The sequence below is a fragment of the Staphylococcus sp. HMSC059F04 genome (assembly GCF_001812565.1).
GTDB classification, from domain to species: Bacteria; Bacillota; Bacilli; order Staphylococcales; family Staphylococcaceae; genus Staphylococcus; species Staphylococcus lugdunensis.
This window is the reverse complement of the sequence record NZ_KV809462.1, coordinates 215,812-273,482: the sequence shown is the minus strand read 5'-3', so window position 1 is coordinate 273,482 and position 57,671 is coordinate 215,812. Positions and strand designations below refer to the sequence as shown.

Here is a 57,671-nt window from a genome sequence, read left to right as displayed (position 1 = left end):
GCTGCGAACCAGATGTGTTAATTCTTTCTGTTGTAGTTCTCTCTCTGTAAATGTTTGTAACAACTCAACTTTGTCATGGTTTTCCACTTTGGGATCAATGAGTACTTTAATTAAGTTGTTAGCATCTGCTTGAGAAAATGGGTGATGGTTAGTTAGTGATTTTGTTGATTTCATATTGTTGTCAGCCTTTCTGTGTGATGTTTAAGAAATTAGTAATAATTTGTTCTCCATAATCGGTTGCGAATGATTCTGGATGATATTGTATGCCATAATGCGGACGTTTATTGTGCTCATATGATTGAATAGAATCTTCCGTTTTTCCTGTAATGATTAAATTTTTAGGAAAATGATTGGCATCTGAAATAAGTGAATGGTAACGCATGATATTAAATGACGAAGGACACTCTTTATACAATAATGATGAATGAGTTTGGTGCATAATATCGACTTTACCATGCATGACAGTGTCAGATTGGATTACTCGACCACCGTAATAACAAGTCAACGCTTGTGCGCCTAAACAAACGCCTAATATTGGTAAATTTTTGTATGTTTCTATTATTTGTAACAGATAATTGTTATCTAAAGGATGGCCTGGACCAGGGGAAATAATAACACCAGATACCGTTTCTTGATATGTTAATGCATCTGGATCGTCAGGATATTTTACGATGACATTTTGATGTTTTGACACTATGTCAACTAAGTTATAGGTAAATGAATCATAGTTATCGATAATTAATATCATGGTGTGACCTCCAATAAACTTTTTGCTTTTAATTGCGTTTCTCGTAATTCTTTTTCAGGAATCGAATCATAAACAACACCGCAACCTGCTTCAACATGAACTTCTTTGTCATCTATTAGCATTGTACGTATAGCAAGTGCAAAATCTAAATCTTGATTACAATTTATGTAGCCAATGCCCCCACTATAGATGCCACGTTTATATGGGTGGCTTTCATAAATCCGTTGAATAGCACGTAATTTTGGTGCGCCTGATACAGTGCCAGTTGGCAATAAACTTGCAATTATAGTCATCGGTGATAATGATTTATCGACATTGCCTCGTACTTCACTAACGATATGCATCACATGCTCGTATTTTTCAATTTCCATAAGTTTTAATATGCTGGTTGAACCTGGTAGCGCTATTCTATTGATATCATTTCTACCTAAGTCAACAAGCATACTGTGCTCGCTGCGCTCTTTAGAATCATTGAGTAGTTGTTGTGTATGAGCTAAATCTTCATCTGGTGTTGTACCACGTTGAATTGTTCCAGCTATAGGATTAGTGTAAACTTTATCTTTATGAACTTTGACAAAGCTTTCAGGAGAACTACCTATGATAATAGGCTCATCCATATTAATATAGTACATGTAAGGACTTGGATTTTGTCTTTTCAAATTTTGATACAATTGAAATGTTAATTGATGTAACTGATTGCCAAAGTGATGTTGGTAACTGTAGATGCGTGATGGGACAACTTGAAACATATCTCCAGATTGAATTTTTTGTTTATATTGGCTAATCATGTTTAAAAACGATGTTTTATCAATATTACTTGTTATAACTTTATGATGTTGAAAATCAATAGTTTGATGAAGCGGTTGAATATTGTAGAGTCTTTTTATATTATTCTCAACACGTGCTTCTAATTGTTCTTGTGATGCTAATGAAAATTGATTGGTCGCAATGACATACAAATCATCTTTATAATGATCAAATACATATACATCTTCAATCATGAAAAATCTTGCATCATGTTCATTGTTTAACTTGAGTGGTGTTTTTTTCAAAATTGGAAATTCATGGCGTGCTAAATCAAAACTACATGAACCAATAAACCCTGAAATAAAGGGTAAGTCCTGCAAGTCAGAATGTGATATGGACTCATTAAATTGATTTATATAATTTTTAAAATAATCATAAAAATGAGTTGTTATCGTTTCTGATTGTTGCTGCGTCTTAATTTCTAAAAAATCATCATATAGTGTTATTGTGCCGTAATAATCTAAAGCAACAATTGAGTAGCGACCTTTGACCTGAGTTTGATTAGCACTTTCTAAAATAATCTTTTTCGTACTTAATTGTGCAAGTGCTTCTGGCGTCATCGTTGCCTTCAAAACTTTGTAATAAATTTTCATTTTAAGCTCCTTCCATAAAAAAACAGCATCCTCTATACAAAAGGACGCTGTTGCGCGGTACCACCTTGATTAACAATATAGGTTAGATATTGTTCACTTTAAAATATAATATTGATAAAATTTACTGAACCCAATTTCATCATTCAAGGTGTTAGTTTTCATCAACCACTAACTTTCTAAAACTACCGTATAAACAACTACTAATTTCAGTAATTAAAGCGTAAAAAAACACGTTAACGCTAAACACATAAGGACGCGTTACCGTGGTGCCACCTTAATTAACAATATACATTGCTCACTCATTAATATAGTCATATTTTAAACTTTGAAGACCCAATTCATTTAACACGCCGTGCTAATTTACATCACCCATTAGCTTTCTTATTGTTACGTAACGTAAAACTACTTATTCTTCAAATTATCTGATAATTCTTATATTTCAGTATATTACATCACCTTTTTAATAATGTCAACCCTTGTTCATAATATGGTTAAAATTAAAAAAGATTGATTTATTAGAGTTGTTTATAATTAATTATGTGCGTCTCCCATTGTCTATAAATAAGAGTCATTAACATCATTCATTTTGAATTCGTATTACCGTATCTGCAAGGTTAACTAGACTTGAAAAAAGCTTGGTATAAGCGTATTTTCAAGCCAGTCAACACTGCCACTTTATACAGTTCATAGTCTAAACATAATGATGTCCCAAACGGTTCTTTATTTGTAATGCTTCGTATTTTATGGTTTCGCTTTCCTAGGGTGTTGTCTCAGTCTCGGCTCTAACTAGCATTACTTCCTCAAGCGTCATGCCATATACAATATATATGTGTGTGATTTTACAACTTTTGTTTTTTACTTTTAAATTATGTTACTTAACTAAAGTTAGTCGCAAGATATTTACCTGAGACAAATAGTTCATGTTCATTACAAATTGACAATATATTTTGTAACGTATTGGCGTATGTCATTTTATCAAATAATGACTCTGTATCTAGTGGTACGTTGGTATATATTTCAGCAAGTTGTTTAGAAAGTTTTAAGTCATCAATATGACTATTAATCTTTGTTTGTTGGCCTTGGGTTAGCTTACTAATATTACTAAGGACACCTTCGACACTTTGATGTTCTTTTATTAACTTAAGTGCCGTTTTTTCACCTATACCTTTAACTCCGGGATAGCCGTCTGCTGTATCTCCCATGAAAGCTTTAACATCAATGAATTGCTTTGGTGTAATTCCATAATCTTCAAGAAAACGTTCAAGTGTGTAACGATTATATATATTAAAGCCTTTTTTGGTTAACCAAACTTCTACATTAGGATTGATACATTGCAATATATCTTTGTCCCCAGTAATAATAAATACCTCATTTTGATCTGAATAAGTTTGGGCTAAGCTACCTATAACATCATCAGCTTCATAATTGACAACACCAATATTTACAAAACCAAACTGAGTTGCGATTTCTTTGACATAATCAAATTGTGGAATGAGTTCATTTGGTGGTGCAGGACGATTTTGCTTATATGAAGCATACATTTGATTTCTAAATGTTTCTTGCCCCATATCCCAGCAAACTGCAACATGACTTGGTGCTATATCATGAATAGCTGAAAAAATGTGTCTTACAAAACCTTGAACGCCATTTGTAGGTATACCTTTCGAATTATACATAAATTGATTGTGTAAGCTTGTTGCGTAAAAATGTCTAAATAATAATGCCATACCATCTACTAGTAATACTCTATTCGTCATAAGTGCGGCCTTCTTTCCCTTGTAAAATATGATCTAATTGACGCGCTGCATGTTCTATAGATGTGATAAGTTGATTGTCCAGTTTAAATGATAAAAGTGTTTGAATTTGTGTCTGTACTTCGTTTTCTAAGTCTAAAAATACATGTTCGTATTGATCTTCCATGTCCTTTATGACTTTTTGGAGCTTGTGACGTAAGTCGTTTAAACCATTTTGTATTAAATGTAAGGTTTGCTGTGCAATATTTTGTTGTATTTTTCTTTGAATATTATGATTTAAAATATTACGTTTTGTTAGATTTTTAGGTAATACCTTTAACATATCTTCTAATTCAATAGTAAGTATCGGTGTATTGCTAATTTCAATATTAATATTTAGTTCAGGTTGAATGAAAATATGAACTTGTTCTAATTTTTTTAATACTGGAGATAGTTGACGTTCTATATCTTGTTGGAAATGTTTTTTAATTCGTTCAGTAATAAGTGTTTGTTCTAAGTAAAAACGTTGGTGAATTTGAGTTAAATAGTCTTTTGTGGCGTCTGACTTTTGTTTTGAGAAGTCAGGATGCTGAGTCAATTGACTATTAAAAACACTTTTAACGTCGTCTAATAATTGCAATTTTAATCTATCATTTAAATAATAAATTTGGTCATCAATTTCATTAATAGATAATTGACTTGATGTTGTTATGAGTTGTGTAGCAACATGTGTTTCTTGCTGATATTGTTGTAATTTATTATTTCGAGTTCTTAGTTGTGCTTCGTTGTTATAATAATCATCAATTAATTCTGCATAGGCCTGTTTAATTTGTGCTAATTGATGTATCATTTGTGTTTCTAAAATAGACTTTGCTTCTACTTTTGCAAAATAATCAATACTATCTCTTAAGTTAATGATGCCTTCATCTTTTCTTTTAAGGCCGATGCGACTTGATACTGTATAAATTTCAGACTTTAAACCCACCTGATTTAAAGCATTAAAAACATATTCTTTTACACTATCAATGTCATTTTTTGATTCTGCTAAGTCAATTGCATTTACTATCATTTTAAACGATTGATGATCATTTAATTGATTCATTGCCTTCATGTGTTCTATAAAGGCCTTATCATTATCTGTAAAAGAGTGATTAAAGTAGCTAACATAGAGAATTAAATCTGCCGAAGTTAAAATTTGTTCAGTTTCATTATTATGACGTTGGTTATTTGAATGTAAACCTAATGAATCAACAATAATTATATCCTGTAACCATTCGATTGGCAGTTTTAAGTGTACAGTTTTTACGAAAGCGGCATACGCATCTTCAGAACTCCATTTTTTAATTTCTGCTTGTTCAATATTATGTTTTGTACCTTGAGTGAGCATAGTTTGATACAATGAAGCATGTTTTTCAATAGCATTAATAAATGCAAGTTGATTTTTAGGTAATTTTTGTTTGATTTGATTTAAATCACTTTTTAACAGTGCTTCAAGGCTATCAAATGATAAGTGATGATACTTCAGTATATCGTTTAATTCGGCTACTAATTGGTCATTTGTTTTTAACGTGATATAACTTTGTTCACCATATGACAATTCGGTAGTGGCTGCAGTTGTAGGATTAGGAGAACTAACTAAATATGTATCTCCAAGTAAAGCATTAATTAAACTGCTTTTTCCTGCACTAAATGTGCCAAATACTGCTATTTTTACTATGTTTTGGTTCATGCGTTTTAAAGTGTCTTGAATATCCATTTTTGTTTGTTCAAAAAGTGGTATATCTTTTATGATGTTTAAGCCTTCAGCTATATCGGCATGTTGTGTTTTTTCTTTATGCTTAACTGTTTCAATATGATTGTGTTCATGTGAATCTGTAGTTTCTGATAACATATAATTTGTTTCAGTGCGTCCGATGAGTTTATCTAAAGAATCATCCAAATGTATATAATAATGACGATAATTCTTTGTTGTGAGAGACTCTTTTAACTGTTTTAATTCAATAAACCGTTCATAAATCGTTAAATCATTGTCTGCATCATCAGATAAATCGTTAGCTTGAGCATACTTAGATGCCTGCTCAAATAATGGTTCAGATTCTTGTTCTACAAATTTACGAATGGCCTTTAATGTATCATCAGAAAATGTAAGTACATAGGTATTACTAATTGCTGTTTGAGGTTGGTATAAAGATGATACCAAGGCTTCATCGATGTGATAATGTTGATTTAATATGTTTGAAGTTACTGTACTATTATTGATGAAGCGCGTTAAAAAGGACATATCTTCTCGCATAGGTTGACGAATTTGCTGATTGACTTTGTCTTGTAACATATCGATTACAAGTTTAAGGCGACGTTGTTGTTCCGCTTCCTTCTTTTTCTTCTTATTTAGAAAACCGTGCACTTTAAAATCTTTTGACATACTTTCTAGATAAAATCGTATTTGTTCACGCATATCGTGTGTCATGATATATGCATTTTCAAGTATGTCTTTCCGTTTCATTTTAAGAAAACGCAATAATTCTTGTGGATTATTTAACATCTTTGCTTCTTCGCTTACAGCTTGATTTTGTTGAAAACGTAAATATGCTTCTTGAAAATCTTGTTCCTCAATATCCAAAGTTTCTAAAATATTTTGAAGCTCACTTTTAATATATGACAGTTGTGAATGCGCGATAAAATCTAATGTTCGCTCGACGTATTGATTAATGGATTCTCTATGTTCATCCATAGTTACTAAGTCACGTGACAGGTCTTTTAATTGATTATGTGGATGTTCAAATTTAGAGACATAGTAAATTTGCTCTACATTGATATCCCATTCTTTAATGGATTGTGCTACCTTTTTCTTAAATGTATCGAAGCTTAGTTCTTCTTCCTGGTGTTTATCAATTTGATTAATAACAAATACTACGGGCAATCCTGCTTCGTTCATCCGTTTTAAAAATTTGAAATTCAAAGCTGATTGCACATGATTGTAGTCGACTGTATAAACGATAAGATTGCTTGTATACATATATTGTTCGGTTGAAGATAAATGTGTTGATATATTTGAATCTACACCAGGTGTATCTTGCAATGTAAATCCTGGTTTGAATTTTGTTGAGTTAATTGCAATTTCTATTGATTCGACATCTACATTTAACCTATTCATCTGTTTGACTTCATCATACGTCTTAAGTCTGGTATATTGCTGACCGGTAATATTAGCAATAATCCCCTCTTCTTCTGCAACAGATACAATGGCTGTATTACTTGTTGTTGGAACAGGAGAACTTGGTAGTATATCTTGTTCTAATAGTAAATTGATAAGTGTAGATTTACCGGCTGAAAAATGACCGACAAATGAAATGGTAAATTGATTTAAATATACTTTTTTAATAACTTGGTTAATTGTGTTAATTAATTGTTTGTTGTTAGATTTTTCTATTTCTTTTTTTAGTTTATATAAATGGTCTAATTGACTTTGATTTATCATAAGCGCTTCCCCTTTGTCACAGTACATAGCTTTATTTTACAAATAAATACGTGCATTAATAAAGTGAAAATGGCTGGAAAATGAATATAAACAAAAAGAATTACAGTCAAAAATGATTTCAATGTTTTTCACAACAACGATTAAGAACGCAAAGCGCTTAATAAAACACTTTACGTTCTTGAAAATTTTTTTGAGTTTTTTAAAAGTTGATGTGGCTGTACAGTTTTAATTTAATTATTTTTCGACATAGTGACTTGGATTACTACATCCATGCTGGTTTGTCTCCATCAGTATTTGGCTTGTTTACGCCAATATTTTCTTTGGAGTGCAGCGATGGATTTTTTGCTATTTTAACTGCTAAATTAGCAACACTTTTTCTTGATACTTCTGTACCTTTAAATTGCTCTCCTTTTTGGGTCACTTCATAATCGGTTTCATTTTTAAATGTAAACCAGGCTGGACGAATAATTGTATAGTCTAAATTTGAAGCTTCGATAATATCAGCTGCTTTACGGTATTTTAGCAATTTATTACCAAATTGTTCTTTATTAAATTGATTGAATTTATCAGGTAATTCATCATAAATTCCTGGAGCAGCGATAAAGATAAGGCGAGAAACATTTTTTTGTGCCATTGCATTTACAATAGCTGTTGCTTCAGCGTCCATAGAGCCTGATAGACTAGCAAAGACAACATCTACTTTATCCAGCGCTTTAACGATATCTTGTTCATTTTTAGCGTCACCTTCATATACCGTGATGCGATTTGATCTATAGTCGGGTATACGATGCGCATTTCTTAAAAATAAATCTACATTATAAGTTGTATTTTCCAAAAATATTTTAGTAGCTTCAATGGAAACTTTACCATTGGCACCGATAATTAAAACAGTCTTCATATTTATCTCTCCTAACTATGATGTAATTCTTCTGTATATGTTAACTAAAAACTCAGTTATCCTTACTTTACAATAGTAATGATAAGAGTGCGAATGAATTATTTGTGACTAAATTTTTTATTGCAGATTAATATTGCGGTTTTTTACCCCAATATTGATAATAATTACATTCGATATAACCGTTAAATAATTTACGACGTTTTGTCGCTTTACGATTAGCTAAAAACTCAAATTCTTTATTGCTCGTTAAAATGTAAGTTGATAAGAAGGGATGCTGTGCCATCAATTTACCAATGTAACGATACATTGTTTCGACCTCTTCTCTATCGCCGATACGTTCACCATATGGTGGATTGCCTATTAATGCCATTGGTTCTTCACGATGAATAGTTAGTGTATTCACATCTTTAACTTCAAATTGAATGATATCACTTAATCCTACCTCTGCAGCGTTACGTTTAGCAATTTCAATCATATCTGGATCGATATCATAGGCATAGACTTCGACTTCTTTATCATAATCTGCTTGTTGGTCGGCTTCGTTACGCAGTTTTTCATAAAGATCTTCTGGAATAATATGCCATGCTTCAGATACAAATTCCCTATTAAACCCTGGCGCAATATTTTGTGCTATAAGACATGCTTCAATAGCTATTGTTCCTGAACCACAAAAAGGATCGATTAATGGTGTTTGTCCTGTCCAATTTGCTAATTTTATCAAACTTGCAGCTAAAGTTTCTTTTATAGGTGCTTCACCTTGAGCTAAACGATAACCCCGTTTATTTAGCCCAGAACCAGAGGTATCTATCGTTAATAACACATTATCTTTTAAAATCGATACTTCCACAGGGAATTTTGCACCTGTTTCATTTAGCCATCCAGATTCTTGATAAGCATATTTTAAGCGTTCAACAATCGCTTTTTTAGTTATAGCTTGGCAATCAGGTACGCTGTAGAGTGTTGATTTAACGCTTTTTCCTTGGACTGGAAAGCTGCCATCTTTATCAATAATAGTTTCCCATGGTAATGATTTTGTTTGTTCAAATAATTGTTCGAAAGTTGTCGCATTAAAACGACCAACTACAATTTTTACTCGATCAGCGGTACGTAACCAAAGATTGCATTTTACTATGGCAGATTCATCGCCTTCAAAGAATATACGCCCGTTTTCTACCTGAGTTTCATAGCCTAGGTCTTGAATTTCTTTTGCGACCACTGCTTCTAATCCCATTGGACAAACAGCTAATAATTGAAACATGTTTAATCTCCTTTAATTAAGTGATTTCAAAGTCTATTTTAACGAATAATCATAGTTCTGAATAGTTTAGTAATGAAATTACATGAAAAAAGCTCTCCGCACAAAGGGAGAGCTAAACTAGTAAATGATATTTCTGTAAGCCATGTTCTGTTCCGTTGTACTCATAATGTGTACTAGCTGCACTGGTACGCGGGTGGTAATCATCTGTCTACCTATCATCTTATTTCAGATGAAATGTGTCTCGTTTATACGTTGAATTCCGCTAAACAAGTGCTCCTACCTAATTTGGATTGCTCACTCGAGGGGTTTACCGCGTTCCACCTTTTATATTTCTATAAAAGCTACGTCACTGTGGCACTTTCAAATTAATTTAACCTTATCTGATGACTTAGGTTATTTCATTGCCGTCAAATTAATGCCTTGATTTATTATTTCATCAAGCACGAACACTACAATCATCTCAGATTGTGTGAGCATGGACTTTCCTCTATATTGCTATAGCGATTACCCAAAATATCACTTTTGCGATTATACCATATTATATTTCTTAGTAACAAACGTAAATGTCTTTATTTACCAAATACAGCTTTTTCAAGATTTGAAATTCTTTTTAAAATATCGACGTTATTGTTGTTAGAGTTGGCACTGCCAGAAGCGAAAGATTTGTTGTCTTGGGGTCTAGATGTTGCTACACGTAATCTTAATTCTTCCAGTTCTTTTTTTAATTTGTTATTTTCTTCTGATAATTTTACAACTTCACTGTTCATATCTGCCATCTTTTGATAGTCAGTAATAATGTCATCCAGAAAAGCGTCTACTTCTTCTCTTCTGTAGCCACGTGCCATAGTTTTTTCGAAATCTTTCTCATAAATATCTTTAGCTGATAGCTTTAAAGATACATCTGCCATTTTATCCACCTCATTTTTCAAAACTTTAATCTTCAGCCCACTGTAAATCATTAATGAAATCTTGTAATTCATCAAACGTCACAATATCACAAGTATAGTTTGTTTTAGACATAAAATCAACTAACATCGCTTTAAAAAACTTGGGACTCCCCTCTTGCTCTTCATCATAAATAAGTAGCGTCAAATCAGAATGTTCCAGCATAAAGCGGTCAGCCTGTTTAAACTGAAAAGCCCCCTTATATTGACTATGATAAATACTATCCACATAATCTGCTTTGGCTACCAGTTGGTTATAGACTAATTGATTTTGCTCATTCCAGCGTTGCGTATGACCTTCAAATGGTGTGATAATCGCTAATTTTAGTTCGGGATATTGTGCTTTCAACTCAATAACAACTTGAGCTGTCCACAGTTCTATACCCATTTGACCTTGAATTAACACCCATTCTAGTCCTTCATCAAGATAATTTATTAATTTATGACGTATAAATTGTTTTAAATAATAAACTTCCGGAGCGTCATCTTTAAAAATATTCAACTCAAATGATTTATAACCAGTTATATAAATTGTTTTTACCATATTATTCCCCAATTTCAAGTTGTGATGCCATGTAATTTAAAACATAAGTCACATTTTTAAATTTCTCATTAAAAAGTTTGCGACTTGTTCTATAATAATGACATTCAACTGATAATTCTTTCACCATTTGTAAAAATATCTGCCATTTATATTCATTTAAATAAGGTAATGTTACGATGTCATCTTTATAATAGGAAAACTGTGTAAGAAGAGAATCTATTTGCGTGGCATAAGGCTTTACATAACGGTCAAAATCATAATTGCACTGTGATTTTTTAACTTTATTATAGGTAGATTTTATATATTTTAATTCATCATTTAATTGATTAATATATTGTTGCATTTAGGCCTCCTATAAATAAATTTAACATAATTACACAGTGACGTCATTTTAGTATCTTTTTCAGTGTTATTTATGACACATCATTAACTAAATTAACTGAAATATTGTGTTAATTGGCAATAAACGTTAAAATGAAGTGGTTAATGTATAGATTGATATTTTATACATTATTCTCATATAAAAGTTTGGAACATTAAAATGCCTCATGTATAATAAGAAGGGTTTATAACCAAACTGGTGGTGAAAGTAATGAATTATCCAAACGGGAAACCATTTAATTCAAATAAGACTAAGGTCGGACGCAATGATGCCACTATTTCAGGTAATATAGAATATGGTGGGCGCGGAATGTCTTTGGAAAAAGATATAGAATTATCTAATTCTTATTATTTAGACAAAGATATAGCTGTTATTCACAAGAAACCTACACCAGTGCAAATTGTGAATGTTCATTATCCGAAACGAAGTAAAGCAGTTATAAATGAAGCTTACTTTCGTACGCCTTCAACAACTGACTATAATGGTGTTTATCGAAGTCATTATATCGATTTTGAGGCAAAGGAAACGAAAAATAAAACGTCTTTCCCATTAAACAACATTCATGATCATCAAGTTGCGCATATGCAAAAAGCACATGTCCAGCGCGGTATTGTGTTCTTAATTATGCGATTTAAAGTACTTGATGAAGTGTATCTTCTTCCCTATTCTAAGTTTGAATATTTCTGGAAAAGGTACAAAGCGGATGTTAAAAAGTCGATAACAGTTGAAGAAATACGAAAAAATGGTTACCATATTCCTTATCAGTATCAACCTAGATTAGATTACCTCAAAGCTGTTGATAAGTTGATATTAGATGAAAGTGAGGACCGCGTATGACGGAAAAGCAAGGATCTTCTCAACCTAAGAAAGGTAATAATGGAAAATCCAAACAAAAACAGAATAAAAGTGTGAAGAGAACGATTATTAAGATTATAGGTTTTATGTTTATTGCCTTTATCATTCTCGCACTATTAGGTATTTTACTTTTTGCTTATTATGCATGGAAAGCACCCGCATTTACAGAATCGAAATTACAAGATCCTGCGCCTGCTAAAATCTATGATAAAAATGGCAAATTAGTTAAAACACTCGACAATGGTGCTAGACGAGAGCATGTTGATTTGAAGAATGTACCGAAAAACATGAGAAATGCAGTTTTAGCAACTGAAGATAATCGTTTTTATGAACACGGTGCACTTGATTATAAACGTTTATTTGGGGCCGTAGGTAAAAACTTGACTGGTGGCTTTGGTTCACAAGGTGCTTCAACATTGACCCAACAAGTTGTCAAACGATCATTTTTATCAGAAGAGAAATCTATTGGTCGTAAAGCACAGGAAGCATACCTTTCATATCGGTTAGAGCAAGAGTATAGTAAAGATGACATTTTCCAAATGTATCTAAATAAGATTTACTATTCTGATGGTGTATATGGTATTAAAGCTGCAGCTAAATATTATTTCAATAAAGACTTAAAAGATTTAAATTTAGCTGAAGAAGCATATTTAGCTGGTTTACCACAAGTTCCAAATGTTTATAACATTTATGATCATCCAAAAGAAGCAGAAAATCGTAAGGATACAGTTCTTTATTTAATGCATTATCACAATCGCATTAGTAAAAAAGAATGGGAACAAGCGAAGAAAACATCTTTAAAAGATAATCTCGTTCAACGTAGTACAAAAGAACGTCAAACTGGTACGAAAAATCAAGATACGGATTACGATTCTTATGTTAACTTTGTAAAATCTGAACTTATGAATAATGATAAGTTTAAAAATCAAAATCTTGGTGATGTTTTACAAAGCGGAATCAAAATCTATACAAACATGGATAAAGATGTCCAAAAAACATTACAAAATCGTATAGACAACGGTAACTTCTACAAAAATGATGATCAGCAAGTTGGTTCTTCAATTGTAGACAGCAAAACTGGCGGATTAGTTGCTATTTCAGGTGGACGTAATTTCAGAGATGTCGTCGATCGAAACCAAGCTACTGACCCTCACCCTACTGGTTCATCATTAAAACCATTCTTAGCATATGGTCCAGCAATTGAAAATATGCAATGGGCTACAAATCATGCTATTCAAGATGAATCTAGTTATCAAGTTGAAGGTTCTACATTTAGAAATTACGATCAAAAAGGTCATGGAACAGTATCAATGTATGATGCTATTCGACAAAGTTTCAATATACCAGCTTTAAAAACATGGCAAGCAACACGTTCTCAAGCTGGTAACAATGCACCGAAGAAATTTGCATCAAAAGTTGGACTTGATTACAAGAATGAAATTGGTCCGTCTGAAGTACTAGGTGGTTCTTCATCAGAATTCTCACCTACTCAATTAGCTTCAGCATTTGCGTCAATTGCAAATGGAGGAACATACAATAATGCACATTCTATTCAAAAAGTTGTGACTGCAGACGGCGAAACAATTGAATATGATCATTCTAGTCATAAAGCAATGAAAGACTATACGGCTTACATGTTGGCTGAAATGCTTAAAGGTACGTTTTCAGCATATGGTTCAGCATATGGACATGGTGTTTCTGGCGTTAATATTGCAGCGAAAACTGGTACTGGAACATATGGTGAAGAAGTTTATCAAAAATATAATTTACCGGATAGTGCAGCTAAAGATGTATGGATTAATGGTTTCACTCCAAAATACAGTATGTCAGTGTGGATGGGCTTTAAAGAAGTTAAACAATATGGTACAAATTCATTTGTTGGTCATTCTGAACAAGAATATCCACAATATTTACTAGAAGAAGTGATGTCTGATATTTCACCAAGAGACGGTTCAGACTTTAGTAAACCTGACTCTGTAAGTGGTAGTAATAAAGAATCATTATCAGTAGCTAATCACCCTGATAATAATACAACAGGACGAAAAGTTTATGGAAGTAGCGGTTCTAGCGACAGTACTTCAAGTTCAAATCGTTCAAGTAATTCAAACACATCAAGTGGAGCAAGAAACAACTCAAGCAGCACAGGTGGTTTAAGCTCAGTTTTCGGACGATAATAAATTCGTCATAAATGAAATTCCCTCTAAAGCTTTCTTAATTATTTAAGAGATGCTTTAGAGGGAATTTTTTATTATTTAATGCACATTTATGATTTACGGAATTTCAATCTTGTTTGATAGCTTGCAGCCATTTTTATTAATTCGCTTTTTAATGTTTTCATTTGTCTGTAACCCATAAAATGGTATTTTCTAGTTAATAGATATTGATAGCGTTCGTAGAAATTCATTGGAACGATAGGATAAAGTGAGAGTGATTCAAAATCAATTGCAGAAATTTGATTGATTTGTTTGAAGTAATCTATTAACAGTTGAAAATATGCATCAACTACTGGTTTGGCTTCAGCTGAATTTAAATTTCTGGTAGCTGCAAATTGTTCAAGTTGTTGTTCTAATACTTCAAAATCTTGCTTTTCTATCATCTGAAATCACGCTTTCTTTAATTTAAGTTTATATCGTTTTTGTCCTTCTCTACAATCATCAAACAATGGGCATATGTCACATTTTGGTTTTCTTGCAATACAATGATAACGGCCGAAAAATATTAATTGATGATGGCTTTTATTCCAGCGGTCCCTTGGGATTATTGAGCATAACCTATCTTCTACTTGTCGCACATTATCTTTCCATCTATTGATACCTAAGCGTTTTGAGACACGTTCGACATGGGTGTCGACGGCTAAAGCTGGTTCTCCGAATGCTACACTCATCACCACATTTGCCGTTTTACGTCCAACTCCTGCTAAACTTTCTAGTTCTGCATGAGTTTGGGGAATTTGACCATTAAATTTTTCAAGTAGTGAGGTACATAATTTTTTGATATTTTTTGCTTTATTACGATATAAACCAATAGAACGGATATCTTGTTCTAATTCTTCTAATGGTACAGCTAGATAATCTTCAGGTGTTTTATATTTAGTGAATAATGTAGCGGTTACTTTATTTACTAAGTTATCCGTACATTGGGCTGACAAAAGAACTGCAATTGTCAGTTCGAATGCATTATTATGCCTTAGTTCGCATTCTGCATTTGGAAACATATCAGCGATAATATCGATCATTTTTAGCGCTTTCTTTTTACTTATCATCTAAGTTCTCTCCATTTAACCAGTCAAATTTAGGGACTTCTTTAACTGTATGTTTCATTTTAGGCTTATGAAACTGTTCACGAATTTTATTTGTATCATCGATTGTTTTTACATTATTTTTCTTCCAATTAAGCAGTATTCGATCCATATATTTAAAACTAAGCTTATTTTGCCCCACTGCTTCATCCAAAGCTGCTTGGATGATACTAATGTCGTGATGATCCACATCAATCCACTGATTTAACGTTTCAATTTCATAGGGTGATAACGGTCTAGCAAATATTTGTTCTATCAAAGTGAATAACTGTTGGAATTGATTGTCTTCTTGCTTATTTTGACTCTTAAGTTCTTGTTGCTTGAGCAAGGATAATAATTTAGTATAAAACGGATCCAAGTTCATATATTCGGTAAATTTACCTTCTTCATCTTTATTCACATTTAATTCCAATAAATCTAATTGGATAAGATGTTGTATAATTGTGGTGATTTCTCTAGAATCTAGTGTCGATCCTTTTCTTAAGGCTTCTATTGAGGGCTGTTTATTAGAAGTTTCTGCAGCATAAATTAATTTAATAAGAATAACCAAATCTTGTTCATCCATACCTAATTCACTATAATGATCAAATAATTCTCTTCTTAATACGACTGGTCTTGTCTTGAGTTGAAAGATATCCATATATTATCACCTCAATATATTTAGTTTCTATAAAATGGGAGTGAGACAGTTTGTTATCCCACTCCCCTAACCAAAATTCTAAAGTTGTAGATTGCGAGCATTAATAGGCAATCAGTTTAGCGTTAAAATTGTTTATGCCTAATCAATAAGCTTATCATTTCTTACTTAATAAACATGTAAATGTTATGGATAAAGTCTATTTAGTAAGCGTGGGAATGGTGATGTTTCTCGAACATGTTCAACACCTGATATCCACGCAACTGTTCTTTCTAAACCTAAACCAAAACCACTATGTGGAACGCTACCATAGCGACGCAAATCTAAGTAGTAACTATAGCTTTCCTCATCTAAGTGATATTGCTTGATGCGTTCTTCAAGCAATTCTAAATTGTTAATACGTTCTGAACCACCTATAATTTCACCATAACCTTCTGGCGCGATTAAATCGGCACAAAGCACAGTATTGTTATTGTCTGGATTTGGTTGCATATAAAATGGTTTAATTGATGTTGGATAATTTATGATAAACACTGGCAAGTCATAATGATTAGCAATAGCTGTCTCATGCGGTGCACCGAAATCATCGCCCCATTCGATATCATCAAATCCTTGTTCTTTGAGATAATCAATCGCATCATCATAGGTAATACGAGGAAATGGTGTAGCTACCTTTTCTAATTTTGAAGTATCTCTATCTAATAATTTCAATTCTAAAGTACAATTTTCTAATACGGATTGGACCACATGCGCAACATATTGCTCTTGAACCTCTAAACTTTCAGCATGCGTTGTAAAAGCCATTTCTGCTTCAATCATCCAAAATTCAATTAAATGACGACGTGTTTTAGACTTTTCAGCACGGAACGTTGGACCAAATGAAAAAACATTTCTATGAGCCATAGCCGCAGCTTCAAGATATAATTGACCACTTTGAGATAAAAACGCATCTTGATCAAAGTATTTTGTATGGAATAACTCACTTGTGCCTTCAGGTGCACTTGCCGTTAAAATAGGTGGATCAATTTTAGTATAGCCGTGCGTATCAAAAAATTCATAGGTAGCTCTAATAATTTCATTTCTAATTTTCATAACAGCATGTTGTTTTTTTGAACGCAGCCATAAATGACGGTGGTCCATTAGAAATTCTGTTCCATGATTTTTGGGAGTAATTGGGTAATCATGTGCTTCGTGAATTACTTGAATTGATGTGACTTGCATTTCATAGCCGATATCAGAACGATTATCTTCAGATATTGTACCTGTAACATAAAGTGAAGATTCTTGTGTAATATCTTTAGCAAGTTGGAAAGTCTCTTCATCTACGGCAGACTTAACCACGACACCTTGCATAAAACCAGTACCATCTCGAAGTTGTAAAAATGCAATTTTACCACTTGAACGTTTGTTTGTTAACCAAGCTCCAATTGTTACTTCTTGGTTAAGATGTTGTTTTGCTTGCTTAATTGTTGTCTTCATAACTCGTCTCCTATTGTGTATTTCTGTTTATTAATACTCTTTCATTTTAACAAAAGCACTATGTAAGTTCTAGTTGTCCATATTTTATTTTTACTAGTGTTTCAAGCTTATTTAATCTTATTGAGTAATTTATTGAATTGCTGGATATCACCTTTATTCTGACGATAATCTACAAGTACTTGAGAAAAGAAATTTTTATAGTTACTATGAATTAATCTGTCATCAAATGAAATGATTAAACCTTGATCTTCTTCGTTACGAATTAAACGTCCTAATCCTTGTCTAAATCGTGTAACTGCATCAGGTAATACATATTCTTTAAATGTAGATTTGAACTCTGAATCCATCAGCCAATATTTTGTATTATATTTATTCATAAATGGTAATTTAGCAATCATGACACATTTAATGCCATTTGATTGAAAATCAAAACCTTCAAAAAATGTTGATGTGCCTAAAAGTATTGCTTTATCAAAACTATTGAATTGCTGCACAATTTTATAATTTTGATTTTGTTGTTGTGTCAAGACGATATAATCTTCAAATGATGGTAAGTCATTGATAAGTTCTTGTACCATGTGCATCATTTTATAGCTGGTAAATAGAATGAGACATTTTGATTGCGTTTTTTGTGTATAAACTTCTAAATATTGCACGATTGAAGAAACATAATCTTCAATGCTTAAATAGTTATAAGGTTCTACATCAGTAGGTATAAACACATTTGTATTTTTAAGTTGTGGCATTGGATTTTGAACTTCAAATGTATTAAATGAGACAGTTTCGGTAAACCAATTTTTAAAGGCATCAAACGAATGGTTAAATGTTAAAGTACCAGATATAAAAGTTAAAGATTTAAATTTATCTAAAATTTGTGAGGTTAAAACGTCTTTGACATTATAATCTTTAATAAATAAACGAATGGTCGATTTTTGCTGTAAATTTTTTATGGCAATAAACGTCGTGTGATGTTCTAATAAACTGTTTTCAATTGCCTTGTAGCGTTCATTAAGATATAGGAGTTGTTTTCTAAATGATTTAACAGTTTTATGACTCATACCATTAAAGAATTCCAATGTTTTATTAACTTTTGTAATGACTTGATGTAAATCATTCAAAATGGATTGTGTATCAAAATCATAGACATAATGGTATCGATGAGTGTCATCATCGTGTGTTTCACTGCTGTGTATAATATCAAACATTGTAGTAAATAAGCGTTCATTTAATTCATGAATATCAGTTATATGAGATTTCAAGCCAAAAACATCAATGGGTGGGATGTCTAATTTTTCTAGAATACGTTGTTGTTCTAAGTGATCAATAGCTTTCAATAATTTTTCATTTTCATTTTTACCGATTAAGCCAAGTTGATATTTTATATCTGCATAGTTCAATTCGTTAGTGACTTGATTTAAAGCATAGTCAGGAAGACGGTGCGCTTCATCTATAATACAATCGTCAAATAATTCATAAATAGAATTTTCGTGGTCAGAATGAATGAGGTGTGCATGATTTGTTACACCAATTTGAATGTTTTGTGCATTGCGTTTAATATAATTATAAAAATGAACATTGTTTTTTTCTGGAACATATGTTTCATTTTTTTGGTCAAAGTACATCTTTTGACCGCCTTTTAAATTAAGCTCTTGTATGTCGCCAGTTTCAGTCTCAGTTAGCCAGATGAGCAGTTTCATCTTCAAGATACTTACTTCATAATTGATATTTTCATCTTTCAATATTTGACTGATTAATCCTAATGAAATATATTCACTTTTGCTTTTAATCAATAAGGCATTAATTTTAAATTCTAATGCTTGATTGAGTTCAGGGATATCTTTATAAAGTAGTTGATGCTGTAAAAGCTTTGTATTCGTTGAAATCATGACATGTTTATCCGTTTCAATGTTATACATTAAGGCTGCGAGCAAATAAGCTAAGGACTTGCCACTTCCTAGTGGTGCTTCTATCATGGCTTTATCACTATGCATTAATTGATCAAGAATAATTTCAGATAAGTATAATTGTTGTGGCCTATAAGTTAACTTTAATTGCGCCACTACTTTTGAATATAAGTCTTTTAAAGAACCATTAAAGTCTGTTTTTGGTGCTTTTAAATCGATTTGTTTTTTATACATAATTTGTTCAAAACGGTCAAATTTGTTATCTGGCAAAGCGTTTTTATATTGGCGTACCATTTCAAACAAAATATGATACAAGTCATATTTTAAGTTTTTGCTTAAATAATATAGTTGTTTTAACGTGTCTAGCGGTAATGTTTCAAACTTTTGAAATGCTTTAATCATTAATTTTGCAGTTGTTGTTGCATCTTCATCGGCACGGTGCGCATTATCTAATGGAATATGGTGTGCCTCTGCCAATTCACTCAGCTGATAACTTTTATCTGTAGGGAAAGCAATTTTAAATAATTCAACAGTATCAATCACCTTTTTGGGTTGAAAATGGATATGATTACGTTTAAATGCCTTTTTAATAAAAGTTAAATCGAAAGAAACATTGTGCGCAACAAACACAGAATCTTTAAGCTGTTTATAGACGTCTTCTGCAACTTCATGAAAATATGGTGCTTGCTTTAACATATCTTCTTCTATTGAAGTGAGCGCTTGTATAAATGGAGGGATTTCTACATCAGTGTTAATCATTGAATGGTAGGTACCTACAATTTTTTGGCCACGAACGAATGTGATACCTATTTGAATAATTTCATCGTAATCAAGCTGGTTACCGGTCGTTTCTAAGTCAACAACGGCGTAACTTGTTTGCCCCATGATTATCTCTCCTTAACTCATGATTATATTTCAATATCTGCACTCATTAAACGGCGCATATTCCCTTGGTTATCTCTGACAATTAAAAAGCCGTTATAATCTATATCTTCCGCTTTACCCATAAATTGCGTGCCATTTTCAGTGAATTTTATTTGACGCTGCCAAATGTTAGATGCTTTGATATATTCATCACGGATGGTATTAAATGGCTGTGTAAGAAACTGTTGATAGCGATAAACAATTTGTGAGATAAGCTGATCAAAAAATGCATAGCGATTAATTTTATGTGTGGCATGGAGGCGTATGCTCGTTGCTCTGGACTTAATTTCTTCTATAAAATCATCTTCAGTATGATTCATATTAATGCCAATACCACAAATGATTGCTTCAACAGCATCGTAATTCGCAACCATTTCAGTTAAGAAGCCGCAAACTTTTTTATCACCGATATAAATATCATTTGGCCATTTTATTTTAACCTCATCATTCGCAAATGCTTGAATAGCATCGCGAATACCTAAAGCAATAAATAGGTTGAACTTAGGCATCATATCAAATGGTACATTAGGCCTTAAAACAACTGACATCCACAAGCCTTTCCCTTTAGAGGAACTCCAATTTCGGTTAAAGCGACCACGTCCTTTTGTTTGTTCATCACTCAATATTAGATAAGATTTAGAATTATTGACTAACATTTGTTTAGCAATTATTTGTGTCGAATCGGCTGTGCGATAAACTTCTATTTGATCAAATATCTGATGTTTGTTGACAATAGGTTTAATAATGCCTAAATACCATTGATCAGGTAACGATTTCAACTGATGTCCTTTGTGATTAATCGATACGATGTTGCAACCTTCGACTTTTAATTGGTCAATAATTTTCTTTACAGCTGCACGTGAGATGTTTAATTGATTGGCAATATGCTGTCCTGAAATGTATGTGTTGTGATGTTGATATAGCATATTAATCACATTTTGACTATATTTCGACATGTTTTTTCACCCACTTCAATATCTGTTCTTTATTATTTTGCACATTGTTGTTGACAATTGCTACTTCAATCATTCTTAATACCGTTTTAATCCAAGGACCACGTTTTTTATTGAAGAAGTTAATTAAATCATAACCACTTATTGCGATATCTTGACGCTGATTTATAATAAGTGATTGTGATATATCGTGAATCACTTCAGGATTAATGATAACAGGATTACCTACTTTTATATGCTGATCTTGAAACATTTGACGATGGTTTAAGATTTCTAATAAAGAATGACTGCCATAGTCATATACTAATAGACGTAAATCTTGTTTTGATTTTATCTTATTCAAAAGTTGAAGCAAAGATAGCAATTGTTTAATCTTTTGTTTCTCGTTGTTACTTATTTTGAGAGAAGTAAGAGAAAATTGACTATTTGTTGCAAACAACAATGATGCAATCCATAGTTCGAAAGACATAGGCTCTGTTACTATAAATTTGTTCATATCTATAGATTCAAAGAATGGGATATGGTTAAACAACCCTAGCTGAATCATATGCTTGTAACTGGATGACACATAATGCCCTTGTATTAATTTTTTTAATTCAACGATAATACGTTCTATAGATAAGTAAGCTGTATCTGCCACACGTTGTTGCATGGCAAGAAATGTTGTTGTATCAATTGTAAAGCCTAATTGAGCCTCGAAACGGAGACCACGTAATATTCGCAGAGCATCTTCTTCAAATCGCTCATGAGGCTCTCCTACCGTTCGGATAATGTGTTGCTTAATATCAGCTTGTCCACCAAAGTAATCGTAGATTTGATAAGATTTGTCCATTGCAATGGCATTCATGGTAAAATCACGACGTTCAACATCTTGATACAAATTTCTGACAAACGTTACCTCACTAGGGCGACGATGGTCTGTATATTCTTCTTCTGCTCGAAATGTAGTTACTTCATAATTATGCTGTCCATAAACAACATTGATTGTGCCATGTGCTTTGCCAATAGGAATTGTATGCTGAAATATTGTTTCAATTTCATCAGGTGTAGCGCTTGTTGTGATATCAATATCATGTATATCTCGTCCCATAATATAGTCACGCACTGATCCACCTACAAAATAAGCCTCGTAACCGTGTTGCTGAATTTTTGTTAGTAAAGGTTTTGCTTGTTCAAATAATCTATATGACATCTGATACCTCTTTTACTGTAACATTTTATTGTAATAATATTCATATTGGTCAGTAATAAGTTCTGAGCCAAAACGTTCTTTAATATCCTTTAGCATATTGTGTTGTATCGTCTGATATAATTGTGGATTATTTAATAGTTCTAGCACATATTCACTAGCCTGTGCACTATCACCAACGTCAACGATATAACCTGTTTCTCCATGCTTGATAACTTCTTTAATGCCTCCTACGTTTGAGCCAATCGGTACGACGCCTGTCTTCATCGCTTCCAACAAGCTTAACCCAAAACTTTCCTTTTCACTTAAAAGTAAGACAATATCTGCAAGTTGATAAAATTCACTCACACAATCTTGCTTTCCTAAAAATAACACATGATCTTCTACATTAAGGTCACGTGCTTTTTGACGCATATCACAGAGTTCAGGGCCATCACCCAACAATAATAACTTACTTGGTATGGATTGATGTACTTTTGCAAAAGTCTCAATTATAGTATCTATGCGTTTAACACGTCTAAAATTAGATACATGAATAAGTACGCTCTCCTCAGGAAGAATACCATACATGTTCTTTAGAGACTCATCATGTTTTGTCGGAAATTCATCCTCACGCACAAAGTTATAAATAGGAATGATATCTTTGTCAGTCTCAATAATATCTTTAGTTTGTTTAGCTAATGACTGACTGACGCTTGTCACTATGTCACTTTCTTCGATTCCGAATTTTATAGCATCTTTTAATGTGTGGTCATAACCAAGTACTGTGATATCTGTGCCATGAAGTGTTGTCATGATTTTTATATCTTTACCAGACATTTGGCGAGCAAGTATGCCGCAAACAGCATGTGGAACTGCGTAATGCATGTGTAATATATCTAAATCATACTCTTTAATAACTTCCGCAATTTTTGTACTTAAAGTGATATCATAAGGCGGATATTGAAATACGGCGTATTGATTAACTTCAACTTGATGAAAAGTGACGTTTGGCAAAGGCTTTCTAATTCTAAATGGTAGATTTGAAGTAATAAAATGAACTTCATGACCACGTTCTGCCATCTTAATGCCGAGTTCTGTAGCAATAATTCCCGAGCCACCCATTGATGGGTAGCATGTAATCCCAATTTTCATTTAGCCATAACTCCCCTCCCTTCCTATTACATCAAGACTTGCGCTCAAAACGGTTTTTATCACGTGTATTAAACTTTTTCATCGTTTCATTAAAGCTGTCAGTCATATCGATGTTTAAAGAGTTAGCGATGCAAAGAAGTACAAATAAATTGTCCCCTAGTTCGGCTTTTACGGTGTTATCTTCTTCTGAATCTTTCTTTTGTTTCTCACCATAATAATGATTAATTTCTCTAGCTAATTCGCCAACTTCTTCTGTTAAGCGTGCTAAGTTGGCTAAAGGAGAAAAGTATCCCGCTTTAAATTGACTGATGTATGCATCGACTTCTTTTTGCATCTCTTTCATAGATTTAGTCATTGTCATTCTCCTTTAATAATTATGTCTTATATAGTATATATCAAAATTTCTGAACATGCATTCGTCGTGCAATGACAAATAAAAAACAAGGTACAACTTGTGCACCTTGTTAAAGAATATGGCTATACGAATATCTCAAAATTGTAGCATTAAATGCTATATTTACTTGTTAATCACTAGAACGCGCAATAAGGATAAGTCTTACAAGTTCAGCAACAGCTGTTGCAGTAGCTGCCACATATGTCATCGCAGCGGCTGATAAAACTTTTTTAGCATGTTTATATTCTTTTTCATTTACAATATTTAAGCTTTGTATTTGTTTCATAGCACGTGAGCTGGCATCAAACTCTACTGGTAAAGTAACGATTGAAAACAATACGGCTAGTGACATTAATCCTGCACCAACCCATAACGCTGTTGAGCCAAAAGCACTACCAAGTGTTGTTAATACAATACCTAATAAGACAAGCATATAACTTAGTGAACTACCAATATTTGCAAAAGGTACTAACGCTGTTCTAAAGCGTAAGAATGCATAACCTTGTGCATGTTGAATTGCATGCCCAACTTCGTGCGCAGCAATTGCTGTGCCAGCTACAGATGGACGATCAAAGTTAGCTGGAGATAAACAAACGACTTTCTTTTTTGGATCGTAGTGATCTGTTAAAAAGCCTTCTCCTCGTACTACTTCGACATCATAAATACCGTTAGCATGCAGGATTTCTTCAGCGACTTCACGTCCTGTTTTACCACTTGTAGATCTGACTTGTGAATATTTTTCATAATTTGACTTTACGTTGTGTTGTGCCCACATAGGAATCGCCATAATGATGACAATATAAATTATATAAGACATTAAAGACATTAAACTCACTCTCCCTTTGATAATATTTTACTGAGAACACGCACATTAAGCAAATAATTTAAACTTTAATATGGAACCAAATATATAATATAACAGAATACTCATGAAACTTAAACATACTGTAAATACAGCAATTGGAACAAGGTGCATAGCGATAAAGTCATATATAGGATACTGCTCAAATAGATAGTCTATCGCATCGTTAATGAATAGCCATAATGAACCAACTGCTATTGCAAAAGACGAACGTTGTAGTCGTGGATAAATATAACATGCTTCCATAGCCATTATGGCGTGAGATAATAGCAGGAGTAGACCATTTATTGTTATATCATGATTTTCAATAAACATTAAAATGTTCATGCTGACAGCCCAAATACCATATTTAAACAATGTTAAAAAAGCTAGAGTACCAACAATACTACAACGTTTATTGTTCAAGAAGCAATATAATGTTAAACATAAAAATAACGAAGTGGTTGGACTATCAGGTACAAATGGTAAAAAATACCATGTTGTTGAAGATAATTGTTCAGCATACCAGTAATAGCCATATAACGTACCTAAAACATTGCAAAACAAAAGCAATAAAAGAAACGATTTATAATATAAGGATAGTTCCCAAATTTCACGAATGCGCATAATTTAATCCTCTAGATTGTTATTAGTCATGTGTTGAGCTTTAATCGTATTTAGAACATGTGTTAATTGCGTAAAACGTTCTGTGTCATGCATCAATAAACTTAAATCAATATTTTCATACAGCTGACTTAAAAATTGATGTTGTAACGTACTATTTGAAGATAAGGTATGAATATAAGGTAAATAGGATTGGTATCGCTCAGATTGTACTATTTGTGCTAAAATAAGCTGTTCTAATTTCGCATCCGGTCCGACGTGAAGTGGAAAATGTATTAAGATATCAAATGGTGTAGATTGTGAGAAATAATGACATTAAAAATCTCATTAGAATTAATAAGGTGGTTATGATGATATTTATACTGAATTGCTTCATCATCAGCACCAACAAGTGAAAGCTCAAGTGTTGGGTGAGATGGAATCTTTTCTACAACAAAATGAATTTGGCTAAGCATTTTATCAGATGCTTTAATATAGTTAAGTAACCAAACACTTATACGTGATTTAAAATGATAATGAAACAAAGCATATTCTATATAGCTTTGTTTCATTTGTGTAAGTGAATCCATCTGCACTATATTACCCCCTCTTATCAATTTTCAAGTCTAGCGGTTTCTTCGTGCCAAATTTCATTGCTAGGATCTAATTCTAACAGTTGATTTAAAATTTGTTGCGCATGATTTTTGTCACCAATTTCTAATAAATAGTAATAATAATCACTTAAAAATGCACTCTGCGTCTTAAGGGTTGGATAGGCTAATTCAAAGAAATGCTGAGCCTCTTTATCGCGTTCTTCTTGGCCAAAAGCAAAAGCAAGGTGCCATGTAAATACGGGATCTAAATCTTCTTCGTCTACGTATTGCAAGAGGTTAATCAACGCTTCATAATCTTCTTCAGAACGGAATAAATCAGCTAATAATAGTAATGGCTCGTGATAAGCATTATCCACTTCTAGAGCTTGTTTGAGTAATGCGACACCTTCATTAGCGTCTCCATGTTCTATTTCAATACTACCAGTTGAAACCATTAACTCTTTATAAAATTGACTTAATCGTAGACCTTCTTTACCAATTTCTATTGCATCAGCATAATTCTTTTCATGTTCATATAACTGTTGAAGGTAATAATAACCTTGTAAAAAGTCTGGATCTTTGGTTAACAAAGTAGTCATGATTTTAATGGCTTCTAATGACAAATCATTTTTCTCATACGCAATTGCTTTTTTAAAATAATCATCGGACGTCATTTCTTCATCGCTGATTTCATCAAATAAACGGATGGCATCGGAATAATTACCACTTTGTAAACTACAATCAGCCATACGCGCAAATAAATTAATACCATTAATTTCATATTCACCAGTGTCTAACACTGTTTGGTACTCATGTGTCGCGCGCAGATACTGACCGTCATAATACAATATTTCTGCCAAAGCAAAGTGTATAATTGGATCGTTGGGTTCGAGATCTCGAGCTTCTATTAATTTATCAATAGCGACCTCTAACATATTTATTTGTTGATAAAGGTCGGCTTCAAGCATTAATTTCTCTGTTGAGGTTTCAACGTGGCTTAAATATTCGAGCGCTTCATCTGTTTGGTTTTCAGCGATTAGTCCCTCAATAAAATAAATCAGCAATTCACTTTCATCGGGATATTTATGATAAAGTGTTCTAAAAACTTCTAATCCTTGAGGCATGAGGCCAAAATTATACAATGTTTCGCCTAAGATAAACAAAGCATCATCATTTGGAGATGTTAATGCATCGTTTACACGAGAATCTATATTGTCTATTTTTTGTAGATTGATATCGTCTATCAATTTGTAGATATCTTCCATTTGTTATTCTCCCTCATTTTCTAACTGCTTTAATTTTGATAAGAAACCTGGAAAAGAAACATTTACAGCATCGAACTGTTTAATTTCAAGTGGTTCTGATGAAAGTAATGATCCAATGGCTAACATCATACCAATACGATGATCGGATAAGCTATCAACTACTGCAGCTCTTGTCAATGATGATGGATGGATGATTAGGCCGTCCGCAGTGGGTTGAATATCAAATCCTAATAAGCCTAGCATATCTGCAGTTGTATCAATACGGTTTGTTTCTTTCACTTTTAATTCTGTAGCATCTTTAATAATGCTTGTACCTGTTGCTTGTGTACATAGTAACGCGATAATTGGTAATTCATCAATCGATTTAGGCACAAGCTCACCATCAATATGAATTGGTTTTAAATTTGGTGTATATTGAACATGAATTGATGCAGTAGGTTCAGCCTCTTGTGTTTGATTTAAAAGTTCAATGTGCGCACCCATTTTTAGTGCGATATCTATAATACCTGATCGTGTTGGATTAATGCCAACGTTATGAATTGTAATATCACTGCCAGGTGTAATTAAAGCTGCCACAATAAAGAAAGCAGCTGATGAAATATCGCCAGGTACAGTGAAATCACGTGCTTTAATATGTTGAATAGCATTCTTTGGTACTGTAATAGATTTACCATCAATCGTAATTGGAATATTAAAATGTTTAAACATTGTTTCAGTATGATTTCTACTTAATTCTTTCTCTATAACTGTCGTGCTATCATTGGCAAATAAACTTGCAAGCAGTATCGCACTTTTAACTTGTGCACTTGCAACCTCCATCTCGTATCGAATACCATGAATATTTCCTGGTTGAATAATGAGTGGCGTGTAATTATTATCAACACTTGAAATATTAGCTTGCATTAATTGCAGGGGTTTAAGTATACGATCCATAGGTCTTTTTCCAATTGAAATATCACCTGATAAAACGCTTTGAATCCCAACGCCACTTAGTAATCCTGCTAATAATCTTGTTGTTGTACCTGAATTACCAGTATATAGTACTTGATGAGGTGTCTTAAAGTTCCTATAACCAGGAGAATCGATATAAACATTATCATCTTTAATGGTAATATCTACACCAAGTAACTTGAAGATATTTAATGTTCTCAAACAATCTTCACCTAAAAGCGGTTGATAAATAGCTGTTTTTCCAGATGCTAATGAAGCTAACATAATAGCGCGATGTGTCATAGATTTATCACCAGGAACCATTATTTCACCTTTGAGTGGACCTGTAATATGAATAGTTTGTGTCATGCTATATCACCTACTTATAATATGATAATAAATCTTTAAATGCCTTATGAAGTATGTCTTTATCTACGTGCTGAACAACCGGTTGTCCAATAGATTTAAGTAATACCATTTGAATACCCTTACCATTATTTTTCTTATCACCTAACATGAGATGATATAGTTGATCAAACTGCATTGTTGAAATAAATTGCGTTGGGTATTGTAATTTCTCTGCATAGTCTACAAAGTGTTTAATATTAAAGTTTGATCTTAATATTTCATTAGCAACTATAAATTGATAAATGATACCGAACATAATCGCGTGACCATGAGGGATTTTATATTGATATTCTATTGCGTGACCAAAAGTATGACCCAAGTTTAAAAATTTTCGTTTGCCTTGCTCTTTTTCATCCTCAGTGATAATTTCAAGTTTAGTTTGAATGCCTTTAAAAATAAAATGCTCAATATCTTTTAAAGATTGTAATTTTGATTGGTTTGGAAAGGCGTTTTCTATAGATTGAAAGTCATACGTATTGGATAATAATGCATGTTTATATACTTCGGTATAACCACTTAATACTTCTTCATATGGCAATGTTTGAAGAAAATCCAAGTCATAGACGACAGCATTAGGGCGATGGAATGCTCCAATTAAATTCTTACCATGTTGAGAATTAATGCCTACTTTACCACCAACGCTTGAATCATGAGCCAAGATGGTTGTTGGCACTTGAATAAAATGGACTCCTCTTAATAAGGTTGCTGCCAAAAATCCTGTGAAATCTCCTGTAGCACCACCACCAATCGCAACTAAACATGTTTCACGCGTTGGTTGATAACTAAGTATTTGTTCAATGACTTGATGATAATGGTCAAATGATTTGGTACGTTCTCCTGCTGGAATGGTAATTTTGATTGCATGTTGCGCAGTTACATAATCATTAATTTTGGCTTTGAAGTTAAAATCTACATATTCATCAACTATAACGAAAATTTTATCATAGTCATCTGTGACGCTTGATAGATATTGAAATGCACCGTGTTCTACAATAATGGGATAATTATTTGTGTCATAAGTTGTTGTTAATTCCATTGAATACACCTTCTATTTATTGATTAAACTTGTCTAAAATTCAATATTTAATTGACGACGTTCTTCGATTTGTGACACAAGTTGCTCCATGTGGTTAGATTGAAATTCTTCAAGTATTGCTTTCGCTATTTCAAAGGCAACGACATGTTCACAAACTACACTTGCGGCAGGTACAGCACAACTGTCTGAACGTTCAATGGTTGCTTTAAAGTCCTCTTTCGTATTAATATCTACTGAATTTAAAGGTTTATATAATGTTGGAATAGGTTTCATCACACCATTAATAATTAGTGGCATACCGTTTGTCATTCCACCTTCAAAGCCACCTAGATGATTTGTAGCTCTATAATATCCTTTATTTTTATCGTAATGAATTTCATCTTGAATCGCACTTCCAGGTTTTTCAGCAGCTTTAAATCCTTCACCGAAACTCACACCTTTAAAGGCATTAATACTAACAACACCTTGAGCAATACGACCATCTAATTTTCTATCGTATTGTACATAACTGCCAACACCAACTGGCATATGTTCAACCATCACTTGAACAACACCGCCAATTGAGTCCCCTTCTCGTTTAGCTTCATCTATTTTATCGCGCATTGCTTGAGCAATCTTGTCATCAACCACACGTACATCATTTTTATCAATATTTGATTTGAAAGTGTTTGGATCGTATAAAGCTTTGTCTTTAATACCACCAATCTCTACAACACGACTGTACATATTTATACCAAGCTGTGCCAATAATAGTTTACATACTGCACCTACAGCTACGCGTGCAGCTGTTTCTCTTGCAGAAGAACGCTCTAAGACATTTCTCAAATCTCTATGATTATATTTCATACCACCAATTAAATCGGCATGACCTGGTCTCGGTTTAGTAATGGTTCGCTTCATTTCTTGTTGTTCTTTTGCTGTGATTGGTTCTACACCCATGATATTGCGCCAATGAGTGAAATCATCATTTGTTACGACAATAGTAATTGGACTTCCCAATGTATAGCCATTTCTAACGCCAGAAACAATTTGTACGGCATCTTTTTCTATTTGCATTCTACGTCCTCTTCCATAACCGCCTTGACGTTTAAACATTTCCTTATTAATATCTTCTGCGTTGATCGCTAAATTTGCAGGAACACCTTCAATAATAACAGTAAGTTGTGGACCATGTGATTCACCGGATGTTAAATATCTCATGATGATTAGCTCCTTCCCATATGTTAATAATTCTCATATGTTCTTATGTTACCATATATGGAAAAGTAAAATAATAAAAATTAAGGGAGTAACTATTTTAAATCAAGCTATTAGGAATAGATATGACTATAGAACAATCTTCTTTAATTAACTGTCTGGGACATAAAATTTTTAGACAAGTAAAAAAGGAAAATTTCTATTGAAATTGCCTTTTCTAAGTATGTTGATATAAAATTACATATCAATGAGACGTATTGAATAAAAAAGAAGCATTCAGATGAATTGAATTGAATTCATCTGAATGCTATTTTTCTAGGAATTATGCCCTAGATTGCTAGAGATATAGATGTCATACCTCTTAAGATTGGATAAAATGAACTTATGAAATTATTCGTATAACCACTTATCCCTAGGTGCTGAATAGTTACTGATTTCATTTTCATCAAACCATAAATGAATTTCTCTTTCAGCCGAAGCTAATGAATCAGAACCATGAATAACATTTCTCCCAACAGTTAAACCTAAATCACCTCTAATTGAACCTGGTGCTGCTTCTGCTGGATTAGTTTGACCAATAATATGACGAGACACATTAACGGCATTCTCTCCTTCAACTACCATTGCAAATACAGGAGCTGAAGTGATAAATGAAATCAATCCATCGTAAAAAGGTTTACCTTTATGTTCGGCATAATGTGCTTCGGCTAATGAAGTTGATACAGTCATCAGCTTTGCGCCTACAAGCTTTAAACCTTTATTTTCAATTCTAGAAATAATATTTCCTATTAAATTACGCTGTACAGCATCTGGTTTTAGCATTAAAAATGTTCGTTCCACTGTGTATCCCCCTGTTTTCATGTTCCAAAAATGATTATCCTTTACACTATTTTTATGTATATGTGTGTGTAGCATGTAAGAAACCTGCTACTAACTTAATAGTAACAGGTGTTTAAAGCGCTTTCAAGATATTAATTTGTGCTTATATTTCTCGGGAACCCATTTTTTTAATTAATTTTCGGAATAAATTTTGAGCATGTGGCTCGTTTAAACTATCTATAAGTTTTAATGCTTTATTTAAATAATGATCGCTTACTTCTTTAGCTTCATGAATACTCTCAGAATTTCGTATATCTTGGATACATATTTCGAAATGCTCTTTAGGGCTTTCGGATGTTAAATCTGTTATTTTTTTCTTGAATTGACTGTTACGTCGCATTTCAAGTAATACAGGTAATGTAATATGTCCGTTCATTAGATCACTGCCAACGGGTTTTCCTAATTTATTTTCAGAACTTGTGAAATCAAGAATATCATCTATAATTTGGAAACTCATACCTATGTAATGACCAATCATTTTTAATTTATAAACGGTTTGTTGAGAGGCATTAGATGTTAAAGCGCCTACCTCTGTAGCCAATTGAATCAATAGCGCAGTTTTACGATTAATACGTCTTAAATAATTAGATATTGTTTGGTTACTGTTGAATTGATCTTGGAATTGAAATAGTTCTCCACGACAAACATCCACTATAGATGTAGAAATAATGGTATGAATTCGCGGATGATTAACTTCTGATAATTGTTCTAAGCCTAGCGCTAATAAAAAATTGCCAGTTAAAATAGCGGTAGTTTGGTCCCACTTTTTAGAAATTGTTAATCGACCTCTGCGTTTATCACTTTTGTCAATTACATCGTCATGCACAAGTGTTGCCATATGGATGAGTTCTAATGCTACAGCTACTTTATATGTATCTTCTGACTGTTTTGATTTACCAAATTGACTACTCAGTATGACAAATGCTGGTCTCACTCTTTTGCCTCCAGATGACAATAAATGAAGAGATGCTTCTTCAAGCACAGTATCATTACTTTTGATTATTTGTTCAAGAAGGTTATTTACTTTTTTAATTTCATTATTTATGTTTAACTTTGCCACGTTAATCACCTTTGGTAGAACTTTTTTCTTTATAGCCAAGGTGCATTGCAGCAACGCCACCTGTAAAGCTACGTACTTTAATGTTACTAAAACCAGCTTGACTAAATAGTCGTTTTAACTTTTCTTTATCTGGAAAATTAAATGTTGATTGTTGTAGCCATTCGTATTCTTCTTTAGATTTTGCAAAGAGTTTGCCAAAAATAGGCATAACGAATCTAAAATATAATTTGTAAACTTGTTTGAAAACAGGCATTGTAGGTTGACTAGTTTCTAGGCACACAACCATACCGCCTGGTTTTAGTACGCGATGCATTTCTTTCAGAGCGCCTAAATAATCTGGTACATTACGTAAACCAAAACCTATTGTTACATAGTCAAAAGAGTCATCTTCAAAAGGCAAATGCATAGCATCACCATGAACAAGATGAACATTATCCATAGCGGAAGTTTTTTCTTTTCCAACTTTTAACATATTTTCACTAAAATCAAGTCCAGTAACCTCACCGTTAGGGCCGACTGCTTTGCTTAATGCAATTGTCCAATCTGCCGTTCCACAGCATACGTCCAATGCAACGCTGTCTTTTTTAACACGCATTTCTTTCATTACATGTTTACGCCAAACTTTATGTTGTTCAAAGCTAATAATATTGTTTAAGCGATCATATATTTGCGAAATATTTTGAAAAACGGTATGTACTTGTTCTTTTTTTGCATTATTGTCAGCCATTATGATTTACCTCTACTTTTTTTCTATAAAACTTTGATTAATTTTTTGAATATCAATTTTTGCTTTTTCTTTGCTATACATTTTTAAATATGATGGATAATATGTTTCAATATCTTCAAAAAGATACTTATAGATATTTGCTATGTCAATTTCTTCACTAAAATAAGATATCGTGATTTGGGGAAATATCGCTTCTATCTTTATGATAGCATCTGTGACTTCTTCTTCGGAAAGTGTTTGCTGATGCAAAGAAGACTTGATTTCATTTACTGTTATAATTGTCTTACTCATTGATAATTGAAAAGCTGGTTCATTTAAATCAGCTAACAATGTATAAAAATGGGCACTTAGTAAGTCACCAATAAGTATAGAATGTTTTGATAAGTTATTATCTGTTATACCATCTAGATGTCTCATTGATGTATCAATTGTGAGGCATGCAAGTTTCGCTTGTTCAGGGATATCGTATTTATCTAATAAACTACCAAGCTTTTGGTTAATATGGATTGGCTCATAGTCTGATATACCCTTTAACCTAACTTCAATTTGTTTATTTAGTTTACTTATAGTCGTTTCCATTTTCACACCTCACGATATTATCAATATACATCTTAACATTATCTGCTTGAAAATTAAATAAAGATAGAACTTCTATCTGATGTCAAAGTTAAAACGCATGAGCATGTTGTTAATAAATATTAAAATTTTCTTATTTTGATCAACCTGTGATATTTGAATACAGTAGAGCCGGAGTACAATTAGATTTTAAAGTTTAATTGTAACGAAACTTATGTTATTTATGCATTTTTAACTATAAATAAAAAAGCCCTTTTAAAAGGGCTTTAATTAAGTAAACTATTTAACAGCATCTTTTAATGCTTTACCAGCTTTAAATGCTGGTACTTTACTTGCAGGTATTTCGATTTCTTTGCCAGTTTGAGGGTTACGTCCTTTACGTGCAGCACGTTCACGTACCTCAAAGTTTCCGAAACCAATTAATTGAACTTTTTCACCTTTAGATAAAGAAGTTTGGATTGATTCGAAAACAGCATCTACAGCTGAACCAGCTTGTTTTTTAGTTAAGTCAGCTTGTTCTGCAACTGCATTAATTAAATCTGTTTTGTTCATATCAGATTCACCTCCTGATAAATGATAATGATAACTTAATACCATTATGGTATGACTTTAACACAATGAGACTAATAACCGCAATGATTTATGTGCGATAAACCTTGAAATAGAGCGATTTATTGATAAGTTTTTAAGTTAATATGCATTTATAGTGTAAAAATACACATTATTCCGATTTTTTATCTCTTCCCATTAATTTTTTTACGCCATCTTTAACAGGTTCGTTTTCAAATAATACTTCATATAAAGCATTGGTAATAGGCATATCAACGTGGAGCGATTTAGCTAAATGGTAAACAGATTTTGTAGTGTATATACCTTCTACAACCATATTCATTTCATTTAATGCTTCGTCCATCGTTTTACCTTGACCTAATTTGTATCCTAGAGTAAAGTTACGAGAATGTGTTGATGTACATGTTACGATTAAATCACCTATTCCACCCAACCCTAAAAACGTCATAGGATCAGCGCCTAACTTTTCCCCTAAACGACTAATTTCTGCTAAACCGCGAGTCATTAATGCTGCTTTAGCATTATCGCCAAAGTTAAGTCCTGCTACAATTCCACTTGCTACTGCAATAATATTTTTTAATGCGCCACCTAATTCAACACCAATTAAATCGTTGTTTGTATAAACGCGTAAATAATCATTCATAAATAAGTCTTGAATGAGTTGACTAACTGCTTCATCTTTTGAAGATGCAGCTACTGTAGTTGGTTGTTTAATCACGACTTCTTCTGCATGACTTGGCCCTGATAAGACACCTATACCTGCATTATGTTCTGGAGCAATTGTATCTTCTAACATTTCTGATACACGTTTGAATGTGCCATTTTCAATTCCTTTTGCGACATGAATAAATGTTTTTTTAGAAGATAAGTGCTGATCAATTTCACCTGCTACTTCTCGCATCGCTTTTGTTGGTAAAGCCATCAGAAAAACGTCTGAAAATTGTATAGCTTGATTAATATCAGTTGTAGCTTTAATGCTATCACAAAGTTTAGCTTCTTTAAGATATTGTGGATTCATATGATGTTCATTTAGATTATTTACATTTTGTTCATTTTTCCCCCACATTAATACATCATGGCCGTTTTCAGCTAGTACATTTGCTAATGCGGTTCCAAAACTTCCCATACCAAAAATAGATATCTTTGTCATAATGATCCTCACTTTCTTTAATTTCGTTTTCTTGGAATAATATGAATCGGCGTGCCTTCAAAACCAAAAGCATCACGAATTTGGTTTTCTAAATAGCGTTTATAAGAAAAATGCATCAATTCAACATCGTTAACAAATATAACGAAGGTTGGTGGTTCAATTGCTACTTGAGTAGCATAGAAAACATTTAAACGGCGACCTTTATCTGTAGGTGTTGGATTCATTGAAATCGCATCTGTAACTACTTCATTTAGTGTAGAGCTTTGAACACGTTTTTTATGATTTTCGCTTGCTTCATTGATATAAGGGAACAGTGTACGTAATCTTTGTCGCTCTTTGGCTGAAACAAATGCAATTTGTGCATAATCTAAAAATTGAAAGTTTTTACGAATATCATCTGTAAATTTTTTCATTGTTTTACTATCTTTTTCGACAGTGTCCCATTTATTGACAACAATTACGACCGCTTTTCCTTCTTCATGTGCATAACCTGCAACGCGTTTGTCTTGCTCGATAATACCTTCTTCAGCATCAATAACAATAAGAACGACATTAGACCGTTCAATTGCTTTTAATGCACGTAAAACTGAATATTTTTCGGTAGACTCGTAAACCTTCCCTTTTTTGCGCATACCTGCTGTATCTATTAAGACATAATCTTGGTTATCATAAGTATACTCAGTATCGATTGCATCTCGAGTTGTACCCGCTACATTAGAAACAATAACGCGTTCTTCTCCAAGAATGGCATTCACTAAACTTGATTTTCCAACATTTGGACGTCCGATAATTGAAAGTCTAATTGTATCTTCATCATATGGATCCTCAGTTTCTTTATTGAAGTGCTTAACAACTTCGTCGAGTAAATCACCTAAGCCTAAGCCGTGGGAACCAGAAATTGGATAAGGTTTACCAAAACCTAAAGCGTAAAAGTCATAAATATCAGTTTTCATTTCTGGATTATCGACTTTATTTACTGCAAGAACAACTGGTTTTTTAGATTTATATAAAATTTGAGCAACCATTTCATCACTTTGAGTTAAACCTTCACGTACATTAACCATAAAAATGATAACATCAGCTTCGTCAATTGCAATTTCCGCTTGTGCTCTGATTTGAGTTTGAAATGGCGCATCTCCGATTTCTATACCACCTGTATCAATGATATTGAATTCATGAGTTAACCATTCGCCTGAAGAATAGATACGGTCACGTGTGACACCAGGAGTATCTTCTACTATAGATACACGTTCACCGACTACTCTGTTAAAAATTGTAGACTTGCCTACATTTGGCTTACCTACAATTGCTACTACAGGTTTAGTCATTTGTTAATTCCTCTCTTTCTTAAATCTCTATAATTTTATCATATGCGTACTTTAAATCAAATAAACATTAATTTCTAGAGCTATAGCATCACATCATTTTTAAAATAATAATAGCCCAATTAAAGTAGATACCTTAACCGGACTAAATAAAAACGGATTATAAAAATAACGAATTAGAATTTTAAATCTTTAAATTTGTCTCCGAACATATCTCCTAATGTTGGATTGTCATCATCGCTATCATTATCTATATAAGATTGTGTTGTTGCCTCATCGCTTTCAATGACATCTTCATTAGGTAAAGTTGCTTTAATTGAAAGTGAAATACGTTCATTATCTTCGTCAACACCAAGAATTTTGACATTGACTTGTTGGCCAGGTTCAAGTTTTTCACTTGGAGAACCGATGTGTTTATGGTCTATTTCTGAAATATGGACTAATCCTTGAACACCTGGTGCTACTTCAACAAAGGCACCAAAAGCAGCTAATCTTACAACTGTACCTTCGATAACATCACCTTCATGGAATTGGCCTTTAATGCGTTCGAAAGGTGTTGGAAGTGTGTCTTTGATAGACAGAGAAATACGTTCTGAATCTTTCTCTACAGATTTGACTTTCACTTCTACTTCTTGTCCTACACTAACAACGTCTTCAGGAGAATCTACATGTTCATGTGAAAGTTCTGATACATGTACAAGTCCATCTACACCACCAATATCAATAAAGGCACCAAAGTTTGTTAAACGTGCTACTTTACCTTTAATAACGTCTCCAGCATTAAGAGAATCAAGTAAAGATGCTTTTTTAACTTCATTTTCTGCTTGTTCTACAGCTTTACGGCTTAAAATGACTCTATTTTTTTCCGGTTCTAATTCTTCGACTTTAATTTTAATAGTTTGACCGTCAAACACAGAGAAGTCTTCGATAAAATCTGTTGAAATAAGTGAAGCGGGCACAAAGCCTCGTTGACCTACGTCTACCACTAAACCGCCTTTAACTACTTCAGTAACTTTTGCTTCAATTACTTCATCGTTATTAAGTTTCTCTTGTAAGTATTCATAGGATTTTTCAGTTTCAAGTTGTCTTTTAGATAGAATGTAAGCACCTGATTCATTTTCTTCATCAACTTCAATTTTAGTGACATACGCTTCGATGCTGTCACCTACGCTAACTACTTCATTTGGATTATCAATATGATGTGTAGAAAGTTGACTTATTGGAATGATACCATTGTATTTACCACCATTAATGTGAACTACAACTTGTTTATCTTCAACTTGTTGAACTTCACCGGTGATTTTGTCACCTTCTTTTATATCATTGATCATTGATTCGTTGAATTCTTCAGTCATCTTGTTTGCCTCCTTATACACTACATAATTATAACATCTTATAATATGACAGAATTGTCAAGAAATTCCTTCTCATGCGAATCATGAAACATAAACTTGTCAGAGCTTCTTGAAAAAAGTAATGAAAAAGATTATTGAATATTCAAGAATTTAAAAAGTAATTTTTAGGTCTTTAATTGATATATACACGTAATATATACAACTTTATTATATGCCTTAATGTACTTTTGATAAAAGAAAAGCAACTATGATTTTAAACGTTAATCATAGTTGCTAGTAACATTATTTAATTTTGTCTACCAAATTTAAAATTTCATCTGTAACTTCTTCGATTGATTTTCCTGTTGTATCTAATGTAATGGCATCTGTAGCTTTTTTTAGTGGTGAAATTTCTCGGTTCATGTCATATTGATCACGTTCAGCAATATCAATCTTTAATTGTTCGATATTAGATTCAATGCCGCGTTGTTCATTATCTTTTTGACGACGTTCAGCACGCTCTTCAACGGAAGCTATCATATACACTTTAAGTTCTGCATCAGGTAGAACTACGGTACCAATGTCTCTACCATCCATAACAATCCCTTTTTGATGTGCAAGTTTTTGTTGGATTTTAACTGCGAATTTTCGAATTGGTGCCTTTGATGCGACATATGACACGTGACTCGTGACTTCGTTATCACGCAAAAAATCTGTAACATCTTCGTCATCAAGAAGGATGCGTTGGCCTTTTTCAGGGTCATATGTAAGCTGCAAGGTTGTATGTTGGATTAAATCTTCGAAGTCTTCCGTTTTATTTAGTTTTAAATATTTATATGTTAATGCCCGATACATAGCACCAGTATCCACATATATCATTTTTAATTGAGTTGCAACACGCTTTGCAATCGTGCTTTTTCCTGCTGCTGCTGGTCCATCCAACGCAATATTAATTGAAGCCATTATTAAATTACCTACCTTGTTGTTTTATTTATAATATTTTATCATAAATATGTAAATGATAACTAGGAGGACACATATGAAAAAGTTACTTGTCATTCATACAGGCGGAACGATTAGTATGTCACAAAATCACTTAAATAAAGTGATAACTAACAAGAATAATCCAATTTCTCAACATGAATCATTGATACAGCAATATGCTGACATCCAAGAGGTACATCCTTTTAATGTGCCCTCCCCACAAATAACTATTGAACATATTATTCAGTTAAAAGATATTATTGAATCTGCAAATATCAATAATGAATATGATGGATTCGTTATAACTCATGGTACAGATACTTTAGAAGAAACAGCTTTTTTACTGGATTTAATTATTAGCATTGAGGCTCCAATTGTCATTACGGGTGCAATGCGTTCCTCAAATGAAATTGGTTCGGATGGCTTATATAATTTTATAAGTGCCATTAGGGTTGCAACGTCTAAAGAGGCGCAGAATAAAGGTGTAATGGTTGTGTTTAATGATGAAATTCATACTGCACGTAACGTAACAAAAACGCACACGTCTAATATCAATACTTTTCAAAGTCCTAATCATGGCCCATTAGGTGTCTTAACAAAAGATAATGTTCAGTTCCATCACCGTCCATATCAGCAGACTGTATACTCAAAAGTGAATGCCGACCTTGTAGTACCTTTGATTAAAGCGTATTTAGGAATAAGTAGTGATATTTTTAACTTTTATGCTCAGCAACAAGTTGATGGCATTGTTATAGAAGCGTTAGGACAAGGAAATTTACCAACAACATGTTTAGCTGGATTAGAACGTTGTATACAACAGCAAATCCCTGTAATAATTGTTTCTCGTTCATTCAATGGTATTGTAAGTCCGACTTATGCTTATGAAGGCGGTGGTTATGATTTAGAATCGAGAGGTTGCATTTTTTCAAATGGATTGAATGGGCCTAAAGCGAGATTAAAATTATTAGTTGGCTTGAGTAATCAATTAACACTTAAACAATTGAATAGTTATTTCAATTTTTAATGTTTAATAATAAATAAGGTTGATAAGTCTAGTTAGAATACTTTATGTAGTTAATTATTTTAAACAATGAATAATTAGAATTAAATATGGAAATATAATTATTTTATATGGGTAGTAGATCCGGGATATTATTATGTTTTAGGCTATCAACTAAATACTGGCAGTAGTTGACTGGATTGAAAATACGCTGATACCAACCCTTTTCAATTCTAGTCAACCTTTGCCGGGGCGGGACTACGAATTCATAATGAACGCTGTCCTGTTCCCTCCTGCGCTAGTATTAACATTAACTAAAAACTATCTTTAAATCTTGGGAATAATGTGAGTGCATTATTTCTTTTAACATCTTCAATCTTTTGAGGGTTAAAATTAGCATCATTTTCTATAGTGTTAATCATTAATTTGTCAATTTTTTCAGGTGCATAGTGGGCGTCACTACCAAATAGAATATGATCATCTGTTGTTGTCTCATCTAATGCTTTGAATGTTGCTAACTGTGTTGATAACGCAGTATCGTAATAAAAATCACTTATATAGTCTTCAGGTGATTTAGAAAGGGTTACATATTTACTATTATCCATTGTTTGTTTAATAAGTTCGTAACATTGATTAATTCGCCATGTTAGATATGGAAGTGTGCCACCTGCATGAGCTAAAATAATTTTAATATTAGGATATCGGTCCATCGTTCCACTCAAAATCAGATTAGCAGCTGCTCGTGTAGTATTAAATGTAAACTCAGCCATAAAGTCGACTGGCATGTATTTTGGTCGAGGTACATAATCTGGCGGTGTACTTGGATGAATAAAGAGAACTGCTTGTCTGTCATTTAAAACTCTCATTAAATCCTCAAATTCAGGATCTCCTAAAAATGATTCACTATAGTTTGACAACAATGCCACACCATCTAATTTCAGCGTATCTAAAGCATAAATTGCCTCTTCTATAGCGCCTTCAACGTCAGGAAGTGGTAAAGTAGCGAATGCTCCAAAACGATTTGGATAATCATTGATGAGTTTTGCTTGAAGTTCGTTAATATTTCTTGCTACGTCTTTCCTTTTTTCTGGATCTAATGGTTCAAGAGCAGGATCAGAAATAGAAGTAATACCCGCCTCGATACCTAACCGATCCATCATCTCAATGCTATCTTGGGGTTCCCATTTTTTTATTTTAAGTCCACCAGCTTTATCGATGCCACTATCATTTAATGCTTTTAAATAAATTTCGGGAATAATATGATGATGAATGTCTATATATCCACTACGTTTAACCATAAATAAACGCCTCCAATTTTTAAACTTCTATACAACTCGACTATTTATAGACAACTTGTATAGAAACCATGTTACGCTTAGTATGAATAATTTCAATGAACAAAAATTATTAAATTGTATATTAAACTACAAAATATTCATTAGTGTAAATAAAATATAAGATTATAGATAAAAATATGAGTTATGACTAATAAACGTCAAAAATTTAACTTAAACTATTGAAAGAAAAAATATAAATTAAATTGGGGTTTCAAAAGGAAAAAATATAGGTCTAGTCTTCTCTAAAATAAAAAAAGCTATGAAGAAATCAATGAGTATAAAATTTCTTCATAGCTTTTTTTATTATGTTGTATTTATAAATGGTTAAGTCTCTAAAGGTGTTTGCTTTTTAGTTAAAATGCTTTGTGTAATGACGCCACCATGGTATTTTCCGTTTTCAATAAAAATCGAATTATTGTCATTTCCAGCAGTGATGACCCCTGCAATATAACAGTTTTCTACATTTGTTTCATAAGTTTCTTTATTATGGACTGGTGCAGTGCCATATTCGTTTGTATTAATTTCAATTCCGATTGACTCTAAAAAGTCATAATCAGGATGATATCCAATCATAGCAAAAACATAGTCATTTGGTATTTCGATAAGCTTACCATCTTTTTTATATGTAACGGTAGTTTCGCTAATCTTTTCTACTGTTGCATTAAATTCCATCTTTATTTCCTCATGATTAACCAATGATTCGAAGTTTGGCAAAATCCACGGTTTAATAGCGGTTGAATAACGGTCTCCTCTATATAATACGGTAACATTAGCACCTGCTTTTTCTAATTCCAGTGCAGCATCAACAGCAGAATTTTTACCGCCAATGACCACAACATTTTGATCAAAATATGGATGTGCTTCTTTAAAATAGTAAAAAACTTTAGCTAAATTTGCACCTTCAGCTTCTAATTGATTATGCTGACCATAGTATCCTGTAGCGACAGTTAAGAATTTACATTGATATACATCTTTAGTAGTCGTTATAGTAAATTTATTGTCAATTTTTTTAACCGTTAAAACTTCTTCAAAGGCGTGTACATTTAATTGATGGTGTTTGACTACTTCACGGTAGTATACGAGTGCTTGATTACGATGCGGTTTACTTTCTTCAACAATAAATGGAATATCACCTATACTTAGTTTGTCACTTGAAGAAAAGAATGTTTGATGTGTAGGATATTTGTATATTGAATCAACAACATTACCTTTTTCAATGACTAAGGTTTCAATACCTTTCTTTTTTTGTTCTATAGCTGCACTTAAACCACATGGGCCTCCTCCAATAATAATACTTTCATAACTTTGCATTTTTATGGCCTCCTTTAATCCCTTAATTATTATAGCAGTTGGTTTCTTATTTCTAAATAAAATTGTTTGATGTATTTAAAAGAGATTTAGCAATGAATATGATTAAAAAAGAGCGGGACTATGAATTCATAATGAATTCTGTCCCGCCCCGGTAAGGTTGACTAGGGTTGGAAAGAGCTTATTATAAGCGTATTTTCAATCCAGTCAATTACTGTCAATATATATTTTTATATGGTTATATTTTTGAAGGTACCTTTTTTAGACGTATCGTTTTGGTTATTTATTTGTCTTATCTTGGTATAACTAAATGTTGTCCATTAGAAATATTATTACTTGTTAAGCCGTTTGCGGCTTTTATTTTATTAACATTTTCTGGAGAACCATTACCATAATATTGAATGGCGATACGATAAAGATTTTGGTTACCAACAACGGTATGCGTTTGTTGGCCTTGTGCGCTATTTGACTGTGACGCTCCGTTTTGTTGTTGTTGCGCATTTTGATTGTTAGCTTGATTATTTACACCGTTTGAATTATTAGCTGATGCGTTATCAGAGTTTGCTTCAGAATTGTTGTCATCATTTGATGCATTGTTACTACTATTATCATCTTTTTTATCTTTACTATCTGATTTTTCTTTGTTGCTTTTATCATTGTTACTAGTTTTATCTTTCTTATCTTGTTGTGCTACTTTTTGATTGTCATCTGCTTGATTATCACCGTGATCTTTATTCAAATACATACCTAAAAAGATAGCTAGCGCGGCAAGCACAAGCAATAAAGCTAATAATGGCAACAATAAGCCTTTAATTCCACGTTTGTTCGATTCCTTATCATCATGATGCTCGGGTCTGTTCGTATTGTTGTAATGATTGTTTTGACTTGCTGCTCCAGCTGCACCTGCTGTACCACTACCTGCAGCCTTTTTCTTATCATTTTGGGTTGATCTCTGTTTATTTTCTTGTTGGGTAGAATCATCATTGTTATTTTTATTGTTATGATTTGCTGCTGCACCTATTCCAGCGGCTCCAGCAGCTCCAACGCCTGCAGCTGTTGTTTTGTCTAATTTAGACGACTTTTTTTCTGGATTATTTTGCGCTTGATCATCATCTGCTATTGCTTGCTTAGATTCATTTTGAGTACTTTGATTGTTTTGTTTGTTGCTTTGTTGTTCGCCAGTATTTCGAGTATCGTGTCTATTGCTTACTGATTCCTTATTATCATGACTTGCTGCGCCAACACTTGCACTGGCCGCACCTTTACGGTTCTGAGAATTCGCATTTTTGTGTTCTGTTGGCTTTGCTTCTTGTTGCGGTTTAGTTGAATCATGTGATGATTGTCTTTCATCTTCCGTTTGATGGTTTTGATTGTCTTTTTCATTATAGTTATGAACTTGTTTATCTTGATTGCTTTTGGTGTTCCGCTGACGTTTACGTTGACGACGTTGTGCATTTCGGGGTGGAAATTGTTGGTTGTTGTCTAAATTTTCTTGTACTTGCTCCTTTTCATTTGTTGTGTGTTCTTCTGTGTGGTGTTCTGATTTATCTTCGTGCTGATTCGTGTCAATTGATTGACGGTTTTTTTCAAAATCATCTTTAAAATTATTAGACACACTCATCATCCTTTCTCTACTGCGAATTAATTATTGTTAGTTATAGTTTACCCAAGAAAATTTATAATATGTACTTATAAATACAATTTATTACAATAATTATAGCGTTACTAAATATTTATAGCAAAGGAAGTACTTAGCTAAGAAATAAATTTTTAAGTTTATCTTCATAAGACATTTGACGTTTGACCTTTTTTCGATTATAAATTTTAAGCGGTTTTATATCAGTATCATGGTCACAACATATAGATGGAATATCAGGGACTTCTCCAAAAAATTCTAATAAGTATTTTCGACGACATTGATCAAGTTGGCTATAACTAAGCATACGATTAAGTGCGAGTTGTTTTCTCTCTTGTGCTATTTGGAAAATCTGTTTAAGTTGTGCATAAGTGAAATGAGAATGTAAGATTTCTAATATATCTTGCTTCAATGGCTCAATGTTTGCACCAAGTTCGTAGCAGTCAATATCATAAGGTAAAATCATATCTGCAAAAAGGATGGTTTCTAATAAATAGCGATCATCCGGTTGAAATAGGCTAATTGCTTGGCTCGGTTTCTGATCACGCCCGGCTCTTCCTATTTCTTGTAGATAACTAGACGGACTGGTAGATAGATGAAAATGAATAACCGTGCGAATATCCTTTTTATTGACTCCCATACCAAATGCACTAGTTGCTACAATGACTGGTATATCATTATTGATAAATTGTTGTTGGACGGTTTGTCGTTCTTGATAAGATAAATCACCATGGTATATCCCTGTTAAGTACCCATGTTTATATATAGTCTTGGCTAATTCAACACACATTTTTTTAGACGAAACATAAATAATTGTTGGACCAGATTGTTCTATATAGTGCATTAACCAATTCATTTTTTCTTGATCATTTCTAAAGTTAATGTGCTGAAAACTAATATTAGGTCTATTCATATGTGTTTTGATAACATGAAATGACACATTTAACAGCTGATTTAAATCCTGTTCCAAATGTGGCGGAGCAGTAGCAGTTAGCGCAAGGATGGTAGCATTTTTATAATAGTTGGTTATTTTACTAATAAGCGCATAATGTGGTCTGAAGTCATATCCCCATTCAGAGATACAATGTGCTTCATCTAGTACAATAAGACCAAAATCGATAGTTGAAATTAGTTTGAAGTTTTGAGGTTGTAATATAAATTCAGGACTTAAAAATATAAAGCGACTCTTCGCTAAGCGTTTCATATTCCAGTTTTTTTCATTATCATCCATACCTGAATGAATGTATGCAACAGACTGTTCTCCACTCATTTTTAATTGTGCAACCTGATCGTCCATCAAAGAAATAAGCGGGGAAATAATTAAAGTTGATTGCTGTAATTCATAAGTAGCCATTTGATAACATAGACTTTTACCGCTACCAGTCGGTAAAATGCCCAATGTATGATTTGAATCTAATACACTTTTAATAATTTCCTTTTGTCCTGCTTTAAAGTTATCAAAACCAAACCAGGATTTTAATTTATCCTCTAGCAATAAGCTCACCTCTTTCAATTCCAACAATCATTAGTTTTATTTCAAAATAAGACAAGTTTGGGAAGGCCTGTTTATATGCTTTTAATCGCTCTCCGCGATGTTTGTTATAAAATTCATTAAATTGATGGAAACCGTCTTCAGATATGAAATCAAAATAATGAGTGATATAACCTTTAATAAATAACTCCAGTATATGATCTTCGATTGTATTCAGTTTGACGTGTTGTTTTTGAGCAATTTGCGTCATTGAAAAACGTTGTTTTAATTGTTGTTGGGTTATGTGTGTTTTATGTAATAACGACGGTTTAATGATACATTGACTAAGTATTGGATAACGATATTCTATTTCTAGTTCATACATTAGTGTTACAAGTTCATTCATTTCTAGGTTAAATAAATGCTGTTCAGGTATACTTTCAATCAAACTGATTTGTTGACGGGTATACATTGGTTCTTCATAGCCTTGTAAATAATAATGTAGACAACAATAATTGTTATTATTTGTATATAGAGCTTTAAATAATTGATTTAGCTCAGTGATAAATGCGCTATCCTTATCTTCTTTTTTTATATAGTAGTAGATTTGTTTAACTTTTCTTTGGATAAGGCCATGCTGTGAAATAGGTATAAATGAATAGACATTTTGTTGCGTGTTTGACAACGTTTGAATAAGTAATTGAATACAATTGAAAGTATGTACTAAACTATCATACGTATATCTTGGATGAACTTTTATCGTCATGTCATTGTTAACATTTTGTGCCATAAATCGCTCGAAAGACGGATATTTTAAATTGGGTAAACTGTGATATAATGATAAAAGTTGTTGACTGCAGGCGTCAAAAAAGGTTTGATGTGTTTTTTTGCCTGTTAATAAATTAAAAATGCTTTTATTTGTTTTATAAGTGAATGAATGTTGTTTAGAATAAAGTATAATATCTTTCAATCTCGACCCTCGCTCTTATGAAACTGATAAATTAATAAAAAGTTTTTTCGATGTATACATGAGTATTTGTTATACTAGTGTAGCATGTTTATCAAAGGAGGCGAATGAAAATGGCTAAATATACAATCGTTGATATGGATACGTGTATTGCATGTGGTGCATGTGGTGCGGCCGCTCCAGATATTTATGATTATGACGATGAAGGTATTGCTTTCGTAATCCTTGATGATAACCAAGGTACTGCCGAAGTGCCAGAAGAGTTATATGAAGATATGGAAGATGCCTTAGAAGGTTGTCCAACTGATTCCATCAAAATAGAAGAAGAACCTTTTGATGGTGATGCTTTAAAATTCGAATAGCACATAGCTATTTTATATATAGTAGATTAGTAGTTAAAGCAAAAAATTAATTATAATAATTGCAGGCAATATTTCTCAAATGGGAACATTGCCTGCTTTGTATTTACAAGCGTATTTTTAAAAGTTTCATTTACCTGTTAATTATTTAAGTACGCTTTTAATTCTGCGATATAAAAGTATAAATATGATTGAGATGATTGCCCCTTTGATAATATTAAACGGTATGATACCAGAGACGATAATGATTTTTATATTTTTTACAATATCTGCTAAGTTGAAAATCATGCCATATAGTGGCAACAATACGAAATAATTTAAAATACTAAGTACAATGGTCATAACTAATGTAGCCATGACTAATGCAGTTATCATTGCTTTATTAGCATCATGTCCTCTTTTATTAACATAATATGCTGTAAGTAAGAAACTTATACCGGCTAAGAAATTAGCCACAGGACCTACTGGGTCTCCCATATTAAAGAAAAAATTAAGCGAATTTTTAATAAATGCCACTATAATACCTGCTATAGGACCCATTGAAAAAGTTGCTAACAATGTAGGGACATCACTGAAATCTAATGTTAAGTATGGCGGAAAAAAAGGTAGTGGAAACTTTAAAAAAGTCAAAACAAAGCCAATGGCACTTAACATGCTGATGGTTATTAGACGTTTATTTTGTTGCATATGTAGTTTTCTCCTTCCATTCATCTTGCAAAGAATTGGAGGGAAATTGTTCGCAACAAATAAACCTCCATCTTCTCCCATCCAGACTATACTGTCGGCTCTAGATTCGCACTAGATCAGCCGCTTGTTGAACACAAGCAGGTCGCAGGCTTTATTTACTGCCGGTTGGGAATTACACCCTACCCCGAAGATGAATTTTAAAATATTTTACGTCATTAATCATACGACAACACTAGCCGCAAAGCAATAAAGTTGCCCGGTAAGAGATGATGATTGAGAGCGGGACAGAATTCATTATGATTTCGTAGTTCCGCATCAGAAAGGTTGACTAGGATTGAAAAAGCTTGGTATAAGGATATTTTCAATCCAGTCAACTACTGCCAATATATCTTGCATAGTTAATCTCAATATGTTTTAACTGATATTAACTATATATAAGGTCAGGCCGGCTCATAAATGTCTCTGCTTAAATAGCCTTCGTCCTTATTTTTATATTAAGTCAAAGTCCAATACAGAAAAAACTGACTAAACATTTTTTTCTAACAAAGCAAGCTGAAGTAGTCTCCTAAGCATGCGAGCCAATCATACAAAGTATTGAATATAAAAAGCACAAAGACGATTTTTAATTTTAAATCATCTTTGTACTATTATTTGCGGGTTTATGTCCCTGTCTGAATTCAGTGATATTATCTTTGATAAATTTTATAAATAAGCCTGAAGATTAAGGCTTCGGTAACTTGATTGTAAATGTTGTTCCCTCTCCAACGACACTTGATACAGTGATCGTACCTCCATGTTCTTCTATAATCATTTTACAAATGAATAATCCTAAGCCGGTTCCTTGTTTGCCACGTGTTCTGGATGCTTCAACCTTGTAAAAGCGATCAAAAACAAGATTTAAATGTTCAGGAGCAATACCACTGCCTGTATCATTTATGTGAAGCACATTGTACTTATCAGTATCTTCGCTAGTAATAGAAATTGTATCACCAGGTTGAGTATATCTTGTAGCATTATCAATAAGATTTGTGAGCACTTGATCGATTCGATCAGAATCGTAGTACCACAATGCGTCATTAGTTTCTGGAGTTAAGTACATATTTAATGATAAATCACTAGCTTGTTGTCTATACTTTGTTTGTATTTTGTTTAATAATGGTGCAATAGGTTGTCTCTCTTTATTAACAGATAACCCTTCAGCATCCATTCTTGCAACATTGAGTAATTCATTAACTAAACGATTGAGCCTATTTGTTTCATCTAAGACAATTGATAATGACTCTTTAATTTCTTCTGGTTCTGTAACGATACCGTCAACAATTGATTCTGTATATCCTTGTAATAATGAAATAGGTGTACGCAATTCATGAGAAACATTAGCAATGAAATCTTTTTTCATTTGATCTAAGTTATGCTCATTAGTCATATCACGAATAATAACGACAATTCCACTGCGACCATCTTCTTGAATCTGAGGAATGTAACTCATAATGAAGACATAATAGCGTGTGTCAAAATCGTATTCTCGAAATTCTGTGCCTTTACTTGTAAAAGTATCTTCGATTTGGTCTTCAATTCGTTCATACATAGATTGATCAATAGTTGGTAAAATTTCATCTGCCATTTTATTTGATAATATAATGTCGCGATGATCATTGATACCTACAACACCTTCAGCCATTGAATTAATTAAACTATCACGAATATTTTTTGATGTTGATAGCGCTTGAACATTTTCCTGAATTTCGAAACTCATGTCGTTTAATGCACGAGATAGTTCACCAATTTCATCTTTAGTTGTTACAGATGAAATTTGAGAATAATCCCCTTTAGAAACACTTTTAGCCTGATTTCTAAGCTTTCTAAGTGGTTTAGTAATTCTATTAGATAGGAAAAAGGCGAAGACAGTTGAAATACCTAGGAAAATAATTGCAGTTATCAGAATAATAATCGTAATAGCGTTATTGGTATCTTCTATGGATTTTAAATCCTGATAAATAAAGACGCCACTATAATGACTGTGACTTCCCTTTTGAGCTTTCATAGGATAACCCAGTAAGATATAAGAACGAGAATGGTCATTATGTTTTAATGTTACATTTTGAGTTGCAGATTGACCTTTATTAAACACTGGAGAAAAGTGTTCGTTTTGATTAATTTCAGCCAACATTTGATTATTTAATTGTGACTCTTTAGCATTATGATGTGTTGACTTGTCTTTCATAATAATAACGCCACCAGAACCACTAATCAGTTTTTGGCTATGTTCAATAGCTAACTTTTTATTTTTAGATGTTTCAACAACATGACTGATTCTTTTGGCATCATCACGAATTGATTTTTCTGTTTGCTCAGTATAATAGTATTGAATAAAAGTTATTAATGCAGCACTTAATAAAATTAAAACTGTCGTTACTATAAAGATAATAGTTAACCACAGTTTTATTACAACACTATTTAGTCGGCTCATCGCTAGCTCTAACTTCAAATTTGTAGCCAACACCCCATACTGTTTGAATCATTTGTGCTGCATCTTCTGAAACACGATTAAGTTTTTCTCTTAAGCGTTTAACATGGGTATCAACAGTTCTTAAGTCACCATAAAATTCATAATGCCAAACTTCTTTAAGTAATTGTTCTCTATCAAATACTTTGTTTGGTGTTTTAGCTAAATATATTAGTAGTTCATATTCTTTGGGTGTTAAGTTAACTTGTTGATTATCAGCTAATACACGATGCGCATCATTATCAATAAGTAAATGATTAAATTCTATGATATCTCTCGCATGAGGCTCGCTTTGTTCGGCGCTTGTTGATTGTGTACGTCTTAATAGCGCTTTCACTCTTAAGACCACTTCACGTGGAGAGAATGGTTTAACAATATAATCATCAGCACCTGATTCGAATCCTTCAACTCGGTTAGTTTCTTCGCCTTTAGCAGTAAGCATAATGATAGGTGTATCTTTATGCTCCCGTAGTTTTGATGCGACCTCGATTCCATCCATTTCAGGAAGCATTAAGTCTAAAAGTATGCATGCATAATTGTGGTCCATGGCTAATTCATAGGCTTCTTTGCCGTCACTAGCCTCATGAATGTTAAAAGATTCTCTCTCTAAGTATAATTTGAGTAATCTTCTAATTCTGTCTTCATCATCTACGATAAGTATTTCCTTACTCATTAATTCATATACCTCCTACACATGCTATTTTCTTGTTTATTATAGCATATGGTAATTGTTAAATCTCTAATTTCAAATTTGATTGTGAAAAAATTAGCAATGATTTTATAACCATAAAATTAACTTCAACAAACTACATGTAACCGCTTACTAATTGCTGTTTTCTGCTTGATGACGTAATACTTTTACTTCATGAGGTGTTAATACGCGTCCTTCTCCAGCGTTAAGACCTTTTAAATTTAGTGAACCGAATTGTATACGTGTTAATTTATTAACGCTATGGCCAAAATGCTCAAACATACGACGTACTTGTCGATTTCGTCCTTCACTAATGGTAATCTCAACTAACGTTGTATTTTTGTCTTTATCTTGGCGTTTAATTTTAACAGTAGCGGGTTGAGTTAAACCATCTTCAAGTTCTATTCCTGCTTCAAGTGCTTTTACTTCTTCGCGCATAAGGTAACCTTTGAGTTTGGCAACATATGTTTTTGGTATATGGTACCGTGGATGGGTCATAAGATTAGTGAACTCACCATCATTTGTTAGTAGTAATACTCCGGATGTATCGTAATCTAAACGACCAACAGGATATATTCTAGTATCTAAGTCTTTAAAATAGTCAGTCACAACTGTTCTTCCACGGTCATCTGATACACTAGTAATGACTTGCGCTGGTTTATGAAACAGAATATATATTTTATCTTCTTGTTCCATTTTGATTCCTTCTACTTCAACTTGATCTGATGGTTTTACTTTTGTGCCAAGTTCAGTGACAACTTCTCCATTCACTTTGACTTTACCTTCAGTAATCAATGTTTCAGCTTTTCTTCTAGACGTATAACCACTATTAGCAATTCTTTTTTGCAATCGCTCTAGTTCTTTGCTCATAATCATTCTCCCTTTTGATTAACTAATTGACTAAAGAAACCTTCCATTTCTTCATCATCTTCTTCGGTAGTTGGTAAATCTTCTATTGTTTCTAATCCAAATACATTTAAAAATAATTCAGTTGTATACAAGTGATGGCTTCTTGAATGTTCAACATCTTTAGCTTCAATCATACCACGAGCAACTAATGTTCTAACAGCACCATCTGAATTAATACCTCGTATTAATTCAATATCACTACGTGTAATAGGTTGATTATAAGCAACGATTGATAACGTTTCCATTGCAGCTTGTGATAATTTCATATTTGACTTTTGTTGAACGAGTTTTTCAATATAATTAGCAGCATCTTTTTTTGTAGTTAATACATAAGTTTGACCGTAGTGATGAATTTCTAGTCCTTGAGATGAATAATTATCGATTAATTCAATCAATTGTGGTTTAGTAATGTCCAGTATCTCTAGTAATTGTTTTGTGTCAATACCTTCATCGCCAGCTGTATATAATAATGCCTCTAAGATTGCTTGTTTATCCAACTTGATAATTCACTCCCCTTACAATATCAATATCATCAAAATTTTGCTTTTGACTTATGTTTATTATGCCAGCCTTAGACATTTCTAAAATAGCAAGAAAATGCGTAACGACTTGTTCAATTGGTTCATGAAAAGTAAATAAGCTGAAAAAATTAAACGCTGTTTGTGTACGTAATCTTGTCGTTACAATTTCTGTTGCTTCTTCAATAGTGAATGTTTCTTTACTGATTTCTACAGTTTTTGGTGTGTGATACTCAACGCGATTTTTCACTCTTTGATAAGCAACAATCAGTTCTGTCAAATCAATGGTGTTTGATTTATCCCAACTTTCATTAGTTTCTAAATGAGATAAATCTGTCGGATGTTTTGTAAAGTAGAGATCTCGTTCTGCTTTCATACTATCAAGTATTTCTGTATATTCTTTATAGTTTTGATATTCAATTAGTCTACCTACTAAATCTTCACGTGGATCTTCTTCAAATTCTACATGATCATCTGATTGAGGTAGAAGTAATTTACTTTTAATCATTAAGAGTTCAGACGCCATAACGAGATATTCACTAGCAATATTAATTTCTAGACGCTTCATCGTATGTACATATTGCATATATTGCTCAGTTAATGTTTTCATTGGAATGTCATAAACATCTATTTCATATTTCTGAATTAAATGGAGCAATAAATCGAGTGGACCGCTAAAAGCGTCTAATTTTACTTCATACATTTTTATCTACCTCATATTGCATCTATTGTGCATATTTATCAAAAATATTATAGCATGAATAGTAGATATATTTAAAATGAAGGATGTATTTATTTGGAAAAAGCACTTATTGAATTTTTTTATCAATTTCACAGACATCAACATTACTTTTTATGTCATGATATTTTAGAAGATGCATGGAAAGAGCAACCATCATATTCAAAGCAAGATGCTATTGTGAGTTTAATTTTATTTACAACAGCTTCATATCACCATAGACGACATAATTATAAAGGTGCTTTAAAAAGTTATAAAAAAGCACTAGTTACGATATGCAATGCGGTAGAAACACATCAATTACCATTAAACATTGAAGCATACCAACAGCTAATAGAAGAGAAAATTTATCAGGTTACAAAGCAGCATGAGTTTATTCCTATCTATTTGCCTATGACGTCTGAAGCAGAATTAATCGTCAAACGTTTTCATTCAGATTATTTCTTTGAACCAGAAACGTTAACCGATGACTATATTATTCATCACCATAAATTAAGAGATCGCTCTGCTGTAAACCAAGCTAGAATATTAGCTAAAAAGAAAAAGAGTCATAATAAAGATTTTAGTGACTGACATTAATCTTTATTATGCCCTTGGATGATATTGATTATATATTTGCCTGATTTGTGCTTTAGAAACATGAGTATATAATTGCGTAGTTGATATGTCTGAATGTCCAAGCATTTCTTGAACTGCTCTTAAATCAGCACCGTTTTCTAATAAATGTGTTGCAAATGAATGTCTTAAAGTATGTGGCGTTAATGTTTTCGTAATATTTGATTTTATGCCATATTGTTTAATCATTTTCCAAATACCTTGTCGAGATAATGGTTTACCATGCATATTTAAAAACAATACATTCGTAACCGTGCTTTTAAGCAATTGTGGTCGAATCTCTTTCATATAAGTCTTTAAATAATCTATGACAGTATCACCTAATGGAATAATGCGTTCTTTATCACCTTTACCAAACACACGTACAAAGCCCATTATGACATTAATGTTTTCTATTTCAATATGCACGAGTTCGGAAACACGCATACCAGTTGCATACATTAATTCAAGAATTGTGCGATCTCTATAGCCATTTTTTTTAGATAAATCTGGCGCTTCTAATAAACATACAACTTCATCTATTTCAAGAACATCAGGTAATTTTTTCTCGTATTTCGGTGTTTCAAGTAATACAGTTGGATCTTTTGCGGCATACTTTTCTCGTAATGCAAATTGATGAAAACTTCTAATAGTTGAAATAAAACGAGCTAACGATTTAGCCGAACTTCCTTGATCAATTAAGTAACCTAAACACTCTTGTATCGTTTGACGGTCTATAAAGTCGATATGTTCAATATATCGTGTTTCAAGATAAAGTTTATATTTATCTAAATCTCTACGATAGGCACCAATCGTATTTGGACTTAATCCCTTTTCAATTTGAATAAATTTTAAATATTCTTCTATGATTGTATTCATGTCATAACCTCTTTAAAACGGGATGTAACAAAGTGTCTTTAAGAGGATTTGTTATCTCCTTTACCTTTAGCTTGACATTCAGCACATATGCCATGAAATGTTAAGCGATGATCTAAAATTTTAAAATTAAATTCAGTTTCCACACGTTCTTCGACTTGTGGTAATAAATCTTCTTCAATTTCATCAACACGACCACACTCCATACAAACTAAATGATGATGAAAATGTTTAGCACCTTCTTTTCTTAAATCGAAGCGGGCAACGCCGTCACCAAAATTAATCTTGTCTACTACTTTTAATTCTGCTAATAATTCTAACGTACGATAGACAGTGGCTAACCCAATTTCTGGAGCACGATCCTTTACCTTCAAATATACATCTTCTGCACTTAAATGGTCCTTTTCATTTTCAATTAAAACGCTCACTGTTGCTTCACGTTGAGGTGTTAATTTATATGAAGATTGTTGTAATTGTTGCTTCACGCGATTTAAACGGTCTTCCACGGAAGCTTCACCCCTCTACTAAAAATTATAATCATTTTAATCTATACTGATAAAATTCTCATTTATAAAGTACCAATATTATCAATAAAACGCAAGTAAGACTGCTTATTATTTAGAATTATTATAATGTATCAGTAAATATTGTAGTGCGATGATTGTTTTTGCATCGGTGATTTCATTAGTTGCTAATCGTTGGCTTATCTCTGTTAAAGGTATTTTATGTAATTCGACAAATTCATCATCGTCTAAATGCATCTTGCCAGGTGATAATTTGTTAGTAAAGTAGATAGATAATTTTTCATTTGAAAAGCCAGGAGAACCATACATATCCGTTATATGCACAAGATGTTCAGCAACATACCCTGTCTCTTCAGACAATTCTCTTTTAGCTGCACTTTCAAGTTGCTCTCCTTGTTCTAATTTACCAGCTGGAATTTCTAATAAAGGTTGCTCAATTGGCTTGCGATATTGTTTAACTAATAAAACTTCATTCTCAGGGGTCACCGCACATACTGCTACGGCACCATTATGATAAATAAGTTCACGTTTGGCTCTTTTGCCATTCGGTAATTCCACTTCATGAAGTTCCAGGTCTATGATTTTCCCATTATAAATAACTGTTCTATCAATGGTCGTTTCTGTAAAGTCCATTATTTATTCACTCCTCTTTCATTTAGATGGATATATTGATAAGATAAATGCGTTAATTAAAGTGTATCGAAAGGAGCTAGGACATGCAAAAAAATATTTTAAAGAGTGGCATAGAAATTTCTGAATTAGGTTTAGGTTGCATGAGTTTAGGAACAAATTTTAAAACTGCTCAATCTATTATTGATTGTGCTATCGAGCATGGTATTACTTATTTTGATACGGCTGATATGTATGACCGTGGAATGAATGAAGAACTTGTAGGGAAAGCACTTAAAAAATACCATAATCGTGGTGATATCATCGTTGGTACAAAAGTAGGTAACCGTCTATTAGATAATGGTCAGACAACTTGGGATCCTTCTAAGAAACATATTAAAGAAGGCGTGAAACAATCGCTGAAGCGTCTAAAAATGGAACATATTGATTTATATCAATTGCATGGTGGGACTATCGATGATCCTTTAGATGAAACGATTAGTGCCTTTGATGAATTGAAGCAAGAAGGTATCATACGTTCATACGGTATTTCATCCATTCGTCCAAATGTTATTGACTATTACTTGAAGCATAGTCAAATTGATACAATTATGTCGCAATTTAATCTGATAGATAATCGCCCAGAACGCTTATTAGAACAAATCCATGCAAAGCAAGTTAAGTTACTCGCTCGTGGCCCCGTATTTAAAGGATTATTAACTGCTAATAGTATTGATGTATTAGATAGTAAATTTCAAGAAGGTATATTTGATTATACGCATCATGATTTAGGTGAAACAATTGCTTCTATTAAAGAAATTGATAATAATTTAAGTGCGTTATCATTTAACTATTTAGTGTCACATGATGCATTAGGATCTATTATTGTTGGCGCAAGTTCAGTGAAGCAACTTGAAGAAAATGTGCATAATTATTTAATTAAACTTAGTTTAGACAAAGTTAAAGCAGCGCGTCATCGTGTAAAAAATATAGAATATACGCAGCATTTAACTTAGGAAAACAGCTTGGACATCAAAAATAAAATATTAGCGCAAAGAGAGCGGAACAGAATTTATTATAAATTCGTAGTCCTGCCCTGATAAGGTTGACTAGGATTGAAAATATGTTTAAATCAAGCTTTTTTCAATCCTAGTCAACTATTGCCAATATTAGTTCATAAGTTAAGACATCATGATGTCCCAGACTTTTTGCGCTTCTTTTATATTCAACAATTTGTATTTTATTGGTTCGTCTTCATAGGGCGCTGTCTCATCCTCCCCACCCCAACTTGCTTTGCTTGGTGAAATGCT

Annotated in this window: 56 protein-coding genes, 1 other RNA gene and 1 riboswitch (1 of these 58 running past the window's edge); of the genes, 6 read left to right on the top strand and 51 right to left on the bottom strand. The window is 32.8% G+C overall.

Going from position 1 to position 57,671, the window contains the following annotated elements; all coding sequences use genetic code 11:
* From trpD to HMPREF2864_RS01775, 11 genes are all read right to left on the bottom strand, one after another.
* A protein-coding gene (gene trpD, locus HMPREF2864_RS01825; protein WP_002459110.1) for an anthranilate phosphoribosyltransferase crosses the window boundary here: on the bottom strand, positions 1–174 show its beginning. It extends 828 nt beyond the left edge of the window; the window shows 174 of its 1,002 coding nt (coding positions 1–174); its start codon is at positions 172–174; its stop codon lies off the left edge, out of view.
* A 7-nt stretch (positions 175–181) separates the two neighbouring features.
* Positions 182–748 (bottom strand): anthranilate synthase component II, encoded by a 567-nt coding sequence (locus HMPREF2864_RS01820; protein WP_070544838.1) that lies wholly within the window; start codon positions 746–748, stop codon positions 182–184.
* Complete coding sequence (locus tag HMPREF2864_RS01815; protein WP_070544837.1) at positions 745–2,148, bottom strand: anthranilate synthase component I; 1,404 nt, start codon at positions 2,146–2,148, stop codon at positions 745–747. Before HMPREF2864_RS01815 ends, HMPREF2864_RS01820 begins: the two co-directional genes overlap by 4 nt.
* Positions 2,149–3,023: 875 nt before the next feature.
* Positions 3,024–3,905 carry a 5'-3' exonuclease gene (locus tag HMPREF2864_RS01810; RefSeq protein WP_002459107.1) on the bottom strand — a complete coding sequence of 294 codons (882 nt, stop codon included), beginning with the start codon at positions 3,903–3,905 and terminating at the stop codon, positions 3,024–3,026.
* Positions 3,895–7,359, bottom strand: coding sequence for a dynamin family protein (locus HMPREF2864_RS01805; RefSeq protein ID WP_070544836.1), 3,465 nt, complete (start codon positions 7,357–7,359; stop codon positions 3,895–3,897). Before HMPREF2864_RS01805 ends, HMPREF2864_RS01810 begins: the two co-directional genes overlap by 11 nt.
* Positions 7,360–7,621: 262 nt before the next feature.
* Positions 7,622–8,257, bottom strand: coding sequence for an SDR family oxidoreductase (locus HMPREF2864_RS01800; protein WP_002459105.1), 636 nt, complete (start codon positions 8,255–8,257; stop codon positions 7,622–7,624).
* A 127-nt stretch (positions 8,258–8,384) separates the two neighbouring features.
* Positions 8,385–9,515, bottom strand: a complete 1,131-nt coding sequence (locus tag HMPREF2864_RS01795; RefSeq protein WP_002478188.1) for a THUMP domain-containing class I SAM-dependent RNA methyltransferase — start codon at positions 9,513–9,515, stop codon at positions 8,385–8,387.
* Between the two features lie 131 nt (positions 9,516–9,646).
* Positions 9,647–10,031: RNase P RNA component class B (rnpB, locus tag HMPREF2864_RS01790), an RNA gene on the bottom strand.
* A gap of 53 nt (positions 10,032–10,084) precedes the next feature.
* The gene (gene gpsB / locus HMPREF2864_RS01785) at positions 10,085–10,423 is read right to left on the bottom strand and encodes a cell division regulator GpsB (RefSeq protein ID WP_002478187.1); all 339 of its coding nucleotides are present in this window, start codon (positions 10,421–10,423) and stop codon (positions 10,085–10,087) included.
* Positions 10,424–10,448: 25 nt separating this feature from the next.
* Positions 10,449–11,003, bottom strand: coding sequence for an SLOG family protein (locus HMPREF2864_RS01780; protein ID WP_002459102.1), 555 nt, complete (start codon positions 11,001–11,003; stop codon positions 10,449–10,451).
* Between the two features lies 1 nt (position 11,004).
* Complete coding sequence (locus tag HMPREF2864_RS01775; RefSeq protein WP_002478186.1) at positions 11,005–11,346, bottom strand: DUF1798 family protein; 342 nt, start codon at positions 11,344–11,346, stop codon at positions 11,005–11,007.
* A 249-nt stretch (positions 11,347–11,595) separates the two neighbouring features.
* On the opposite strand from HMPREF2864_RS01775, the gene recU reads away from it, so the two are divergent.
* Both recU and HMPREF2864_RS01765 read left to right on the top strand, forming a co-directional pair.
* Positions 11,596–12,222: a Holliday junction resolvase RecU gene (gene recU / locus HMPREF2864_RS01770; protein ID WP_002459100.1), complete on the top strand. Its 627-nt coding sequence runs from the start codon at positions 11,596–11,598 to the stop codon at positions 12,220–12,222.
* The gene (locus HMPREF2864_RS01765) at positions 12,219–14,414 is read left to right on the top strand and encodes a transglycosylase domain-containing protein (protein WP_002459099.1); all 2,196 of its coding nucleotides are present in this window, start codon (positions 12,219–12,221) and stop codon (positions 14,412–14,414) included. The genes recU and HMPREF2864_RS01765 overlap by 4 nt, the downstream gene beginning before the upstream one ends.
* Positions 14,415–14,503: 89 nt before the next feature.
* On the opposite strand, the gene HMPREF2864_RS01760 is transcribed toward HMPREF2864_RS01765, so the two are convergent.
* The 26 genes from HMPREF2864_RS01760 to cmk all read right to left on the bottom strand — a co-directional run bounded on the left by HMPREF2864_RS01760 (position 14,504) and on the right by cmk (position 39,609).
* Complete coding sequence (locus HMPREF2864_RS01760) at positions 14,504–14,836, bottom strand: YpoC family protein (protein ID WP_002459098.1); 333 nt, start codon at positions 14,834–14,836, stop codon at positions 14,504–14,506.
* Positions 14,837–14,842: 6 nt separating this feature from the next.
* On the bottom strand, positions 14,843–15,502 hold the full coding sequence (gene nth, locus HMPREF2864_RS01755) for an endonuclease III (RefSeq protein WP_002478185.1): 660 nt from the start codon (positions 15,500–15,502) through the stop codon (positions 14,843–14,845).
* Entirely contained in the window at positions 15,492–16,178 is a 687-nt protein-coding gene (locus tag HMPREF2864_RS01750; RefSeq protein WP_002459096.1) for a DnaD domain-containing protein, read from the bottom strand. Before HMPREF2864_RS01750 ends, nth begins: the two co-directional genes overlap by 11 nt.
* Before the next feature lie 183 nt (positions 16,179–16,361).
* Complete coding sequence (asnS, locus tag HMPREF2864_RS01745) at positions 16,362–17,654, bottom strand: asparagine--tRNA ligase (RefSeq protein WP_002459095.1); 1,293 nt, start codon at positions 17,652–17,654, stop codon at positions 16,362–16,364.
* A gap of 107 nt (positions 17,655–17,761) precedes the next feature.
* Complete coding sequence (locus HMPREF2864_RS01740; protein ID WP_070544835.1) at positions 17,762–20,443, bottom strand: helicase C-terminal domain-containing protein; 2,682 nt, start codon at positions 20,441–20,443, stop codon at positions 17,762–17,764.
* Between the two features lie 23 nt (positions 20,444–20,466).
* On the bottom strand, positions 20,467–21,438 hold the full coding sequence (locus HMPREF2864_RS01735; protein ID WP_070544834.1) for a biotin--[acetyl-CoA-carboxylase] ligase: 972 nt from the start codon (positions 21,436–21,438) through the stop codon (positions 20,467–20,469).
* Positions 21,425–22,627 (bottom strand): CCA tRNA nucleotidyltransferase, encoded by a 1,203-nt coding sequence (locus HMPREF2864_RS01730; RefSeq protein ID WP_002459092.1) that lies wholly within the window; start codon positions 22,625–22,627, stop codon positions 21,425–21,427. Before HMPREF2864_RS01730 ends, HMPREF2864_RS01735 begins: the two co-directional genes overlap by 14 nt.
* A 12-nt stretch (positions 22,628–22,639) precedes the next feature.
* Positions 22,640–23,758 (bottom strand): N-acetyl-alpha-D-glucosaminyl L-malate synthase BshA, encoded by a 1,119-nt coding sequence (bshA, locus tag HMPREF2864_RS01725; RefSeq protein WP_070544833.1) that lies wholly within the window; start codon positions 23,756–23,758, stop codon positions 22,640–22,642.
* 31 nt (positions 23,759–23,789) lie between these two features.
* The gene (locus HMPREF2864_RS01720) at positions 23,790–24,113 is read right to left on the bottom strand and encodes a nucleotide pyrophosphohydrolase (RefSeq protein WP_002478181.1); all 324 of its coding nucleotides are present in this window, start codon (positions 24,111–24,113) and stop codon (positions 23,790–23,792) included.
* 169 nt (positions 24,114–24,282) lie between these two features.
* Positions 24,283–24,978 (bottom strand): zinc metallopeptidase, encoded by a 696-nt coding sequence (locus HMPREF2864_RS01715; RefSeq protein ID WP_002459089.1) that lies wholly within the window; start codon positions 24,976–24,978, stop codon positions 24,283–24,285.
* Positions 24,979–25,023: 45 nt separating this feature from the next.
* Positions 25,024–25,620, bottom strand: coding sequence for a DUF1405 domain-containing protein (locus tag HMPREF2864_RS01710; protein WP_070544832.1), 597 nt, complete (start codon positions 25,618–25,620; stop codon positions 25,024–25,026).
* A 3-nt stretch (positions 25,621–25,623) separates the two neighbouring features.
* Positions 25,624–25,731, bottom strand: a complete 108-nt coding sequence (locus HMPREF2864_RS12260) for a hypothetical protein (protein ID WP_256277700.1) — start codon at positions 25,729–25,731, stop codon at positions 25,624–25,626.
* Between the two features lie 161 nt (positions 25,732–25,892).
* A complete protein-coding gene (locus HMPREF2864_RS12255; RefSeq protein WP_256277698.1) occupies positions 25,893–26,186 on the bottom strand; it encodes a YpiB family protein in 294 nt (97 codons plus the stop codon).
* Positions 26,187–26,209: 23 nt separating this feature from the next.
* Positions 26,210–27,454: a tetratricopeptide repeat protein gene (locus HMPREF2864_RS01700; RefSeq protein ID WP_070544831.1), complete on the bottom strand. Its 1,245-nt coding sequence runs from the start codon at positions 27,452–27,454 to the stop codon at positions 26,210–26,212.
* Between the two features lie 3 nt (positions 27,455–27,457).
* Positions 27,458–28,753, bottom strand: coding sequence for a 3-phosphoshikimate 1-carboxyvinyltransferase (aroA, locus tag HMPREF2864_RS01695; protein WP_070544830.1), 1,296 nt, complete (start codon positions 28,751–28,753; stop codon positions 27,458–27,460).
* 10 nt (positions 28,754–28,763) lie between these two features.
* Entirely contained in the window at positions 28,764–29,828 is a 1,065-nt protein-coding gene (aroB, locus tag HMPREF2864_RS01690; RefSeq protein ID WP_070544829.1) for a 3-dehydroquinate synthase, read from the bottom strand.
* 33 nt (positions 29,829–29,861) lie between these two features.
* A complete protein-coding gene (gene aroC / locus HMPREF2864_RS01685) occupies positions 29,862–31,028 on the bottom strand; it encodes a chorismate synthase (protein WP_002459083.1) in 1,167 nt (388 codons plus the stop codon).
* Between the two features lie 387 nt (positions 31,029–31,415).
* A complete protein-coding gene (ndk, locus tag HMPREF2864_RS01680) occupies positions 31,416–31,865 on the bottom strand; it encodes a nucleoside-diphosphate kinase (RefSeq protein ID WP_037542929.1) in 450 nt (149 codons plus the stop codon).
* A 142-nt stretch (positions 31,866–32,007) separates the two neighbouring features.
* The gene (locus HMPREF2864_RS01675; RefSeq protein ID WP_037542925.1) at positions 32,008–32,964 is read right to left on the bottom strand and encodes a polyprenyl synthetase family protein; all 957 of its coding nucleotides are present in this window, start codon (positions 32,962–32,964) and stop codon (positions 32,008–32,010) included.
* A gap of 1 nt (position 32,965) precedes the next feature.
* Positions 32,966–33,691 (bottom strand): demethylmenaquinone methyltransferase, encoded by a 726-nt coding sequence (locus HMPREF2864_RS01670; protein WP_070572102.1) that lies wholly within the window; start codon positions 33,689–33,691, stop codon positions 32,966–32,968.
* A 12-nt stretch (positions 33,692–33,703) separates the two neighbouring features.
* Positions 33,704–34,270 (bottom strand): heptaprenyl pyrophosphate synthase subunit A, encoded by a 567-nt coding sequence (locus tag HMPREF2864_RS01665; RefSeq protein ID WP_070544827.1) that lies wholly within the window; start codon positions 34,268–34,270, stop codon positions 33,704–33,706.
* A gap of 276 nt (positions 34,271–34,546) precedes the next feature.
* On the bottom strand, positions 34,547–34,819 hold the full coding sequence (locus tag HMPREF2864_RS01660; protein ID WP_002478172.1) for an HU family DNA-binding protein: 273 nt from the start codon (positions 34,817–34,819) through the stop codon (positions 34,547–34,549).
* Positions 34,820–34,988: 169 nt separating this feature from the next.
* Entirely contained in the window at positions 34,989–35,987 is a 999-nt protein-coding gene (locus HMPREF2864_RS01655) for an NAD(P)H-dependent glycerol-3-phosphate dehydrogenase (RefSeq protein ID WP_002459077.1), read from the bottom strand.
* A 17-nt stretch (positions 35,988–36,004) separates the two neighbouring features.
* Positions 36,005–37,315, bottom strand: a complete 1,311-nt coding sequence (gene der / locus HMPREF2864_RS01650) for a ribosome biogenesis GTPase Der (RefSeq protein WP_070572100.1) — start codon at positions 37,313–37,315, stop codon at positions 36,005–36,007.
* A gap of 173 nt (positions 37,316–37,488) precedes the next feature.
* Positions 37,489–38,667, bottom strand: coding sequence for a 30S ribosomal protein S1 (gene rpsA / locus HMPREF2864_RS01645; protein ID WP_002459075.1), 1,179 nt, complete (start codon positions 38,665–38,667; stop codon positions 37,489–37,491).
* A gap of 282 nt (positions 38,668–38,949) precedes the next feature.
* Positions 38,950–39,609: a (d)CMP kinase gene (gene cmk, locus HMPREF2864_RS01640; RefSeq protein ID WP_002459074.1), complete on the bottom strand. Its 660-nt coding sequence runs from the start codon at positions 39,607–39,609 to the stop codon at positions 38,950–38,952.
* Between the two features lie 76 nt (positions 39,610–39,685).
* Here cmk and HMPREF2864_RS01635 point away from each other — a divergent pair, with 76 nt between their 5' ends.
* Positions 39,686–40,654, top strand: a complete 969-nt coding sequence (locus HMPREF2864_RS01635) for an asparaginase (protein WP_002459073.1) — start codon at positions 39,686–39,688, stop codon at positions 40,652–40,654.
* Positions 40,655–40,944: 290 nt separating this feature from the next.
* Here HMPREF2864_RS01635 and HMPREF2864_RS01630 read toward each other — a convergent pair whose 3' ends face one another.
* The 5 genes from HMPREF2864_RS01630 to HMPREF2864_RS01610 all read right to left on the bottom strand — a co-directional run bounded on the left by HMPREF2864_RS01630 (position 40,945) and on the right by HMPREF2864_RS01610 (position 47,352).
* Positions 40,945–41,928: an amidohydrolase family protein gene (locus HMPREF2864_RS01630; protein ID WP_070544826.1), complete on the bottom strand. Its 984-nt coding sequence runs from the start codon at positions 41,926–41,928 to the stop codon at positions 40,945–40,947.
* 363 nt (positions 41,929–42,291) lie between these two features.
* A complete protein-coding gene (gene ypdA, locus HMPREF2864_RS01625) occupies positions 42,292–43,278 on the bottom strand; it encodes a bacillithiol disulfide reductase YpdA (protein WP_070544825.1) in 987 nt (328 codons plus the stop codon).
* A 289-nt stretch (positions 43,279–43,567) separates the two neighbouring features.
* Entirely contained in the window at positions 43,568–44,896 is a 1,329-nt protein-coding gene (gene ebpS, locus HMPREF2864_RS01620) for an elastin-binding protein EbpS (RefSeq protein ID WP_237448998.1), read from the bottom strand.
* 130 nt (positions 44,897–45,026) lie between these two features.
* Positions 45,027–46,406 carry a RecQ family ATP-dependent DNA helicase gene (locus HMPREF2864_RS01615; RefSeq protein ID WP_070544823.1) on the bottom strand — a complete coding sequence of 460 codons (1,380 nt, stop codon included), beginning with the start codon at positions 46,404–46,406 and terminating at the stop codon, positions 45,027–45,029.
* Positions 46,393–47,352: a helix-turn-helix domain-containing protein gene (locus HMPREF2864_RS01610; RefSeq protein ID WP_002459068.1), complete on the bottom strand. Its 960-nt coding sequence runs from the start codon at positions 47,350–47,352 to the stop codon at positions 46,393–46,395. The genes HMPREF2864_RS01615 and HMPREF2864_RS01610 overlap by 14 nt, the downstream gene beginning before the upstream one ends.
* A 110-nt stretch (positions 47,353–47,462) precedes the next feature.
* Between HMPREF2864_RS01610 and HMPREF2864_RS01605 the strand changes: the two genes are divergently transcribed.
* A complete protein-coding gene (locus HMPREF2864_RS01605) occupies positions 47,463–47,711 on the top strand; it encodes a ferredoxin (protein WP_002449743.1) in 249 nt (82 codons plus the stop codon).
* A gap of 141 nt (positions 47,712–47,852) precedes the next feature.
* Here the strand turns inward: HMPREF2864_RS01605 and HMPREF2864_RS01600 are convergent, their stop codons facing one another.
* The 6 genes from HMPREF2864_RS01600 to HMPREF2864_RS01575 all read right to left on the bottom strand — a co-directional run bounded on the left by HMPREF2864_RS01600 (position 47,853) and on the right by HMPREF2864_RS01575 (position 53,722).
* Positions 47,853–48,395 (bottom strand): ECF transporter S component, encoded by a 543-nt coding sequence (locus HMPREF2864_RS01600; protein WP_070544822.1) that lies wholly within the window; start codon positions 48,393–48,395, stop codon positions 47,853–47,855.
* Between the two features lie 65 nt (positions 48,396–48,460).
* Positions 48,461–48,591, bottom strand: a riboswitch (FMN riboswitch).
* Positions 48,592–49,116: 525 nt separating this feature from the next.
* Positions 49,117–50,865 (bottom strand): ATP-binding protein, encoded by a 1,749-nt coding sequence (locus tag HMPREF2864_RS01595; RefSeq protein ID WP_070544821.1) that lies wholly within the window; start codon positions 50,863–50,865, stop codon positions 49,117–49,119.
* Positions 50,849–51,574, bottom strand: a complete 726-nt coding sequence (locus tag HMPREF2864_RS01590; RefSeq protein WP_002459064.1) for a response regulator transcription factor — start codon at positions 51,572–51,574, stop codon at positions 50,849–50,851. Before HMPREF2864_RS01590 ends, HMPREF2864_RS01595 begins: the two co-directional genes overlap by 17 nt.
* A gap of 150 nt (positions 51,575–51,724) precedes the next feature.
* Positions 51,725–52,462, bottom strand: a complete 738-nt coding sequence (locus HMPREF2864_RS01585; RefSeq protein WP_070544820.1) for a pseudouridine synthase — start codon at positions 52,460–52,462, stop codon at positions 51,725–51,727.
* Positions 52,463–52,464: 2 nt separating this feature from the next.
* Positions 52,465–52,998 (bottom strand): SMC-Scp complex subunit ScpB, encoded by a 534-nt coding sequence (gene scpB, locus HMPREF2864_RS01580; protein ID WP_070544819.1) that lies wholly within the window; start codon positions 52,996–52,998, stop codon positions 52,465–52,467.
* Positions 52,991–53,722: a segregation and condensation protein A gene (locus tag HMPREF2864_RS01575; protein WP_002459061.1), complete on the bottom strand. Its 732-nt coding sequence runs from the start codon at positions 53,720–53,722 to the stop codon at positions 52,991–52,993. Before HMPREF2864_RS01575 ends, scpB begins: the two co-directional genes overlap by 8 nt.
* Positions 53,723–53,815: 93 nt before the next feature.
* Here HMPREF2864_RS01575 and HMPREF2864_RS01570 point away from each other — a divergent pair, with 93 nt between their 5' ends.
* Positions 53,816–54,331 (top strand): DUF309 domain-containing protein, encoded by a 516-nt coding sequence (locus HMPREF2864_RS01570; RefSeq protein WP_002478161.1) that lies wholly within the window; start codon positions 53,816–53,818, stop codon positions 54,329–54,331.
* A 12-nt stretch (positions 54,332–54,343) separates the two neighbouring features.
* Here the strand turns inward: HMPREF2864_RS01570 and xerD are convergent, their stop codons facing one another.
* The 3 genes from xerD to HMPREF2864_RS01555 form a co-directional block, all read right to left on the bottom strand.
* Positions 54,344–55,231 carry a site-specific tyrosine recombinase XerD gene (gene xerD / locus HMPREF2864_RS01565; RefSeq protein WP_070544818.1) on the bottom strand — a complete coding sequence of 296 codons (888 nt, stop codon included), beginning with the start codon at positions 55,229–55,231 and terminating at the stop codon, positions 54,344–54,346.
* A gap of 38 nt (positions 55,232–55,269) precedes the next feature.
* A complete protein-coding gene (locus tag HMPREF2864_RS01560; RefSeq protein ID WP_002459058.1) occupies positions 55,270–55,734 on the bottom strand; it encodes a ferric iron uptake transcriptional regulator in 465 nt (154 codons plus the stop codon).
* Between the two features lie 108 nt (positions 55,735–55,842).
* Positions 55,843–56,385, bottom strand: a complete 543-nt coding sequence (locus tag HMPREF2864_RS01555) for an NUDIX hydrolase (RefSeq protein WP_070572098.1) — start codon at positions 56,383–56,385, stop codon at positions 55,843–55,845.
* A gap of 83 nt (positions 56,386–56,468) precedes the next feature.
* Here HMPREF2864_RS01555 and HMPREF2864_RS01550 point away from each other — a divergent pair, with 83 nt between their 5' ends.
* Positions 56,469–57,377, top strand: a complete 909-nt coding sequence (locus HMPREF2864_RS01550; RefSeq protein ID WP_070544816.1) for an aldo/keto reductase — start codon at positions 56,469–56,471, stop codon at positions 57,375–57,377.
* The last annotated feature ends 294 nt before the right edge of the window (positions 57,378–57,671 follow it).

Bases quoted from the DNA above. Each gene is read 5' to 3' on its own strand.
- HMPREF2864_RS01820 (WP_070544838.1), bottom strand. From the start codon at position 748: ATGATATTAATTATCGATAACTATGATTCATTTACCTATAACTTAGTT.
- HMPREF2864_RS01815 (WP_070544837.1), bottom strand. From the start codon at position 2,148: ATGAAAATTTATTACAAAGTTTTGAAGGCAACGATGACGCCAGAAGCA.
- HMPREF2864_RS01810 (WP_002459107.1), bottom strand. From the start codon at position 3,905: ATGACGAATAGAGTATTACTAGTAGATGGTATGGCATTATTATTTAGA.
- HMPREF2864_RS01805 (WP_070544836.1), bottom strand. From the start codon at position 7,359: ATGATAAATCAAAGTCAATTAGACCATTTATATAAACTAAAAAAAGAA.
- HMPREF2864_RS01800 (WP_002459105.1), bottom strand. From the start codon at position 8,257: ATGAAGACTGTTTTAATTATCGGTGCCAATGGTAAAGTTTCCATTGAA.
- HMPREF2864_RS01795 (WP_002478188.1), bottom strand. From the start codon at position 9,515: ATGTTTCAATTATTAGCTGTTTGTCCAATGGGATTAGAAGCAGTGGTC.
- gpsB (WP_002478187.1), bottom strand. From the start codon at position 10,423: ATGGCAGATGTATCTTTAAAGCTATCAGCTAAAGATATTTATGAGAAA.
- HMPREF2864_RS01780 (WP_002459102.1), bottom strand. From the start codon at position 11,003: ATGGTAAAAACAATTTATATAACTGGTTATAAATCATTTGAGTTGAAT.
- HMPREF2864_RS01775 (WP_002478186.1), bottom strand. From the start codon at position 11,346: ATGCAACAATATATTAATCAATTAAATGATGAATTAAAATATATAAAA.
- recU (WP_002459100.1), top strand. From the start codon at position 11,596: ATGAATTATCCAAACGGGAAACCATTTAATTCAAATAAGACTAAGGTC.
- HMPREF2864_RS01765 (WP_002459099.1), top strand. From the start codon at position 12,219: ATGACGGAAAAGCAAGGATCTTCTCAACCTAAGAAAGGTAATAATGGA.
- HMPREF2864_RS01760 (WP_002459098.1), bottom strand. From the start codon at position 14,836: ATGATAGAAAAGCAAGATTTTGAAGTATTAGAACAACAACTTGAACAA.
- nth (WP_002478185.1), bottom strand. From the start codon at position 15,502: ATGATAAGTAAAAAGAAAGCGCTAAAAATGATCGATATTATCGCTGAT.
- HMPREF2864_RS01750 (WP_002459096.1), bottom strand. From the start codon at position 16,178: ATGGATATCTTTCAACTCAAGACAAGACCAGTCGTATTAAGAAGAGAA.
- asnS (WP_002459095.1), bottom strand. From the start codon at position 17,654: ATGAAGACAACAATTAAGCAAGCAAAACAACATCTTAACCAAGAAGTA.
- HMPREF2864_RS01740 (WP_070544835.1), bottom strand. From the start codon at position 20,443: ATGGGGCAAACAAGTTACGCCGTTGTTGACTTAGAAACGACCGGTAAC.
- HMPREF2864_RS01735 (WP_070544834.1), bottom strand. From the start codon at position 21,438: ATGTCGAAATATAGTCAAAATGTGATTAATATGCTATATCAACATCAC.
- HMPREF2864_RS01730 (WP_002459092.1), bottom strand. From the start codon at position 22,627: ATGTCATATAGATTATTTGAACAAGCAAAACCTTTACTAACAAAAATT.
- bshA (WP_070544833.1), bottom strand. From the start codon at position 23,758: ATGAAAATTGGGATTACATGCTACCCATCAATGGGTGGCTCGGGAATT.
- HMPREF2864_RS01720 (WP_002478181.1), bottom strand. From the start codon at position 24,113: ATGACTAAATCTATGAAAGAGATGCAAAAAGAAGTCGATGCATACATC.
- HMPREF2864_RS01715 (WP_002459089.1), bottom strand. From the start codon at position 24,978: ATGTCTTTAATGTCTTATATAATTTATATTGTCATCATTATGGCGATT.
- HMPREF2864_RS01710 (WP_070544832.1), bottom strand. From the start codon at position 25,620: ATGCGCATTCGTGAAATTTGGGAACTATCCTTATATTATAAATCGTTT.
- HMPREF2864_RS12255 (WP_256277698.1), bottom strand. From the start codon at position 26,186: ATGGATTCACTTACACAAATGAAACAAAGCTATATAGAATATGCTTTG.
- HMPREF2864_RS01700 (WP_070544831.1), bottom strand. From the start codon at position 27,454: ATGGAAGATATCTACAAATTGATAGACGATATCAATCTACAAAAAATA.
- aroA (WP_070544830.1), bottom strand. From the start codon at position 28,753: ATGACACAAACTATTCATATTACAGGTCCACTCAAAGGTGAAATAATG.
- aroB (WP_070544829.1), bottom strand. From the start codon at position 29,828: ATGGAATTAACAACAACTTATGACACAAATAATTATCCCATTATTGTA.
- aroC (WP_002459083.1), bottom strand. From the start codon at position 31,028: ATGAGATATTTAACATCCGGTGAATCACATGGTCCACAACTTACTGTT.
- HMPREF2864_RS01670 (WP_070572102.1), bottom strand. From the start codon at position 33,691: ATGGCTGACAATAATGCAAAAAAAGAACAAGTACATACCGTTTTTCAA.
- HMPREF2864_RS01665 (WP_070544827.1), bottom strand. From the start codon at position 34,270: ATGGAAACGACTATAAGTAAACTAAATAAACAAATTGAAGTTAGGTTA.
- HMPREF2864_RS01660 (WP_002478172.1), bottom strand. From the start codon at position 34,819: ATGAACAAAACAGATTTAATTAATGCAGTTGCAGAACAAGCTGACTTA.
- HMPREF2864_RS01655 (WP_002459077.1), bottom strand. From the start codon at position 35,987: ATGACAAAGATATCTATTTTTGGTATGGGAAGTTTTGGAACCGCATTA.
- der (WP_070572100.1), bottom strand. From the start codon at position 37,315: ATGACTAAACCTGTAGTAGCAATTGTAGGTAAGCCAAATGTAGGCAAG.
- rpsA (WP_002459075.1), bottom strand. From the start codon at position 38,667: ATGACTGAAGAATTCAACGAATCAATGATCAATGATATAAAAGAAGGT.
- cmk (WP_002459074.1), bottom strand. From the start codon at position 39,609: ATGGCTTCAATTAATATTGCGTTGGATGGACCAGCAGCAGCAGGAAAA.
- HMPREF2864_RS01635 (WP_002459073.1), top strand. From the start codon at position 39,686: ATGAAAAAGTTACTTGTCATTCATACAGGCGGAACGATTAGTATGTCA.
- HMPREF2864_RS01630 (WP_070544826.1), bottom strand. From the start codon at position 41,928: ATGGTTAAACGTAGTGGATATATAGACATTCATCATCATATTATTCCC.
- ypdA (WP_070544825.1), bottom strand. From the start codon at position 43,278: ATGCAAAGTTATGAAAGTATTATTATTGGAGGAGGCCCATGTGGTTTA.
- ebpS (WP_237448998.1), bottom strand. From the start codon at position 44,896: ATGAGTGTGTCTAATAATTTTAAAGATGATTTTGAAAAAAACCGTCAA.
- HMPREF2864_RS01605 (WP_002449743.1), top strand. From the start codon at position 47,463: ATGGCTAAATATACAATCGTTGATATGGATACGTGTATTGCATGTGGT.
- HMPREF2864_RS01600 (WP_070544822.1), bottom strand. From the start codon at position 48,395: ATGCAACAAAATAAACGTCTAATAACCATCAGCATGTTAAGTGCCATT.
- HMPREF2864_RS01595 (WP_070544821.1), bottom strand. From the start codon at position 50,865: ATGAGCCGACTAAATAGTGTTGTAATAAAACTGTGGTTAACTATTATC.
- HMPREF2864_RS01590 (WP_002459064.1), bottom strand. From the start codon at position 51,574: ATGAGTAAGGAAATACTTATCGTAGATGATGAAGACAGAATTAGAAGA.
- HMPREF2864_RS01585 (WP_070544820.1), bottom strand. From the start codon at position 52,462: ATGAGCAAAGAACTAGAGCGATTGCAAAAAAGAATTGCTAATAGTGGT.
- HMPREF2864_RS01575 (WP_002459061.1), bottom strand. From the start codon at position 53,722: ATGTATGAAGTAAAATTAGACGCTTTTAGCGGTCCACTCGATTTATTG.
- xerD (WP_070544818.1), bottom strand. From the start codon at position 55,231: ATGAATACAATCATAGAAGAATATTTAAAATTTATTCAAATTGAAAAG.
- HMPREF2864_RS01555 (WP_070572098.1), bottom strand. From the start codon at position 56,385: ATGGACTTTACAGAAACGACCATTGATAGAACAGTTATTTATAATGGG.
- HMPREF2864_RS01550 (WP_070544816.1), top strand. From the start codon at position 56,469: ATGCAAAAAAATATTTTAAAGAGTGGCATAGAAATTTCTGAATTAGGT.